Source organism: Collinsella sp. HCP3S3_E11 (assembly GCF_052067375.1).
Classification (GTDB): Bacteria; Actinomycetota; Coriobacteriia; order Coriobacteriales; family Coriobacteriaceae; genus Collinsella.
This window is the reverse complement of record NZ_JBQHQI010000010.1, coordinates 1-56,668: the sequence shown is the minus strand read 5'-3', so window position 1 is coordinate 56,668 and position 56,668 is coordinate 1. Positions and strand designations below refer to the sequence as shown.

The following is a 56,668-nucleotide window of genomic DNA, read 5'->3' as shown; positions in this document are numbered from 1 at the left end:
ATGTCGCGCAGGATATGCTCGCGACCCGCTAGAAAGGGAGGGACGCTTCCAAATGTTGGGGTAAAGGGGTTCTTGCTGTACTCCATGGTAGCTCCTTTGCAAGTTTTGCTAATTTTTGCAAGTTTTGCTAACTTTTGCAAGTTTTGCTAACTTTTGCAAGTTTTGCTAACGACAGACCAAAGGGCATCGAAGCAGTGGCGCTGACATGTTTTACGCAGAAAAATAAGCAGAAATCAATTTATCTGCGTTAAAAAATAGTTGAGAAGAAAAACGACGAGTCCCGGGCGCAATGCCGTTGCGTTCCGGGCCTCGTCGCTTTGCGAAGTGTCTAACGATCTCGTTGCCGTCGTCCTAGTCAAACAGACTCGGCATGTCGTTTTCTTTCATGAGGGCACCGGCGGAGGGTAGACTCTGCGCGGTGAACTTCTCGGCCGAGACGCCGGCGCCAAGGATTTCCTCGGTCGTGCCGACGGTGGTGACCGAGCGACCCTTCTTGGCGGTAAAGGCCTGGACGCCCTGCGTGTTGGTGGTCGTCTTGGTCTTGAGCAGCGACGTGTTGAAGTTCATCAAGCGGTAGTCGCTCGAGACCAGCGCGATGTCGCGGTCCTCCTTGAGCACCTGTGCATACAGCAGTTTGCTGCCGCCGTAGATGGCGTTCTTGAGGCGCTTGCGGTTGGTCTTGGTAACGTATCCAGAAAGCGCGACGCGCACCACGCGGCCGTTCTCAAAGACAAACAGCACGTCGGCCTTGTAGTCCTCGGGGTCGATGACCCAGATGACGCTCTCGTCGGGTTCCATCTCAAGATCGGTGGGCAAGTACGAGCCCAGCTGGGCCGACTTGGTGTCCTCAAACGCCGCAACCTTGCACTTGTATACCTGGCTCTTGTTGGTAAAGACCAGCAGCTCGTGGGTGTTGGAGGACGGGAACTCGATAAAGGGTTTGTCGCCGTCTTTGTATTTGAGCGTCGCAGCCTTCTTGAGTACGCGGTCCGTCATCTTCTTAAGGTAGCCATCGCGCGAGAGCATGATGGTCACCGGGTACTCCTCGACCTCGGGCTCCAGGCTTACCTCGATAACCTCATGGGGCTCAATCCTGCCCGTGCGGCGCGGCATCACGTACTTCTTGTTGACCGCAGCCAGCTCGTCGCTGATGACCTTCTTGATGTTCTCTTCGCTGGAGAGGATTTCCTCTAGCTCGGCAATCTCACCCTCGAGCTTAGCGATGTCTTTGGTGCGGTTGAGGATGTACTCCTCGTTGATGTTGCGGAGCTTAAGCTCGGCAACAAACTCGGCCTGGGTCTCGTCGATGTCGAAACCCTTCATAAGGTTGGGCACGACCTCGGCCTCGAGCTTGGTGCCACGGATGATGGCGATGGCCTTGTCGATGTCGAGCAGAATCGCCTCGAGGCCGTGCAGCAGGTGCAGGCGCTCGGACTTTTTGCCCAAGTCAAAGTTAATGCGGCGACGCGTGGACTCAATACGCCACTTGACCCACTCGTGCAGGATCTGGCGTACGCCCATAACGCGGGGGTAACCATCGACCAACACGTTAAAGTTGCATGAGAACGAATCCTGCAGCGTAGTCGAGCGATAGAGCTTGGCCATGAGCTTGTCGGGGTCGACACCGCGCTTAAGATCGATGGCGATACGCAGGCCCGAGAGGTCAGTCTCGTCGCGGATGTCAGCGATCTCCTTGACCTTGCCCTCTTTGGAGAGCTTGACGATGCGATCGATGATGACATCGGTCTTGGTGGTGTAGGGGATCTCGTAGACCTCGATGATGCGCTCTTCGGGAATCCAGCGCCAGCGGGAGCGGATCTGGAAGCTGCCAAGGCCGGTCTCGATAATCTTTTCCATCTCCTCGCGGCGGTAGATAATCTCACCGCCGGTCGAGAAGTCGGGCATGGGCATATATTCGAGCAGATCGCAGTTAGGATCCTGCAGGTAGTGCATGGTGGCGGTGCAGACCTCGTTGAGGTTGAAGCCGCAGATGTCAGACGCCATGGCGACGCCGATGCCCTTGTTGGCCGAGACAAGGATGTTGGGGAACGTGGTGGGCAACAGGCGCGGCTCCTTCATGGCGCCGTCGTAGCTGTCGACAAAGTCGACCGGGTCTTTGTCGATGTCTTTGAAGATCTCGGCACTGATGGGGGAGAGCTTGGCCTCGGTGTAACGCGAGGCGGCGTAGCTCAGGTCGCCCGAATAGTACTTGCCAAAGTTGCCCTTCGACTCCACGAAGGGGGCGAGCAGCGCCTCGTTGCCGGTGGCCAAGCGCACCATCGTCTCGTAGATCGCGGCGTCGCCGTGCGGGTTGAGCTTCATGGTTTGACCCACGATGTTGGCGCTCTTCTGGCGCTCACCTTTGAGCAAGCCCATCTTGTACATGGTGTAGAGCAGCTTGCGGTGCGAGGGCTTAAAACCGTCGATCTCGGGGAACGCACGCGAAACGTTGACGCTCATGGCGTAGGGCATGTAGTTGACCTCGAGCGTCTGCGTGATCGGCTGATTGGTGACCTCGGAGTGCAGGCCGATGACGTTCTCGGCGTTGACCTGCTTTTTCTTTGGCTGGTTCTTCGTCTTCTTCTTTGCCACGATTTCCTCTTGAACTTCTTATGGGCCGTCGTTATCGATTTGCTGCTACTGCAGGTCCAGCTGGTCCAGGTATTCCTTGCCGTGCTCCGAGATATGACGCTTGCGGCCCGCCTCGTCGCTGCCCAGCAGAAGGTTGAACATGGTCTCCATCTTGGTGACGTCTTCGGACTCCACCTTGATCAGACGACGCGTCTCGGGGTTCATGGTGGTGAGCCACATCATGTCCGGGTCGTTCTCACCAAGACCCTTGGAGCGGTTGATGGAACACTTCTGGTCGCCGATCTCCTTAAGAATGCCGTTCTTCTCGAGCTCGGTGTAGGCAAAATAGGTCTTTTCTTTGCAGTTGATTTCGTAGAGCGGCGACTCGGCGATATACACGTAGCCTTCGTCGATAAGCGTGGGCACCAGGCGATAGAGCATGGTGAGCACGAGCGTACGGATGTGATAACCGTCGACGTCGGCGTCCGTACAGATGATGACCTTGTTCCAGTTAAGGTTGTCCAGGTCGAAGGCGCCCAGGTTCTTGATGCGCTTGTCCTTGATCTCCACGCCGCAGCCCAGCACGCGCATGAGGTCCATGATGATGTCGGACTTAAAGATGCGCGGATAGTCCTCCTTTAGGCAGTTGAGGATCTTGCCGCGGACGGGCATAACGCCCTGGAACTCGGCATCGCGCGAGGTGCGAATGGCGCCTGCTGCCGAGTCGCCCTCTACGATGTAGATCTCGCGACGGCTCTTGTCCTTGGATCGGCAGTCGATGAATTTCTGCACGCGGTTGGCCATGTCGGTCTTCTGCTGCAGGTTGGTCTTGATGCTCTGGCGCGTCTTCTCGGCATTCTCGCGCGAGCGCTTGTTGATGAGCACCTGCTCCATGATCTTGTTGGCGGCGTCTTTGTTCTCGATCAAGTAGGTCGAGAGGCGCTCCTTAAAGAATGCCGTCATGGCCTGCTGGATAAAGCGGTTGTTGATGGCCTTCTTAGTCTGGTTTTCGTAGGACGTCTGGGTGGAGAAGCAGTTGGTCACCAGCACCAGACAGTCCTGGACGTCCTGCCATTTGATGCCGCTCTCGTTTTTGTTGTACTTGCCCTGTTGCTTGATGTAGGCATCGATGGCGCTGGTCAGGGCGCTACGGGCCGCCTTTTCGGGTGAGCCGCCGTTCTCGAGCCAGGAGGAGTTGTGGTAGTACTCCTGCATTGTGAAAGTGCGCGAGAAGCACATGCAAGCAGTGATTTTTACGTTGTAATCGGGCAGATCCTCGCGATCGCGACCGCGACGGTCGGCCTCGATAAAGAAGGGCTCGGTAAGGTAGTCGGCACCGACCTTCTCGAGCACGTAGTCCTCGATGCCCTTGGGATAGCAGAAGTCCTCTTGGGAAAACTCGCCGTCGTCGCCCTCGATGCGCAGCCGGAAGGTCACGTTGGCGTTGACCACGGCCTGGCGGCGCATGGTCTCGCGATACCAATCGTGGGGGATGCTGATGGAGGTAAAGACCTCAAGATCGGGGCGCCACTTGATGGTGGTACCGGTGCGGTCCTCGTCGCTGGGCTCAACCTCGAGTGCTTTCTTTTTGGCGCCGACGACCTTGCCCTTCTTAAAGTGCAGGGAGTACTTGTTGCCGTCGCGCCAAACCGTGACGTCCATGTATTCGGAGGCGTACTGGGTTGCGCACGAGCCCAGGCCGTTGGTGCCGAGCGAGAAGTCGTAGTCGCCGCCCTGGTTGTTGTTGTACTTACCGCCGGCGTAAAGCTCGCAAAAGACGAGTTCCCAGTTAAAGCGCTTCTCGGAGGGGTTCCAGTCAAGCGGGCAGCCGCGGCCGTTGTCCTCTACCTGAATGGAGCCATCGCGAAAGGCGGTAAGGGTGATGAGCTTGCCGTAGCCCTGGCGCGCCTCGTCAACGGCGTTGGACAGGATCTCGAAGGCGGCATGCGCGCAACCGTCGAGCCCGTCCGAGCCAAAGATGACGGCGGGGCGCAGGCGTACGCGCTCCTCGTCCTTGAGCTGGCGGATACTGTCGTTACCATAGTTTGCGGTGTTTTTTGCCATACTCGCTCTCTCGGTGCTCCTTTGCTGCGTTTAAGTCATATAGATAGTCAAGGTAGCATAGCCCAGCCCACAGACGATTCCAACCAACACGAAATCCATCGAACAATCGTTCGGAGTTCGATGAGGTTTCGTTTACTCGCGCAAAACCGAGTCGGTATTGTGCGAGTAAGTTTGAATTGCGAACCGAAGTTGTAATGTCCGCATAGCGATGACGAATGAGCCGAGTCGGCGTCTCTCATAAAAGTAACTAGGAGCTAGCGGGGCCTATCCGAATTGACCTCATTGGCGGTATCGGCTTCGAGCGCCGTGCGGCGGGCGCTGTAGGCGACGAGGCCGGCGCCTGCCACGGCGAGTGCTGCAGCGGCTGCCGTAAGGGGAGCGCATGTATCGCCCGTGCCCGCAAGTGCGCCCGCTTTTCCGGGGCGCTTGCTATTGTTGTGGTCCTTGCCGCTGCTGGAGCTGCTTCCACCGGAGCCGCCGCCCTTGTCAGTACCGCCGCCACTCGAGCCGCCACCGTCGTCCGCCGTCATCGGTGCATCGTGAAGCCCCGTCGTATCCGCGCTGTCGCATAAGCCGACCTGAACTTCGGAGCGTTCGCATGCCGCGTCGGGCACATGAAGCTCGTGCAGTACGGCACCCAGCGCCGAGTTTGCACCCGGTCGAATTTCCTCGAGCGTTACGGGATCGAGCGCCACCAGATTATGCGCCTTCGCATACAGCGTTACGCGTTTGCCCACATCGTCGCTCCAACTCTCGGGGATGGCAAAGCTCATGCGGAACTGTGCCGTGCAACCCGGTGCCAGCACGGCGTTGCCGTTGTCGGCTACCAGCGGGTGCGTTGCAAAACGTGCGCCCAGCGTCTCGAGCGCGTACTTCACGTGTGCCATGTCTTGGGCCGAAGCATCCTCGGCAAGCTCTGGATCGTAGATCGAAACCATGCGTGCGTTCAGTCCGAATCCGATGGATGCGCTGGAGAACGGCTGGCTGGAGCCCTCTCGGTACAGATCGATCGTGCCGGCGGTCAGCAAGGTGTTGCCGTCGTTTCGCACCGTGACCATGAAGGATTCGCCTGCTGCTCCGGGTACCACCGCGCCCGAGGTAGCGACCGCGCCCGTCGGAGTGGCACACGCCACCAAGGGCACTTCGATGCCGTGCAGCTCTGCCTCACTCTTCTCCGCGCTCACAATGTGCGTGGCGAGTGCGGAGAGCATGCCTCCCGACGTCAAAAATGTCGTTATCTGATCGACGGGATGGTCCAGCTCGCACATCACGAACGGCTCCGTGAACAGATCGCCTGCCAAGGTGCTGGCGAAGATGCGGAAGTGCTTGCCCATCACTGCTACCGGGTTGCCTTCTTCGTCGTAGGTTTGTCCCACCTTGCCATCGGTGTTCTCTACATAGAGCACGCACCTGCCGTTGTTGCTTACGCTAAACGATGCCGGGCCACAGCCTGCGGCACCCACGGGCTGCGTTGCAAATGCCGATGCGCCTCGCGTCCAAGTAATATGCTGCAGTTGCTCGTTGACGGTTGCCAAAAAGCCCGAATGTTGTGGCCATGGCACCGCATGAGGTACCGTGGCGTCTGGTGACATAACGTCCCAGCACGCAATGGACTGGCCGATCACGGCGTACGATGCGCAGCCGCAACCGTCTGCGGTCTCGTACGCAACGGACACCACCATTTTGCCGTTGATATTCTCGGGCTTGCCCAGCTCGATACTCGACGGTGCTTGCGGAAAGCGGAGGACCTGACGGAACGTGAGACTGTCGCCCAAATCATCCGACCACAAGGTAAAGCATTCCAGCGCAACCTCGGCCTCGCTGCCGAGCGCCTTTTCTGCGGTGGTTCCGCGGCGGTGGAGGTAGGCACCCGACAGGCGCCCGTCGACGAGCGTCTTGCCCACCGTGATACGCGGGCACTGCAGACAATGGTAGCCATCCTCCTGAAGGCGGCCGCGCGAGATGCTGCGCCACGACGTATACGACACCACGCGAACTTCGCTATTACTTATGCGCAGGCGCACGACGGACAGTATGCCGGCTGTGCTTGCCGTATCGAAAAGGGTGTTGTCACCTGCGGGGCGCTCGCCCGAGATCAGCAGCACGTAGGCGTCCTGGTTTCCTCTTCCGTCCGTATATTCCACCACGTCGAAGTCGTAATCGAATATGCCGTCGCGCTCCACGTCGCCCTCGCCAAACCCAAGGGGAAAGTCCACGGGAGTGGGAGCGGACCACGTGCCGTTTGCCTTTGTGTGCACCACCAGGCGCGAGCGGCCATTGTCGCCGTAGCGCACCGAGGCGATACGGAACAGACATTCTACGCCGGCAATCATTGCCAGCTTCATGTGAGCTTCGCTGAGCACGCCAGCAAACAGCACGTTGTCGCTCGAGGGTTTTATGCCGCCACGCTCGTCCTCCGATACACCAGCAGAATTGGCGTTGGGGTCCGCAACGGCGTTCGTCGCCTGCCCGATATAGGTGTACTCATACATCGGCGCGGCGTTTTCTATCAGTGTATGGACGAAATGCTCGATCTGTCCCGTGTCGTCGCTTTCTGCATCCGCCTCGAGCTTAATGCGCGTGACCGCTTGATTCCAATCGCGCACGACAGGCGCGACGTTTACGGCAGTGGCCTTAACCTCGGCGCGTGCGAGCAGCTCGGCGTTGGTGACGATGGTGGCCGATGCGATAAATTGCGGCACGCCGCCTGCCTCGGCGTTGCCGGCCGTGCCGAAGCGGGCATCCAACGTGTAAGGCGTATCTCCACCCAATGCGAGCTCAGAGCGCTGGAGCACATACTGGTTGCCATTGTTCACCGACATATTCCACGAATCGAGGAGTGTGGGCCACGACCCCGACCAAGCCTTGGTGGTCCACTTGAACATTACGAACTGGAGTATCACATCGACATCGACGTCTGCACCTACGCGCAGTCGCGGAAGCTGGTGTCCATCTGCCTTCTCGTACCCAATGAACAGCGTGAGGGATGCGGCGCCGCGCACGGCAGACGAAGCGACGCCTGCAACGCCGGCGCCAAAGGTGACGGCAAGCCCGATCTGGATGGTGAACGAGCCCGAGGTGTTTGAATAGTCGAGCGAAATGTTTTTAAAAAACGCCGCGCCGCTGCCGTGCGTGTGGGCACCCACGGCGAGCGCCAGCTTCGCCAGCACCCAGGGGTTGACGTTTAGGAAAAACGGCACCGGTCCTAGGGTAAACTGCTCGGTCCAATTGAGGTCGGTTCTTACCTGGAAGAGGGCCTTAATATTGCCAAATGCGGGGTCGTTGTTGTCACCCCAGGTTTTGCCCACCCAGTCGTAGGCGAGCGATCCGTACAGCTGTGTGGCGATATTCATCGTAAAACGCGGCGTGCAGTGGTGACGAAGCAGCTTAGTGTTCCTTGGATCGGTGCCCGAACCGGCACTCATACTTTTGTACTGATTCCACTTCCCCTCCATCTCGTCGAGGTAGCGGTTTGCCTGCTTGGCGCCCGACTCGCGCGGTGACTTCTTCCAGTATTCCGGATCCGGATTGCCCGAATCGTTCATGTAGCCGACCGGTTTGTATCCTCCGCCAAACAGCACGTATCCGGCAAAAGAGAAATCGAACAAAATGGGGAACGAGGGCATCCAGCACGTGAACTTATTGCCGCCGATGCCGGGAAACGCCGCCGGGAAATCAAACGGAGTAATCTCTTGGTCCATGGTGGTGGGGACGATAGTGGTCGAGCCCGATTCTGCCTTTGCGGCCGGCGCGGTGACAACGGCCATGGGGGAGGAGAGTGTATAGGTCTTGCCCTGATAGTCGAGGACAAAGCGCAGCTTGCATCCTTCCTCCAGAAGGCCCGAAGCTGCATCGAGGAACGTGTCTTCGAGTGTGAACGTTGCCAGATTATCCGAACCCGATGCACTGGCCTTGACTTGGCCAATTTGCGTGACGGTTTCGGATGAGCTGCTCGTGGCGGGCATTACCTTGTTGATGCACAGCGTTGCCTGTCCACCCTGTGGCAGATGTGCCTGCACGGTAAAGGCGTGCGTGTCGGGTTGGTCGTTTCCGGCGTCGTCCTTCGGCAGTGCCATGAACGTGGCGTCGGCGTACTGGATGTCCCACTCGTCGAACGTAAGCTGGCGAAAGTACGGCTCACCGTCGGAAAGCGGACGTGTGGGCGCGGTAATGGCGGTGCCGCCCTGGATGCGCGTGAGGGGGATCTCGACATCACGGTAGCCCGCCATGCTGATGGAGATGCCACCGTTAAAGTCGTACGCGTCGAGAAGCGTTGCCTCGTCCACGTAGCCTTCCGAAAGCGGCGCGACCTCAAAGATGGCCGTGCCCTCGTCGTCGGTAGTGGCGGAGAGCTGCTTGCCCGCGGCATAACGCGACGCGAGCGTGACCTGGGCTCCCTTGATGGGCATATTCTTGTTGGCGACGTCGACCACGACCACACCAAACATGGTGCGCGAGAGAACGAGCACCTTGAAGGGGTCTTCTTCGTCGGCATAGGCCTCGGTGGGGGCGAATGGCAGTATGAAGGCGTTTGCGCTGCTCGGCACGCGAGGCAGCATGATGCCTGCCAGCGAGGATGCTCCGGCGATAAGTAGCGAACGACGATCAAGCATTTTGGGCTCCCATCCCGCAAATATCGGAGGAAATAATCCTATTTTGCGAGAAGGTGCCCCGTGGCGGTAGTGCCGTTCAAGGGTCAAAATGTCCAAATTGATCGAGCGAAGCGCCGGGTTCCGGAACGCGTTCGATGCGCTTGGCAGCCCGGTCGCTAACGCAACATATGCGCGACCAGCTCGGCGCGAGTTCCGATACCAAGCTTGGCATACACTCCTGATAGGCGGTTTTTAACAGTGCCCGGCGATACTTCCATGTGGCGTGCGATTTCGGCGTTGGTCCATCCGCGGCAGGCGAGCATGGCCATGGTGAACTCCGTGGTCGTTAAATCGTCGGCCACGTCCTCGCCCGAATCGGGGTTGTGGATGCGCCGCCAGCCGTAGCTAAATCGATACGTAATCTCGATGATGCGTGCGAAATCGTCAGGGTATTGCGCTTTTAGGCACGCCTCGATGAGCCCCTGTAAAAGGCCGTGGTGCTCGCCAATGAGCTCGATAAGGCCGTCGGGGCGCGCAATGTCCCAAGCGGCTCCGAAATGTGCCTTTGCGGCGTCGATGTCCTTGAGGCTCATGCATGCCATGGAAGCCGCCAGGTGCAGGAACAGTTCCGAGATGGGATAGCTTCCCTGTTTCATGATCAGGGCATTTTCCACCATGCCCAGGCTGCGGCCGTATTCGCCGCGCAGATACAAGGCGTGCGCCATCACGTAGCTGGCGAACAGGCGCAGGCCTTCGGGCAAATGCGCCGCAAGCGGATAAAACTCTTCGGCGGAATACGGGGAAGGCAAGTGCAGCAGGACGCTCGCGGCCGAGGTGAACAGGATGTGCATGGCGTGGACGGCAGGCGATTCCTCGTCGGCCGGCGTATCGAGGATGCCAGTAAGGCACCGGCGGGCATCGGCGATACGGTTGAGCGACAGACTGGCGTATCCGCAGATAAAGCATGCGGAATAGCGCAGTGCGGGGTCGGTGGCGTCAAGATAGGGGCGCGCCGTCTTGGCAGCGAGGGTGGCCTGTCCGCGAAAGTACAGCGCTTCTGCCGTGGCAATGGCGCGCGAATCGGGGTCGGAAATGCCTGCAACCGCAGCGTCAATCTGCCCCGGCACAAAGGCGGTGCACATCAACGGCATGGGAACGCATGGGTAGCCATCGCAGTCCATCTTCCATCTCCCAACAGCTGGCAACAATAGCAGCAATTGTACTCCTGTTACTCGGGACTGGAATTTGCGGGTATGGCATACGATTACGCAGAACGTATAAAGGAAGAGTCTATTGGCGATGCTGCCAAGGTGGCTACCGAAGCCTAGCTGAGCTCGACAGTAGGAAAAATTGCCACCCCTGCAAAAAGCTTTGTCGCAGCGATGGGAAACACATCTTGTTCTGCATATAATGAGGTCATATGACGGTGCGTTTGCATACGTGTGACGCATTCCCATCGAACCGAAAAGGAGCTTTGCATGGATTCCAACAAGCGTCCCGACGACATGGTGCGTATCACCACTTCCGAACTTGCCCAGGTGTTCATCGATGAGCAGGTCGCTGCAATCCGCGAGCAGATCGGCGACAAGAAGGTCCTGCTGGCCCTTTCCGGTGGTGTCGACAGTTCGGTTGTCGCGGCCCTGCTCATCAAGGCCATCGGCAAGCAGCTTATCTGCGTGCACGTGAACCACGGCCTGATGCGTAAGGGCGAGAGCGAGCAAGTCGTCGACGTCTTCAAGAACCAGATGGACGCCAACCTGGTCTATGTGGACGCGACCGATCGCTTCTTGGATAAGCTCGTGGACGTCGAGGAGCCCGAGGCCAAGCGCAAAATCATCGGCGCCGAGTTCATTCGCGTGTTCGAGGAGGAGGCCCGCAAGGTTGGCGACGAGGTCAGTTTCCTCGCCCAGGGAACCATCTACCCCGACATCCTGGAGTCCCAGGATGGCGTGAAGGCCCACCACAACGTGGGTGGCCTGCCCGAGGACCTGCAGTTTGAGCTTTGCGAGCCCGTCAAGCTGCTGTACAAGGACGAGGTCCGCGTCGTGGGCCGCGAGCTCGGTCTGCCCGAGAACATGGTCGAGCGTCAGCCGTTCCCCGGTCCCGGCCTGGGCGTCCGCTGCCTTGGTGCCATCACCCGCGACCGTCTTGAGGCGCTGCGCGAAGCCGACGCCATCGTGCGCGAGGAGATCGACAAGGCAGGTCTGACCATCTGGCAGTACTTCGCCGTGGTGCCCGACTTCCGTGCCACCGGCGTGCGCGAGGGCAAGCGCGCCTACGACTGGCCCTGCATCATCCGCTGCATCAACACCGTCGACGTGATGACCGCCGAGGTGCCTGAGCTCGACTGGGCACTGCTCAAGCGTATTACCGCTCGCGTCACAGCCGAGGTTCCCGGCATCTGCCGTGTGTGCTACGACCTCACGCCCAAGCCCGTCGGCACCGTTGAGTGGGAGTAAGCTTTTTGGGCTGCTTTGATCATAGTTCCATGAATGGGGAGGCCTCGCGCGATTGCGCGGGCCTTCTTTTTCGAAAAGAGCTGCCGTCGTGGTGTTGCCACTGTCCATCGTGCTTGTCATCGCCTCTGGTGTTGCTCCTGAGCAGGGCTGGTTTGCGACGAGAACTAGCAGGGCTTGTTGGCGGCACGAGCGAAGCAGGTTGTTTCGCATTGAGCGCGCCGGGCAGAAGAAGGCCATAATGGAGTGTGCGCACAATTTGTTTTAGAGGAGGATGCCGCATGGCAAAAGACGAACAAACAGGCTGGATTGTTGAGATGCTCATGGCCAGTGTGTCGGTGACGCCCACGGCTCTTTTGGAAGAGGTTATGGCAGATGAGCGCTGCGTGGCTTTTGGCCCCATCCACCATTTTATTGTGGGCGCGGTGCTGCTTGCGTGCTGGCGCAACGCCGAAGCATCTGGGGAGCGAGATGCGATGCTCAAAGACGATCTTGCCGATTTGATGTCTCGTTCGGATTGTGTGCCGGGGGCGACGTGTGCCCGCTGGGGCGTGTGCGGGGCAGCCGCGTCTGCGGGCATGGCATATGCAATCGTGCGCGGCAATGCGCCGCTGCGCAGTGAAGGCTGGCAGGAGGGGCAGCTTATGGTTTCGGAGCTGCTTGCCGCCATCGCGCGCTCGGGAAGCCCACGGTGCTGCAAGCGAGATGCGCGCGTGGCGATTCGTGAGGCCGTTTCGTTTTTTAACGCGCTCGGCGGACCACAGCTTAAAGCATGGGAGAAGACGCCAACCTGCGATAGCTATGCGGTCAATACAGTGTGCATGGGCGAAAAGTGTCCGTATCATCCGTCCTATATCATCCAATAGGGAATCGGGTGCCCCAATAAGGGTTGGGCAGATGTGACAAAGTGACAGTTCCTTTGTCACATTATCGACAGTATACGCGGGATGGTGTGCCACGCGGCGTGCCGTCCCGTTCGTTTTTTGGTGCGGTTTGTTACATTCCTCACTGGCGCCGGTAAAAAATGGGGATAGAGTAGGACAAACGCGTCGAATACGAACGGCGGGGGAGAGCGGGCAAGGTGCCTGCGCAGGAGAGGTTGCCGTCCATGCTGGAGCTCAAAGGAATTTGCAAAAGGTACGTTACGCAGTCGTTTACGCAGGTGGCGCTCGACAGCGTGAGCCTGTCTTTTCGGGATAACGAGTTTGTGGCCATTCTGGGGCCCTCGGGTTCGGGTAAGACCACGATGCTCAACGTTATCGGCGGACTCGACCACTTTGACTCGGGTGACCTGCTGATCGACGGTATTTCGACCAAGGACTTTCACGATCGCGATTGGGATGCCTATCGCAACAACCGCATCGGCTTTGTGTTCCAAAGCTATAACCTCATTCCGCATCAGACCATTTTGGAAAACGTGGAGCTAGCGCTTGCGCTCACGGGCGTGGGGCACGCCGAGCGCCGCCAACGTGCGCGCAAGGCGCTCGAGGCCGTTGGTCTGGGCGAGCACGTGAACAAGCGCCCGAGTCAGCTTTCGGGTGGACAGATGCAGCGCGTGGCCATCGCCCGCGCCCTGATTAATGATCCCGAGATTGTGCTGGCAGACGAGCCGACTGGTGCCTTGGATTCCACAACGTCCGTGCAGGTCATGGACTTGCTCAAGGACGTCGCGCGCGACCGTCTGGTTATCATGGTCACGCATAATCCCGATCTGGCGTACGAGTACGCCACGCGCATCGTCAACCTGGCGGACGGCAAGATTACCGACGATTCTGATCCTTTCGATGTCGCTGACGCCACGCGCCGCGAGGCCAAGCCTACGCGCAAAACCTCGATGAGCTTTGTGACGGCGCTGGGGCTTTCTGCCCGAAACCTTATGACCAAGAAGGGCCGTACGGCCATGACGGCCTTTGCGGGCTCGATTGGCATTATTGGCATCGCGGCGATTTTGGCGCTGTCCAATGGCGTAAACGGCTACATCAAAAAGGTCGAGGAGGATACGCTTTCGAGCTACCCGCTTACCATTTCCAAGCAGGATTACGACCTGTCGTCCATGATGGGCGAACAGGGGGCCACGGATGACGATACGTCCAAGAACGAGGGTTCGTTCGACGACGGCACCGACGGCAAGGCTCAGGGAACCAAAAAGATTCCCGTGGTCACGGCCGTAAAGGATATGTTTGCAAGTGTTAAGTCCAACGATATGACGAGCTTTAAGGCATGGCTCGATGCCGGCGGCGACGGTATCGACAAAGAGGTCAATGCCATCCAGTACGGTTACGGCGTGACGCCGGTTGTCTATCGTGCCGGCAAGGGCGATGAGAAGCCTGTCCGGCTGGTGCCCAACGCTATGACCGAGGCCATGAGCGGTGGTGCGAGCTCGGCGGCAACGGTGAGCATGGACTCCATGGGGACCTCGGTCTTCAACGAGATGATCGACGATCAGAGTCTGCTCGACAGCCAGTACGATGTCGTCGCCGGCCATTGGCCTACGTCTGCTCACGAAGCCGTAATGGTGCTTTCGAGCCGTGGAACGGTTGGCGACTATACGCTTTACAGCATCGGTGCGCTGGATATCGATGAGCTCAACGACCTGGTGAACAGTGCCATGGCCGCCGACGGTAAGATTGAGACGCCTGAGAGCGGCGCCGACTTTACTTACGACGATGCGCTGTCCACGACGTTTAAGGTGTTGTCGCCGGCCGATGCTTATCGCAAAAACGAAGAGACCGGCATGTGGACTGACATGTCCGGCGACGCCGACTTTATGACGGCCAAGGTTGCCGACGGTATTGACGTGCACATTGTGGGCGTGGTGCGACCTAACGAGACGGCCAATGCGAGCGCGTTGTCTCCGGGCATTGCCTATACGCATGCGTTGACTCGCCAGCTTATGGAGCGCGCCGCCAATTCGCAGATCGTGCAAGAGCAACTTGCCCATCCCGAGACGGATGTCTTTACGGGCAAAACTTTCGACGAACTGCAAGGCGAGGCCAAGCAAGGCGTGGATCTGGGCAGTATGTTCAGCGTGGACGAGGCGGCGCTCAAGAGCGCGTTCTCGTTCGATGCGTCTGCACTCTCGGGTGCTGCCGGTGGCATGGATCTTTCGGGCATCGATTTGTCGGGCCTGGATATTGACCTTTCGGGTGTTGGCAAAGACATCGACTTAAGCGACATCATGGCCAAAGCGCCGACCCCCGATTTTTCGGGCATCTTTGACGGTCTGGAGCTCACGCCCGAGCAAATGCAACAGGTGGGAACGCTTGCCAACCAACTATTTGAGGGCTTTTTGCAGTCTGATCAGTTTAGGGCGCTGTCACCCGAAGATCTCAAAGACGCGTCAAAGCTTGCTGCCGCATTCTCGGCGTATCTCGAGAACGATGTTGTGGCGCAGCAGTGCCTGGCACAGCTCAAGGCGCTCGGCGGCGATGCCCTGGTCGAGCGCCTGCAACAGGCGATGACCGACTATGTCCAAAATCAGTTGGCTCCGTATCTGCAGCAGGCTATGGATCAGGTGATGAAGGCGATCAGCGAGCAGGTGGCAACGACCATGTCGACCCAGCTCAAGGCCGGCGCGGCAGGGCTCATGGACCAGATGGTGACGCAGATGTCTTCGAGTTTTGCCAACCTGGCGAGCGCCATGCGCGTGGATGCGAGCGCCTTTGCTCGTGCCATCCACTTCAACATGGACGCCGAGGACCTGAGCTCGCTCATGATGAGCTATGCCAAGGCGTCGAAGCTCACCTACGACAACAATCTGACCACGTTGGGCTACGCGGATGAAGCGGATCCCATCTCGGTCAAGATTTTCCCGCGTGACTTTGAGGCCAAGGAGCGCGTACTCGACCATATCGATGCGTACAACAAGCAGGTCAAAGCCGCCGGCCACGACGAGCAGGCAATCTCGTACACCGACTACATGGGCATCATCATGGGCTCGGTGACTGATATCGTGAATACCATCAGCTTGGTGCTCATCGCGTTCGTGAGCATCAGCCTGGTGGTGAGTTCCATCATGATCGGCATCATCACCTACATCAGCGTGCTGGAGCGCAAAAAGGAGATTGGCATCCTGCGCGCGATCGGCGCGTCGAAGCGCAACGTGGCCAACGTATTCAATGCCGAGACCTTTATCGAGGGCCTCATTGCCGGTGTCTTTGCCATTGTCGTTGTGGTGCTCGTGAGTTTTCCGGTTAATGCCTGGGCGCTTGCTGCCAAACAGGTACCCAATCTGATGAGCCTGCCCGTGCAGGATGCGCTGGCGCTCATTGCAATTTCGGTGCTGCTGACGGTCGTTGCCGGCCTGCTGCCGGCCCGCAGCGCATCCAAAAAAGACCCCGTGGAAGCCCTGCGCTCCGAATAATGTGACAAAGGGACTGTCCCTTTGTCACATTGAGTGACATGTAAATCGAGGTCTAATACTTTTCCCGAGAAGTGAACGAGTCAAAATGGACCCCCGAAGCATCGACACTTATTGAAGGCGGTTTCCTGCGGTTTTGCCAGCCAAATCCTGCGGGTTTGGCGTCTAAGAATGTCGATGCTTCGGGGGTCCAAATACAGCCGTTCACTTCTCGGGAAAAGTATTAGACCTTGAGATATAGACGGCGTTTGCGAGCGTCAATTAGAGCGTAAGTTGCTAGTCCTCCTTTGCGGAGAGCATGAGGCTAATTTCCGGATGGGTGTACTTGTCGAACTCTTCTTTGGGCTCGGTGTCAAAGGTGTAGTACGACTTGATAGATTCGTCCTCCGTCTTGATGCTGATTTCTTCATATAGGGATCAGGCTAAAAATGCCTGTTTAAATTCATCCGACAGGCTGCATGGCGTGAGGAGGCCCGGTGTGGCAACGGAAATGCCTAACCCGTTGAGCGGGGGCGCATAGTGTCGCGATATCCTGCTCGCTGCAGGCGAGGTTGTATGCAAGGCTTGCCTCGGGGTCGATCTGACTGGTGTAATCGACGTCCGTGAGCATGCCATCTGCATCGAAAGAAAGGTAGACATAGGCTGCTTGAGCGCCGAGGTCATTATCACGCAGATAGCCGATAATGCGGTAGCCGTAGTCGTGATACGACTCGTATGGGTCGTCTGCCGCGACGCGTTTGCACACGGGCTCCAAGGCATCTTGCGCGGCGAGCATGCCGGCGACCTCCGCGGAGCGGTCTTTGTTGGTTTGGGCTACTGCAAGTCTGCTCTGTAGCTCCTTCCACTGTTTGCCCTGCATTCCAAAGCGCGGCGCAAGAGCGCAATAGCAAAAGATGATGAGTTCGATTGCGGTGAGTGCAATGGCGGTATATATGCCCGCGGGTTGGAATTCCTTTTGGTGGAACGCGATATCGTTGATCATTTGGAGCGGCAACATCAACAGGCATGCTACGAACGACATGACGAGTGCGGTCGCTGCGATCTTGGGGTACGTGCAGTACCGCTGGATGCGTTTCTTTTCTTGCTCGGTGAGCAGCTGCATGGGGCCTCGACTCTCATCGTTTTTCGAGGGCGATGCGCATACGCTCTTGAGTATGTGAGTGGAGGGTGTCTGTTGTTCAGACATGGCGGTCAGCAGCGTGCTGTTGGTGATCGATTGATCGCGAACGTCCTCTTTTGGACAAGGAAAAAGTGGCGAGTGAGGGAGCTGCTGTGGGGCGGCCCTGCTTGCTGTTTGCGGGCGCCATTCACCTTCGTTGCACAGGGATGGTCGGAGGGCTGGCTGACATCAAGTAGCCGCCTCCGCCTTGTGGGCCGCCTCGGGGACAAGGCATAATGCATGTGACAAAGGGGCGGTTCCTTTGCCGCATTGATTTGAGAGTAGATGTTGATGATTCTATCGTTGGCCCCCATGGAGGGGATTACCGGGCATGTGTTCCGTCGCGTGCATGCGGAGTGCTTCGGTGCGCTCGACTGCTATTACACGCCGTTTTTGCCGCCGCCGCGGGTGGGCAACCGCTTTGGCGGCAAGGCGTTTAAGGAAATCGATCCGGCTAACAACCAAGGGCTTAACGTGGTGCCTCAGCTGATGTCTAAGAACGCGGACGAGTTTGTGTGGGCGGCACAGGTGCTCGCCGACATGGGCTACCGCGAGGTTAATCTCAACCTTGGCTGCCCCTCGGGTACGGTTGTTGCCAAGGGTAAAGGATCGGGCTTCTTGCGCAACCTCGATGGGCTCGAGGTGTTCTTGCTTGATGTGTGCGAGCGATCGCCGTTGCCGGTGTCGGTAAAAACCAGGCTGGGGCTGGAGAGCGACGACGAATACGAGCGCGTGCTCGATCTGTATTGTCGCATGCCGCTGGCAGAGTTGATCGTGCATCCGCGCGTACAGAAGGATCGCTATACGGGCTCGCCGCGCAAAGAGTTTTATGGCGAGACGCTGGAACGGGCACCGTTTCCGGTGGCATACAACGGCGATATTTTTGATCTTGAGGACATGGAGGCGCTGGTGGAGGCCTATCCCGGTACACGCCATGTGATGCTGGGGCGTGGCTTGCTTGCGAACCCCGCGTTGGCTCGCATGGTCAAGGGCGGCCCTGCTGCCACGGCAGCCGAACTGCAGCGCTTCCACGACACGCTGTTTGCAGCATATGCAGAAGAGATTGGCGGCAACGCGGTCTTTCGCATGAAGGAGTGGTGGTTCTACGCTAAATGCGCCTTCGCCGATCCTGCTACCGTTCACAAGCTCGTACGCAAGACTAAAAAGGTCGACGAATACCGCGCCGCCGTCGATCGCGTCTTTCGCGAGCAGCCACTTGCGCCCATAGCCCGCTTCCACGGTTAGCTAGTCATTGGGGACGTTCTTTAACGGCTAGTCATTTAAGAACGTCCCCAATGACTATGTTGCAAAAGCTGTACGTCAGCATCCAAAGATATCGAAAAATGTCGACTTTGGATGCTGGCGTACATGTTTGGATTCGGTGGGGGACTAGGCAATCATTGCGTCAAGGGTAATGAGTTCTCTGAGTCGCTCTGTGCGTGTTTGCCCATGGCGCTTTGCCTTCTCGTCAAACGCTTCAAGAACCGATTCACCCACACGTGCCGATAAAACAACGCTTGGCTCATCAGAGATCGACGGCCTTCCCAGCTTGATGGTGCGACCCTTCGGCCACTCATCTTTTTCGTATGCCTCCGCGGCTTTCTCCAACTCTCCGGGGGCAAATCCGATCATCTTTTCGAGTTGCTTAGCGTCCATAGCGCCTCCTATCGATCGATCCCGATTTCCCTGAGCACCTTGCGCGTAGGAGGGACAAGGGCGTGGTAAATGATATAGCCATCTCGATTGGAGCAATATCGAGCGATGAGCTCCATGAGACGGCTTCTTCCATCAAGTCCAACGAGAACGTAATCGATACCTCCGTTTTCAAGATCACGCCTGAACCATGCAAAAGCGGAGTTCCAGGCGCAGGTGATATCCGTCTCCGTCAGCCCGTGTTTGAGGGCGTGGGGGTGGATTGCGATGAGCTCCATAAGGGCCTCTCTTTTTGTATACAGTTTTGTAAACAAAAATGCAAGCAGTTAATAGGCTTAAGCGACTTGTTTTGATTGGACTTTTCGATGTAAAGCCGACATCGGAGGCTCCACTACTCCTTCGCTTTTTAGTTCGGTATGTGAACGTCCGTTGAACTCCCAGAGGGGAGCGTTTTCATAGATTATCGAGAGGAGCTTGGAGACTTCGGCTGTTTTCTTGCGTTCGTAAAACTCGGGCCGTACGACAATCAATAAGAAAGCTGCGTCTTCGGTAATTTGCTGTGCTGTCGGCATACCGTTGAGTCCAACGGAACGCAAAAGCTTTGTCATGATGAAATCGAACTCATCTTCTCTTGCATGGAGATCGGATGCCTTAATCTCAGGGTCTCTCAGGACGTACTGCTTGAGTCGTTCGACAGATCGACTGCACTTTATATGCCCGCAGATGACTTCGTCATAACTGAGCCTTTTGATTGGGAGACGTTCGTGACCGGCGAAGATGGCTGCCACTCTGATGCCAACGCGCCGTTCGCGCAGCGCGCGCATCTCACCGGTGTATTCGCTGCGTCGTTCATATTTTCGATAGGAGTATCCGTAGTCATCGTAGTAATAAGGGGCTTCATCGACAGCGTCATCGAGCTCAGGCGCTATGAGATAGAGTTTTCCATCTCTGGATATGACGCAGGGATTGTCGATTTGCCCCGATTCGTTCCTGATTTGCCAAATAGTTTCATTTATCTCAAATCTCGAGACTGGATTGGGGGCACAGGAGTTGTAGAGCTCAATAAGTTCATCGAGTGAAATGATTCCACAGGCATCTGTGTAGGCGCGGGCGAAGCGCCGTACTTCTTGATTTGATTCAAGCACACGGCGCTCCCAAGCATCCAAAACGTCCTGCGGACTTCGATAGCGGGCATGACGATCGATGCGCGATGCGCTCCAACGGTTATCAGCGGCAACGTTCATCAGATCCAAGCGCAGATCTTTGTCGGCGATGCGAGCGAGCGACTGATAGTGTTCTAGATCAAGCTCCGGTCGAAAACTCATGTCTTCCGGAACAGTTCGTGCGAGCTTTATGCAACGCTTGAGATAGGTCGGGCCCAGGCTTGGGCTAAAGTGCTGCTTGAGGTGGCAAGCGATGGGCGAGAGTAGGCCATTTAGATTGGAAATGGGGTATCCGGCAATCTCTTGCTCGAGACGGCGCCCGATGAGCAGAGCCCCTTCCGAAGAGGCCTCATGGTCGGTGCCTTTCTGGCCGAGGTGTTTGGCCTCGACAATCCTGCTGATATCCGAGCAGGTGTTTGAAATAATGTCGGGTGAAAGGGTTGGTATCTTTTTTGCCATAGCGATGCGCTCCTGTGTGACTCACGGAAAAGAAACAGTCTGATTGTGAGTGCCGTTCTTTGATGGCGACGGCGAACAGGAGCGCAGCCTGTCTGAGATGGGCGAGTGCGGTAACCACCGATCTTACTTACCGAGCTCGCTCCAGCGTGTCATTGGGGACCTCCGCAGGAGCTCTCGACCAGTCTCATGCCTTGGGATGAGTATAACACAGAGAGCAAACATATGTTCTATATATTTGAGAAACCGAAGCCCTACCCACTCATTTAAGAACGTCCCCAACGAGTACTCGCACGCTAGAGCAGGTTCTCCTGTACCCATGCGATGATGTCGCTCGATTCGTAGAGTGGTTTGCCGTCGATGAACAGACAGGGAACCTGGCGTTTTCCGCCGACGGCGATGAGCGTCTGCTCGGCATCGGGGTCGGTCGAGATGTTGCGCTCAGGGATGGTCACACCGTTATCGGCAAGGAAACGCCTGACCTTCATGCAATACGGGCAGCCGGTCATAACGTACAGCGTGAGCTCATGATTAGTAGCCATAGGTCTCCAATCGGTTGAGGTTTTGATTGAAATACCCAAAGCCGCCGCGGTCTATGCATGAGCTGACGACGACTCGATGGCCTGTACCAGAAACGCCGTGGCTCCGGTGCCGCAGGGCTTGTCGTAGTAGTCGATAAAGCGCTGGTCAGCAAGATAGCCGTGGGCGAGGCCCAGGTATGCTTCGTCTTGGGGCTTATGCCCCCAGTTAAGGCCAATCCATCGACGGTGCATCGCGACAAGTTTGCGGGCCTCGCTTCCATCCGCATCGCCGTCGCCCATGGCAATCGAAAGCTGGCCCAGAATAGCGCGTTCAAGTTCCTTCATGTCGTTCCATGTCTCGGGGTCCATGTCCAGCAGTGCTTCGTTTGCTGCGTCGATCGCCTCGTCGCCATAGCGCGCCCGCGCCTCGGCGCCGTAGCGCTCCTCGTTTTCTTGCACGGAGCGCCAGCGCTCCAGTTGCGGCAGGACGGCGCCCATGAGCGAGACGGCTTCGTCGAGCGACATGCCGGTGTTTTGCGCCAGCCGCGGGGCACAATCCTCGATCATCGCCTCCATGGTGGTGTCGTAGGTGTACTTGCCGTGGTCGTAGCACCACTTGCAGTAATGGTCGGTCGTGGCGCCCACAGCATCGGTGCCGCAGTCGTCGGGTGTGAGTATCATGCCGCAGCTCTGGCAATAGTGCTCGGGCATTTCGAGCAGGTGGGACAGCGGTTCTCCGGTTACGGCGGCAATGAGCTTCATCATGTCGATGCCCGGGGTGACTTCGCCGCGTTCCCAACGGCTGACGGCTTGGCGTGTGACGAAGAGCTTGGCGGCGAGCTGCTCTTGGGTAAGGTGATGGGCGCGGCGAATGGCAATGAGCTTTTCTGCAAAGGCCATAGCGACTCCTTTCTGCTGGTTGATGGCTTAAGCATACGCGGCGGCCAGCTTCCTTCCAAGCAACCGTTGGTTGCACGAAGGGAGACCGCGGCGAAGAATTGCGCGCCGCACCCCACACCTCCATGCCGTACAATGACCGGCATGGAACCTATCGCACACATACATACCGACCTGCCGCAGTAGTTCGGCATTCCGCGCAACAGCTTTTTGGCGCCCCACCTGCAGGGACGCATCGTCTTTGAGCCGGAATTTGCCTCCAACGCAGCAGTTGAGGGTCTGGACTCCTTCTCTCACCTATGGCTGCTGTGGCGCTTCGAAAACGGAACGCCCGGCGGCGCGGCTAAGGATATAGCTGCCGATGCCAAGACGCAGGACAGGTCCGGCACCAACGTCAAGTGGTCGAAGACTGTGCGCCCGCCGCGTCTGGGCGGAGCCGAACGCGTGGGCGTGTTTGCCACGCGGAGTCCGTTTCGCCCCAATCCCATCGGTCTTACCTGCGTCAAGCTCAGCCGCGTTGAGCGCACCGACGACGGCCCCATCATCCATGTACTGGGGGCCGACCTGCGTGACGGCACGCCCATCTACGACATTAAGCCCTACATCCCGTTTGCGGACTGCCACCCGGATGCGACCGGCGGCTGGATTGAGGGTGCTCCGTGGCAAGAGCTCGATGTTGAGTTCCCGCAAGCGCTTCAAGACATGGTCCCGCCCGCAAAGCTCCCCGGCCTGGTCGAGGTTCTTCGCCAAGATCCGCGCCGCGCGGGCAGCAAGCACGAGCCAAACCGCGTTTACCACTTGGCTTACGCCGGACTCGACATATCGTTTACGGTTGACGGGGCCAGGTTGACGGTAACCGCCATCAACGACGCGCGAGACTAACCAGCCATTCGTCCTCACCCGTCAAATTAAGTGCCAAACCCCATGCCAAAATCGCCTACGCTGGTGGACAATAACGCCTACCGAATCATTCCGCTCTGCACGGGGGCTCAGCATGAAATACGACTTCACTTCAATCATCGACCGCCATGGCATGGACTCCATCGCCGTTGACTCTTGGGGTGAGATCCCCGGTATGGCTCCGAACGCACCCGACGAGGGCTTCGACCGCATTCCCATGTGGGTGGCGGACATGAACTTCGCCACGGTGCCTACAGTCCAGGAGCACATCATTCAGCGCGCCCAGCACCCCATGTTTGGTTACTTCAATCCGCGTTCCGAGTACTTCGACCGCATCATCGAATGGCAGAGCCGCCGTAATGGCGTCGAGGGCCTGGCGCCTGAGCATATCGGTTACGAAAACGGCGTGCTGGGCGGTGTCGTGTCGACGCTGCGCGCGTATGTCCAGCCGGGCGATGCGGTGTTGGTCCACAGCCCCACCTACATCGGCTTCACCAAGTCCATTGAGGCCGCGGGCTATCGCATTGTCCACAGCCCGCTTCAGCTCGACGACCAGAGCGTGTGGCGCATGGACTTTGAGGACATGGAGCGCAAACTCGCCCAAAACCACATCCATGCCGCAGTGTTCTGCTCGCCGCACAATCCCTGCGGCCGCGTATGGGAGCGCGACGAGATCGAGCGCGCCATGGACATTTATCGCGAGCACGATTGCGTGGTGATCTCGGACGAGATTTGGTCCGATATCATTCTGCCGGGACACAAGCACATCCCGACGCAGTCGGTGAGCGAGGATGCCCGCATGCGCACGGTTGCCCTCTATGCGCCGAGCAAGACGTTTAACCTGGCGGGTCTGGTCGGCAGCTACCACATTATCTACAACGAGACGCTGCGCGACCGCATGTGCGCTGTGTCTAACAAGACCCATTACAACGAGATGAATGTCCTTTCGATGCATGCGCTTATCGGTGCCTACCAACCGCAGGGGTACGAGTGGGTGGACGAACTCAACCAGGTGCTTGCCGACAATATCGAGTACTTCTGCGATTACGTGGACGAGCATTTTGAGGGCGTGTCCTATTCGCGTCCGCAGGGCACGTACATGGTGTTTCTGGACTGCACCGAGTGGTGCCGCGAGCATGGCCGCGATATTCAGTGGTTGCTCGACGAGGGGGCACGCGTGGGCGTGGGGTATCAGGATGGACGTCCGTTCCATGGCCCCTGCCACATTCGCGTGAATCTGGCGCTGCCGCTTTCGCGCGTAAGGGAAGCGTGCGACCGCCTAGATCGTTACGTTTTTGGGGTATAGGGGTCGCACGATTCGGGTACTGCGGCTTGCGCCCGTGTCGTCAACGTGCGTGGGCGCATAGGGCGCAGAGGGTTGCGAGCGCGTTTTCCACGTTTGCTACTTTTCTTGAATTTGCTTGCCGCAAAGGTGTTCGACCGTAATTTCATACAGCTGGACGCCCCTGATACTTTGCTTGATCTCCTCTTCGACCTCTTCGGCAGAAGGATAGTACTTGAGGGCAAACTGTCGGACTTTGTCTTCGACAAACGCCGGGTCATCGTTCACGAGGTGGCAACGGCCGAAAACCACGGTGCTCTGAACATAGGGTGCCCAGTCGTCGTCTTTGTACCAATCGTTGCCATAGACGGTAAAGCAGACTTTGTCGCTGCGTTTGAGTGCATCGACCTTATGCCCCGCCTTGGCTCCATGAAAGTAAATTTTGTCGTGCTCGGGGTCAAAGTAGTAGTTAACGGGAATGGCGTAAGGATAGCCGTCGTCTCCGTTGACGGCAAAAATGCCGCGTTTGCAATTAACAAGCAGCTCTCGTGCCTCTTGATCGGTGATAGCACGCTTCTTTCTACGAAGAGGTCTAAACATCGTGGGTTTCCTTTCTTTCCGCGTGCTGCGTGCACGGCGGTGGGTGGTATGTCTATATCAAGATACTAGTTCAGGCTGCGAGGCCGACGGGAACATCCTATTTGTCGCAGATTGAAACGCACTTTTTGTTGTGGAAGGATTGTCCCTCACAACTCGTCGTCTAGGGGCATTCTCGATGGCTGGTTCCGTTTGCGGGAGAGGCGTGGGACAATACCGACCAAAAGCGATTGCTTGTCCTGAAAAAAGGGGGTCTCGATGAAAAAGCTGAGGACGCTGGCCGATGTGTTGCGTCAAGCCGGTTTCGTGCGCATCACGGGCCTTTTTCTCGTCTTTTATCTTCTGTGTTCAATGGCTGTTTGGCTCTCTGAGCCAACAACTCTTACGTTTGGCGATGGCCTTTGGTTTAGCTTTGAGACCGTATCGACGATCGGCTTTGGCGACATTCCGGCCGAGACGCCGGTCGCCCGTGTCATCACGGTCGTCCTGAGCGTTATCAGCATTTTTTACATTGCCATGCTCACGGGCGTGGCGGTGAGCTACTGCAATATGCTCATCAAGATGCATCAAAAGGACACTATGGCGCGCTTTATGGATGATCTTGAGCATTTGGAAGAGCTTGATCGTGACGAGCTCGCCGATCTGTCGCGCCGCGTGCGCGAATATCGCCGGCGCCAGCGCTAAAACGGGCGCCGCGCGTCACGATGAGGGGGACTGAATTTGAATATCACCGTGTATCTGGGTGCCAGTATCGGCAATGACCCGGCGTTTCTGCCTGCGGTGCAGGAGCTGGGCAACTGGATTGGCGCCAACGGGCACGCGCTCGTGTACGGCGGATCCAAATCGGGCCTGATGGGCGCGCTCGCCGATAGCGTGCTTAATGCCGGCGGGCACGTGACGGGTGTGGAGCCGAGCTTTTTTATCGAGGCCGAGTTTCAACATGACGGTATCGACGACCTCATCGTGACGAGCGATATGGCGGAGCGTAAGGCAAAGATGATCGAGCTCGGCGATGCGTTCATTGCCTTTCCCGGTGGGACGGGCACGCTCGAGGAGATTGCCGAGGTTATGTCCGCGGTTTCGTTGGGGCACCTGAGTGCTCCGTGCATCCTGTATAACCTGGACGGTTACTACAACGACCTCAAGGCGCTGCTCGGACACATGATTGATAAGGGTTTATCAAGCCCACGGCGCCAGCAAGGCATTTACTTTGCCGAGGATCTGTACGAAATCGCATCAATTATCAACGGATAAGCCTTGAGCCTGTCCCGCTGCGGCCCCCGGTGGCTCCGTTTGCAGCGCAGACGGTTGGCTTGTCTGGGCCACACTCGCTCTACAATAAAACGTATCTATGTCGACTTTGACCGCGGGAGGACCCGATGGATAAGCTCACTAAACCCACAAACCGCGCGCTGTTTTTAGTTAGCGTTGCCGTGACCGGTGCGTTCGCAGGTGCCGCGGTCTGGCTGTTCTTTTTTGTGATGGAGCACGGCATCGACTATCTATGGACCGAGATTCCGCACGCACTGGGCGTCGCTTCGCCCGAGCTCGCCAGCGGCCCGTTTGGCTTTCTGCCGTACCCGTTTTTTGTCTGCCTGCTGGGCGGCCTGTTAATCGGTCTGTACGAAAAGATGACAGACACCAAGACCGATAACCTCAATCAGGTGATGGCTAAGGTCAAGCAAGATGGGCGCTACCCGTACGACAATCTGGGCAAGCTTTCGCTTGCGGCATTGCTGCCGCTGCTGTTTGGCGGAAGTATTGGACCGGAGGCCGGCCTGACCGGCGTTATCGCGGGCCTGTGCAGCTGGGTCGGCGACCGCATGCGTCGCTTTGGCGCCGAGTTTAGGGAGCTCACGCTGCTGGGTACCCAGGCTGCCCTGACGGCGCTCTTTACCGCGCCTGTCTTTGGCTTTGTGGCGCCGCTCGCCGGTAGCGCCGACGGCCAGGGCGAAGATGCCGACGATGAGTCCGCGTCCGACGAGATCACCATCAAGCTGCCCAAGGCGCAAAAGACCGTGGTCTACGGCATTGCGATTGCCGGCGGTCTGGGCACTTACCTGTTGCTTGGCCAGCTCGTGGGCGGCGGCATGGGCATGCCCAGGTTCGAGTCCGCCGAGGTGGGCAACCTGGAGCTTGCCTGGCTCATTCCGCTGGCGTTGCTCGGCACCGTTTGCGGTTGGCTGTACTTTGTCTCCGAGCACGCGAGCGAGGCGCTGTCCCATGCAATAGGGGAGCGTCCTGTCGTCAAGGCCATGATGGCCGGTCTGGCGCTCGCCATCTGTGGCACGCTCCTGCCCTACACCATGTTTGCCGGCGAGACCCAGGCCGATGTGCTCATGGAAACCTATCTGACCATTCCCGCCGGCGTGCTTATCGCGACCGGTCTTGTCAAGGCTATGCTGACCCCCGCCCTCATCAATATGGGCTGGCGTGGCGGTCATTTCTTCCCGGTTATCTTCTCGGGCGTAAGCCTGGGCTATGGCCTTGCCATCCTCACCGGCGCCGATCCGGTCTTTTGCGTCGCCGTCTGCACGGCATCGACGATGGGCGCCGTCATGCGCCAGCCTGTCATGGTTGTGGGCCTGCTGCTCATGTGCTTCCCGCTCAAGGGCATCGTCTGCATGATCATCGCCGCAGCCATCGCCGCCGGCATTCCGCTGCCCAAGCCGCTGCGCAAGTAGCATATTGCGCTTTGCGTTTGTTCAGAACTCGTTTTGAAGAAGCCGCGCGAGGCCATTTGTTTACGGCCTCGCGCGGCTAATGTTTAGAGCTTCCTCAGCACAATGGCGATGGTGTTGAGGTATTCGAGCGCACCGGCTTCAACGGCAGCGCGGTCGCCTGCTGCGTACTCGTTGTCGCAGGCGAGCCAGTCTTTCCATGCTTCGTCCGTGCAGAGCATAGGCTGCATCGAGACAATCTCGACGCCAGGGGTCGGCTCGATCATGGCGCGCCACCAGGCTATGTCGTGCATATAGTCGAGCTGCTCGGGTGTCCAGGATTTGAGCAGGCAAACGGGCAGGTTGTCGTGGCAGTCGCGAACCATGCCGGGGATGCTTAAGTAGAGCATCCCGCCTTGCTTTACGTAGGGGAGTAGGCGCTCACCCAGATAGTGTGGGTCACGGCCGTAGTAGTTGTACGAGTCGATACTTACGACCGCATCAAAATAGTCGTGCTCAAACGGCAGCCCCTGCGAGGCGTCTGCCTTAACAGGGTGAATCGTGTCGCGCGAGATACCGAGCGAATCGAAGAACGCACGGTTTTCGACGGGGTCGCTCCACAGATCGACAGCGTAGGTGTCAAACCCGTATTCGCGGGCGAGTAGGGCGCTGGTGATACCGGTGCCCGATCCAAGGTCGCAGACGCGGACGCCGCAGGGGATATGCACATCGCGAAGCAGCTCTTCGCAGAGCTTGAGGGGATTGGGGCCCATAATCTTAGAGCGTACGAGTGTCGCGCCGAAGCTAGTTGCTTTTGGGAAGGATTGAGATTCCTGGGTTTGCATTGTTCTTTCCTATCAGGTGCAAAAATGGCAGATGACGGAGGCGGAACGGCGCAACAAACCACGGCCGTTGGACGGCCGTTTTCGTGGTTCTATGCGATTGACCGTTCCCTAAAGAACAATGACCAAAAAGACATCCCCTTGGATGATCGAGACTGAGCCGAGGCCCGTGACGTTTATATTGTAAAACGTCACGGGCGTGCCGGGATATGCCGTTTGTCACGGATTTGCGAGCGTCTAGATCTCGCTTGGCATCGGCGCTATTTCCAAATCGCGAGCGCGGCAGTGCCCAGGACGATGAAGGCGAGACCGATGGCGCTGCGCCGTGAGAGTTTTTCGTTGAATGCCAGGCGCGCAAATAGTACCGATACGACAATCGATAGTTTGTCGATCTGCACCACGACGCTCACCTGGCCTGTGGCGATGGCGTAGTAGCACAGCAGCCACGATGCGCCAGTCGCAATGCCCGATGCCGCGAGAAATACGAGTTCGTAGCGGTCTACGTGCACGGCTTGGCCCATCTTGCCTTTAGCTGCCACGATTGCCCATGCCATAACCAGTACCACACAGGTACGGATTGCCGTGGCCAGGTTGGACTCGACGCCTTCGATGCCAACCTTGGCAAGGATGGACGTGAGCGCCGCGAACACGGCGGCGCCGAGGGCGTAACCGAGCCAGGTCCGGTCTTGCTGCCGCTCGGGTCCGGCAGACTGCTTCTTCTCGATCATTAAAAACGTGCCGAGGGTGATGACAGCGGTTCCCACGAGCTTAACCGCAAGGTTGCTCGTCTCGCCAAAAAGCACGATGGCGATCAGTGCAGCGAGTACGGTGCTCATCTTGTCGACCGGTACGACCTTATTGACGTCTCCGATGCCCAACGCCTTAAAGTAACAGATCCACGAAGCACCGGTAGCGAGTCCCGAGAGGACGAGAAAGAGCCAAGATCTGGGCTCGATGCTGCCGATGGTTCCAATGGATCCAGAAATGCCCGCCATTGCCCAGGCGAAAACGAGCACCACGCAGGTGCGAATGGCCGTCGCGACATCGGAGTCGGTCTGCTTGATGCCGCATTTGGCCAGGACTGATGTGACGCCGGCAAAGAAAGCCGACACAAATGCTGCTGCGACCCACGACACGGGTGAAATGCCTCCCCAAAGAACGACCGCGCCAGATTTACGGCGCTCGTCCGATGATACCGTCCCGCCATGAAGCTTTGATATCGCTGCGGTGAGACAGGGGCCATAGTTCGAGAGGGCATTTGGTTAAGGCTCGAATCGAAGGTGAATGGTTTTCCGCGAAGTGAACGAGTAAATCTGGACCCCTGGAACATGCACACTTTTTCGAACAAAATTGCAGGATTCTTAGACAAAAACCGCAGGAATTGAGTCCTTAAAAATGTCGATGCTACAGGGCACTGTTTTTACTCGTTCACTTCTCGGAAAAGTATTCACCTTCGATATGCTGACGGTGTCTTTTTGGTTGCCAAGAACTAGACGGCCTGCTGTGAAGGGCGGTGGTGACGCTATGCCGCCTCGTTTCATTGAAAAAATAAGCGGGGTACCACCTAAGCTTTTTTAGCCGTCGATTACAGATCGCGTACTCGATAAACCTTGGTGCTGACAGCGCAGCTGATTACACATAGTGCGAGCGCCAGTACTGCAGTTCCTGCACACAGACAGCCAAGAACGGCGGGATCGGGATCCGCCCCGGCAATCGACATGAGCCAGTTGCTGATGGGGTTGGAGGAGCTTAGCGTGGCCATGGCAAGGCATCCGAGCAGGGCAAACAGGCCAACGGATAGGCGCAGCGCCTCCATGTGCCCAAATCGAAAGAACAGCGGCTGCGCCAAGAATACCATCATGAGGGAGATAAGCATCGATGCTGCCGAGGCGATTGCGATTTCAAAGACCGTCTGTCCGGTCGAAGGAATGCCCGCGCTGTTGAAGAGCGGGATGGCGACGATACTCAAAAGCGTGGCGGCGCACGTCATGACGGCCGAGAAGACAACGATGCTCAGGTAGCGTGCGCAGATGATGTCTTTGCGCGTGAGGGGCAGCGTTGCCCGATAACGCTCCCATCCGTTTTGATTGTCGAAGCCTGCCAGTGAGCTCATGACCATGATAGGCGACATGGCGCTGAGCGCGCAGGCGCCGGCACTCATGCCGGAGTCGCCACCTGACGTGTTGGCGAGGGTCAGCACAACGAATATGAACAGGCCGACGCCCGCTATGCTTGGGACAAGCGTGCGAACGATGGCGAGCTCGGACATAAAGGCGCGTTTCATTTCGAAGCCCCTTTCAGCGTGAGGCGTAGATAATCGTCAATGGTTGCCCGATCGCAGGGAATCTCGGGGAAGGCCTCGAGCGTTTCGCGACGGTTGGGCACGAGCACGTCCACGCTATAAGCGTGGTGGGCGGCACGGGCGCCTTCGACGCAAGCCATAAGCTCGGCGGCCTGCGCTTGGGTACAGTGGGCGATGCCGGCGCGGTCGGTAATGTCCTCGCGCGGCAGGTCAAACACAATCGAGCCGTTATCGATGCAAATGATGCGGTCGGCAGCGCGATCGAGGTCGGACGTAATGTGACTCGAGAGCAGCACGCTGCGCTGGCCGTCGGAAACAAAGACGAGCAGCTCGTCGAGCAGCTCCTCGCGTGCCATGGGATCAAGACCCGCGGTGGCTTCGTCCAAAACGAGCAGCTTGGCCTTGTGGCTGAGCGCGCAGGCAAGCTGCAGCTTCATGCCCATGCCGCGGGAGAGGTCCTTGACCTTCGCCTTGGGATCCAAGCCAAATCGGTCGATGAGGCTGGCGAAGGTGTCGTGGCTCCAGGTGGGGTACGCCGGGCTTACGAGTGCCTCAACTTCGGTCACCTTGAGTGTGGAAGGGAAGGGGCATGTGTCCAGCACGAGGCCGACACGAGTGCGCAGACAACGCTGCACTTCACCGGGTACGTCGGCGCCACAGCACTGCCCAAACAGGTGCACCTCGCCGGCATCGAGCTTTATAAGCCCGAGCGCGGCGCGAATGGTCGTTGTTTTGCCAGCACCGTTTGCGCCCACAAAGCCAACAATCTGGCCGGGCTCCACGGCAAGCGTGACATCGCGTAGTGAAAAGCGGTCGCTTACAGCGCGTGAGATGCCTTTGAGTTCAAGCAAGTTTTGCATGGTATAGCCTTTCTTGCAGATGGCTACTGCATGGTTTCGGGGGCTACCAGGTCGAGCATTTCGTGCAGTTTGTCGCGCGTGACGCCCAAGGCTTCGGCTTGGCTCGCCGCTTTCGCAAGCAGGTCTTCGATATGGCAGAACTGGTTTTCGCGCAAGAGCTCCTGGTTGCCCTCGGCGACAAAACAGCCCTTGCCCTGCACGGTGCAGATAAACCCGAGTTGCTCTAGGTCGGCGTAGGCGCGCTTGGTGGTGATGACGCTCACACCCAGGTCGCTCGCGAGTGCACGGATGCTGGGGAGTTTGGCTCCCGCAGCGAGCGTGCCCGATAAGATCTGAGCTTTGACTTGCGAGGTTATCTGCTCGTAGATGGGCTTGTCGCTCGAATTGGATAGGATGATGTCCACAGCGGCTCCTTAGCTGTTGGGCTACACGTGTATATAACCGGTAAGCACAGTATATATACACTATGCACAGTTATGCAAGAGGTAAATAGGGATTGTCCGCTCGTTCATTCATCTCAATCTGTAACATCTGGAACCGATTTGGACGGCTGCCTGTTACAGATTGAGATTTTGCTGGTGGGCCCCACCTGGTTGTCTCGATCTGTAACAACTGGAGAAGTTTTTGGCTGCTAGATGTTACAGATCGAGATCTTTCTGGGACGCCCACCTGTTTGTCTAAATCTGTAACAGGTAGAGGTTCAAAAACCGTCTAGATGTTACAGATCGAGACAAACTGCTGCGGAGTGCCGTCATCGACTGCTACACAGGCCCCAACTGATGAATTTGTCCTGATAGGCGCCCTAGAGCGGAATTTCGCGGCTACAATAGTGCGGTTACAACGACGTAATGCACTCAATGCAAGAAAGGATCCGCATGGCAAGCCTGTCGGATGAAATCTCGTCGCGCCGCACATTCGCGATCATCAGCCACCCGGATGCCGGTAAGACCACGCTTACCGAGAAGCTGCTGCTCTATACCGGCAGCATCCAGACCGCCGGCTCGGTCAAGGGCAAGAGCTCGGCCAAGCATGCCGTCTCGGACTGGATGGACATCGAGAAGGAGCGCGGCATTTCCGTCACCTCCTCGGTGCTGCAGTTCACTTACAACGGCGCCTGCGTCAACATCCTCGATACCCCCGGTCACCAGGACTTTTCGGAGGATACCTACCGTACCCTTATGGCCGCTGACGCCGCAGTCATGGTCATCGACGGCGCCAAGGGCGTCGAGGCCCAGACCAAGAAGCTCTTTAAGGTCTGTACGCTGCGCCACATTCCCATCTTCACCTTTGTGAACAAGCTCGACCACGAGGCTCGCGATCCGTTTGAGCTCATGGAAGAGATCGAGAATGTCCTGGGCATCAATACGTATCCCATGAACTGGCCGATCGGCAGCGGCCGCAATTTCCGCGGCGTGTTCGATCGTCAGACCCGTCGCGTCATTGCCTTTGAGGGCGACGGTCACGCCAACGCCACCAAGAAGGTCGCCGAGGTCGAGGCCGAGCTGGGCGATTCTTCTATGGATGAGCTCATCGGCGAGGAGAACCATAAGAACCTGATGGACGACATCGAGCTGCTCGATGGCGCCGGCGACGAGCTCGACTTGGATGCCGTGGCCTGCGGCAAGCTGAGCCCGGCGTTCTTTGGCTCGGCGCTTACCAACTTTGGCGTGGAACCCTTCCTTAAGGAGTTCCTGCGTCTGGCCCCGACGCCGCGTGCCTATACCGATACGCTTACCAGTGAACCGGTCGATCCCTGCCGCGACGACTTTAGCGGCTTTGTGTTTAAGATCCAGGCCAACATGGACAAGAACCACCGCGACCGCATCGCCTTTGTGCGCATTTGCTCGGGTAAGTTCGAGCGTGGCATGGATGCCTTCCACGTGCAGGGCAACCGCAAGCTCAAGCTTGCCACGGGCACGTCGATGATGGCCGACGACCGCGCTATCGTGGACGAGGCGTACGCGGGCGATATCGTGGGCCTGTTCGACCCGGGTATCTTTAGCGTCGGCGACACCGTGTGCTCCGGCAAGCGCCATGTGCAGTATCCGCAGATCCCGACGTTTGCCCCCGAGATGTTCGCTCGCATTACGCAGGTCGACACGCTCAAGCGCAAGCAGTTCGTCAAGGGCATGGAGGAGCTTGCCCAGGAGGGCGCCATCCAGATCTTCCGCGAGCTTGGTGCCGGCATGGAGAGCGTCATCGTGGGCGTGGTCGGCGTGCTACAGTTTGAGGTACTCGAGCGCCGCCTCAAGGCCGAATACCGTGTTGAGGTTCGTCGCCAGCCGTTGCCCTATACGGACATTCGCTGGATCCAGAACGACCCCGACACCATCGATATCCCGGGCCTTTCGCTCACGCGCGACACGCTGCGCGTCGAGGACATGCGCGGTGGCAAGCTGTTGCTGTTTACGAGCCCGTGGAACGTGGATTGGGCAACCGACCACAACCCCGACCTTATCCTGTCGGAGTTTGGCAACGTAGTCTTTTAACGCATCGGCGCGGTGGCCCTGCGGGGCTGCCGCGCTGCCTGCTTGCCTGATGCCGCATGAGCGGCTATCATGCCCACCGTCGCCTCAAGACCGGGGCGTCCGAGCAGTTCGGGTCCGATATCCTGCTCGTTAAACCTAAAACCAAAGGAGTACATAATGATCAAGAAGGTCATGGAGGACTACAAGGTCCTGTTGCGGAGCATTCCCGCGGCAACGGTTTCGCTGTTTTTCGTGAGCGTTATCATGATGAACCTGCTGGCCAACAAAGAGCTCATCAGCCTGCCGTATCTGGCACTCGATTGCGGCTTTGTGGTGAGCTGGGTCTCGTTTTTGTGCCAGGACATGATCTGCAAGCGCTTTGGCGCCAAGGCATCCATCAAAATCTCTATCCTCGCACTGGCGGTTAACCTTGCCGTGAGCCTGTGCTTTTGGGCGTGCTCGCTCACACCCGGTATGTGGGGCGCCTACTACGACACGGGCATGATCGAGGTAAACACCGCCCTTAACGCCACTATCGGCGGCACCTGGTACGTGGTGCTGGGCTCTTCGCTGGCAATGCTCGCTTCTGCCGTGGTTAACTCCACGCTCAACCAGTCGCTCGGCCGTATGCTCAAAAAGAATAACTTTGCGAGCTTCGCCTTCCGCTCCTATGTGTCCACGGGTGTTGGCCAGTTTATCGACAACCTGGTCTTTGCCATTGTGGTGAGCCACACGTTTTTTGGTTGGACCTGGGTGCAGGTCCTTATGTGCTCGCTGACCGGCGCTGTCGCCGAGCTGCTGTGCGAGGTCTTCCTGAGCCCCGTGGGCTACAAGGTCGTGCGCGGCTGGGAGCGTGAGAATGTGGGCGCCGAGTACCTTGAGCGCCACGCAACTGCCTAAGGAGCAAGTATGCGGGTTTTGATTACGGGCGCTTCGGGCGGTATCGGAGCCGCGTGCGTGCGGCGCTTTTTGGACGAGGGCCACGAGGTTGTGGGCTTTGATCTGCTGCCGGCGGCGATCGAACACGAGCGCTACCGCCATCTGATTGTTGATGTCCGCGAGCCGGGCTCGTTTCCAGGCGACCTTGAACCCCAAGTGATCGTGAACGTTGCGGGTACGCAGGATTCGGCTGACGACATCGCCGCCAACCTGTGTGGCACCATCAACGTGACCGAGCGCTACGCTTTTGTGGGGGAGGGGCTTGTCGCCAAGCCGGCGCCCGCTATCAAATCCGTGGTCAATGTGGGGTCGGCGAGTGGGCATACGGGATCGGAGTTTCCCGCCTATGCTGCCAGCAAGGGCGGCGTTATCGCCTACACCAAGAACCTTGCAAACCGCCTGGCACCGCAGGCCATCGCCAACAGTGTGGACCCGGGTGGCGTTATCACGCCGCTCAACCGTTGCGTGATGGAAGACGAGCACCTGTGGAACCAGATTATGGAGCTCACGCCGCTTAAACGCTGGGCAACCGCCCAAGAGATTGCCGAGTGGATCTACTTTGTGGGCGTGACCAACCGGTTTATGACCGGGCAGAGCCTGCTCATTGATGGTGGCGAGGCCGGCCGCACACAATTTATTTGGCCCGAATAGGAAACGCGTCCGATGGAAAGCCGTCGGGCGCGTTTTTGATGTATCGATTTTTAGCCGAGACAAGTCCAGTTGACGGGGGTCGAGCCGTGCTGTTCGAGTAGCCGATTGGCTGCCGAGAAGGGTCGCGACCCCATAAAAGCGGGGAGTTCTGCCGTGGCACGGTTGGCCGAAAGCGGCGAGGGGTGCGTGGAGGCAAGGCAGAACTTGCCGGTTGTTTTGCCCGCGTCGATTGCGGCGAGCTTGCCCTCAACCATCTGCTGGGCAAAGCGGCCCCATGCCAAAAAGACTACCGGTTGGGGTAGCTGGCAGCAGCGTTCGATAACGTAGTCGGTGAGCGTACTCCAGCCCAGCTTGGCGTGTGAGTTCGCGGCATGCTCGCGCACGGTGAGCGTAGTGTTGAGGAGCAGGACGCCCTGTTGTGCCCATGGCGTCAGATCTCCCGTGGCGGGAATGGAACAACTCAGATCGGCTTTGAGTTCCTTATAGATGTTGCGCAGGCTTGGCGGCAACTTGGTTTGCGTCGCGGGGACCGAAAACGATAACCCCATGGCCTGGTTGGGCCCGTGATAAGGATCTTGGCCCAAGATGACAACTTTGACCTGGTCGGCCGGCGTGTAGGCGAGGGCATTGAGGATGTCGTCTTGTGCCGGGTAGATGGTCTGCTCGGCACGCAAAAGGGCGATGCGCTCGAGCAGCTGGTTCGTAGTGTCACGTACCGGCTGCGGCGCATCGCCCAACCAAGTTGCTATGTTGCGGTCGCGAGTTGCGGTGTCCATGGAGCTCCTTTATGGCAAATGCTATGTTGGCATCTATTGTAAAGGTGCACCGGTTGCCTTTATGCCGCGGCTGTATGAGGGGCGGGGTCTACGCGGCGCGCTCGGGCACTCCTGCCATATGAGCGCGTCCATGTGCGCGGAGGTGCGGAAGCTCGACGGTTGCCGCCATGACGCCGGTGAGGATGAGAGCTGCACCCAGGAAGGCGATGGGGCTCAGGACCTCGCCGACTAGGAAGAACGAAAAGACGGCGGAGCAGACTGGCTCGAGCGAGAAGGCAAAGCCGGTGGTCTCGGCGGGCACGTGGGGCTGCACGAGCGTCTGGGTGATAAAGCCGTAGGCAGAGCAGATGAGTGCGAGTGCGACGACGACCACGACCTCGCCCGGCGTGCCGGGGAGTGTGAAACCGCCAAAGGTGAATGCGGCGATGCCCGAGAATAAGCCGCCAAAGCCCAGCTGCCAAACGCCCAGAGCAAGCGGATCGACTTCTTCGACAAAGCGCTTGGCCACGATAATGTGGCCGGCATAGACAAAGGCGGAGAGCAGCATGATGAGCGCGCCCGGGTTCAGGCTGGTGAAGTCGGCGCCCGAGAGCAGCAACATACCGCAGGTGACGATGGCGGTGCCGACGAGCACTTTGCGCTCGGGGGCGCGGTGCAGCAGGGCGGCGTTGGCAAACGGCACGATCACGACCGTCAGGCTCTGCAAAAAGCCGGCAGTGGAGGCAGAGGTGAGGCTGGAGCCCAGGCACATGCAGGTGAGCTCGGTTGCCATGATGGCGCCGATGATGGCGGCACGGACCATAAGGTCGCGGTTAATGCGCAACGCGCGCTTGTGGAAGAGCAGCAGGCAGGCCACAAAAGCGATGATGCAGCGTAGCGCGACGATACTCGTGGCGTTCATGCTGTCCATGCCGATCTTCATGAGGGGATACGAAAAGCCCCATGCGACGGGAACGGAAAATGAGAGCGCGATTGCTTTTTTGCGATCCATGGGACTCCTTTTGTTGCAGAACGGTTTCGTAAAAAGGATTCTGCTCCCAGATTTTGATGTAGTAAAGCGAATGTATCTTCAGTATGATTAAGAAATGCTAATGTCATTAGGAAAAGCACTGGCAAAACGTTTTACGGCTGCATTGTTGTGGAGGCACGATGGCGTCGCGGTATCAGATTGTTTGTATGGTGGTCGATTGCGGCAGCCTTAAGGGCGCGGCGGACGAGCTGAGCTATACGCAAAGTGCGGTGAGCCAGGCCGTCAAGGCACTCGAGCGCGAGCTGGGTACCACGCTTATCGAGCGCGGTAAGCAGGGCGTTTCGCTTACGCGCGACGGTAAACAATATCTGCCGTATCTGCGCCAGATTGTGACTGCCGAGGCTGAGCTCGAGGGCAAGCGCCAGGAGCTGCTGGGGCTTTCGTCGTCCGATATTCGCATCGCGACGTTTACCAACGTGAGTCGAACCGTGTTACCGCGCGTGATCCGCGACTTTGGGGCGTTGCACCCGGGCGTACGCTTTACCCTCAAGCAGGGCGACTACACGCGCAACGCCCAATGGGTGCACGACGGCGTAGTGGATTTTTGCTTTACGGCACGTGGGTTTACCGCAGGGCTCGAGAAGCGCGTGGCCTATCACGACGAGTTGGTGGCACTGTTGCCTGTCGCGCATCCGCTGGCGGCAAAGGAAAAAGTGACGCTCGCCGACCTGGCTTCCGAGCCGTTTGTGCTGCTGGATGAGGGCGAACAGAGCCTGGTGCTCGATGCATTCGCGGCGCATGGGCTGTCGCCGCACGTGACGAGCGAGGTGACCGACGACTACACCATCATGGCGATGGTGGAGGAGGGTCTAGGCGTGAGTATGCTCTACCGTCGTACTGTGGAGGGCATGCGGGCCGATATTCGCGTACGTCCCATCGTGCACGCCCCCTCACGCGACGTAGTGGCGGCCTGGCGCAGCTGGGACACCATGCCTATCGCCACGAGGCGCTTTATCGACTATATGAGCTCGCATATTGTCAATTAATGACTGGCGTGGCGTTGAGTGCGGTGTTTAGCAGGCTGTCGCTTTGGCTTGGGTAGCGCGATGGGTGCGTGCCGGGTGGCAGAGTAGTACCGCCACGACCATAAAGAACGCCGTGGTGCCCAGGCTGATGGGGTAGACCATCATGATGTTCGCAAAGGTGCGGAAGTGCGGGAACACGCAGAATACCCAATAGAAGCGGATGCCGCAGACGCAGATCATGGTGATAAGGGCGGGCATGAGCGAGATGCCAAAGCCGCGCAGGTAGCCGGACATGTTCTCGTAGAGCATGATAAAGGCGTATGCAGGGAAGATAGAGCACACGCGGATATAGCCGATTGAGACGATGTTGGGATCGCTGTTGAACAACGACAGGATCTCGCGCCCCAGGCCGACAATAACAATAATCGTGGTGAGCGCGACGACACCGCCTTCGACCAGGCAGACCTTAAGGGTCTTGGTGCAGCGGTCGATCTGACGGGCACCGTGGTTTTGTCCCACAAAGGTGGTGCAAGCCTGGCTAAAGCTGTTGAGCAGGTTGTAGCACACGCACTCCAGGCTCATGGCGGCGCTCGAGGCCGCCATGACCTCGGTACCCAGGCTGTTGATGGCGGACTGGATGATGATGTTGGCGACGGCAAAGACGGCGCTTTGGATGCCGGCGGGCAGGCCGATCTTGACGATGCGCTTGAGGGCGACGGGGTCGATAGCAAGGTCGCGCGGGGTGACGCGGACGACGGAGTCGGTCTTGAGCAGGCGGATAAAGAGTGTAGCGGCGCTGACGGTGTAGGCGATGGCGGTGGCGATGGCGACACCCGCGACGCCCCAGTGGAGTACGGGGACAAAGATGAGGTCCAGGCCAATGTTGAGGACGGTGGACACGGCAAGCGCTTGCAGCGGCATGCGGGTGATGCCGACGGAGCGGAAGATCGCGGCCTCAAAGTTGTAGAGCAAGATTGAGGGCATGCTGAGCAAAAAGACGCGTAGATAGAGCGAAGCGAGCGGCATGGTCTCGGCGGGAACGTTGAGCGCGGCGAGCATGGGCTCGGCAAAGATCTCGCCCAGAGCGATGACGGCAAAGCCCACGAGCGCCATTAAAATCGAGGTATGGACGGCGCGTTTGACCATATTCTGATCGTTGCGGCCGATAGCGTTGGCGATGACCACGTTGGAGCCAAGCGACATGCCAATAAACAGGTTGAGCATAAGGCTGGTAAGCGGAACATTGGAGCCGACTGCCGCCATGGCGAGGGTCCCCTGGTCGCCCGAGAAGTTACCGATAATGACCGTGGCGATGAGGTTTGACAGCTGCTCCAAGATGCTCGTGGCGGCCACGGGCAAGGCGAACAGGGGGATATTGCGCCACAGCGAGCCGGTGGTCATGTCGATGTGCTTAGATGCGGTATCAGCCATACGCTCTCAATTTCTAACGTGCTATTTCGTGCTTATTTGCGCAGACGATGATACTCCTAATCACCTAGTCATTGGGGGCGTTCTTAAACGACTAGTCATTCAAGAACGTCCCCAATGACTAGGTGGGGAAGGCGTGCGACAATGGTGTACGTTGTGTTGTTCGCGCTAAGGAGTTGCCATGTTGTTGTGTCCCGTTTGCCATGAGCCGTTGGTGGACGACGAGCGCGGTGCTGCATGCGCGGGCGGACACCGGTTTGACCGTGCGCGCGAGGGTTATCTATATCTGCTACGTTCGTCCAAGAGCGGCGACTCCATGGGCGATCCCAAGTCGCAGGCACGCAGCCGTCGTGACTTTTTGAACCGTGGCTACTATGCGCCGCTGCGCGATGCAATGGTCGAGCTGGTGCGCAAACGGGTTTCTGGGCGTGCTGCGTCTACAGGCGGCCCCATGACGCTGCTCGATATTTGCTGCGGCGAGGGTTACTACACCAGCGCCATGGGCGCGGTGCCGGGCGTGGACGCTTATGGCTTTGACCTAGGCAAAGAAATGGTACGCCTGGCCGCCAAGCGCGGCGATGCGACCTATTTTGTGGCCAACATGAAAGACATCCCAGTGGCCGATGGCGCCTTCGATATGGTGACCGAGCTCTTTGCTCCCTTTAACGAGCGCGAGTTTGCCCGCGTGTTGGCGCCGGAGGGTTCGCTCTACACCGTGGTGCCGGGTGCCCGTCATCTCTTTGGGCTCAAGGAGGTGCTCTACGACACGCCGTACCTCAACGACGAAAAGCTTCCGAAGACGATGGAGCTTAAACTGGTCGGCACACAGCGGGTGTCCGCGAATATTACGCTCCAGACCCAGGCCGACATCGAGGCGGTGTTCCAGATGACGCCGTACTACTACCGCACACGCCCTACCGACAAAGAGCGCCTGGCAAACCTGGACACCCTTAAAACCGACATCGACTTCATCATTGCCGAGTACCGCCACAGCTAACCAACCTGCCAAAAAGGGACAGGTTTATTTTGGCAGGTTTTATCTGGGCAAATGTTAAGGGCCGACCGCGTTACTGTGCGATCGGCCCATGTTAGTTGCTTGGCTGCAGGGGTTATGAGAAGCGAGTGCCTACAGGCGGTCCTTGTTCTCGGCCTTAACGGCGTGCGCCTGCTGAACAAAGAACAGGTCGTAGACCACGATGACAAAGGCACCGATATTGACGGCGCTGCCGCCGAGTGCGGGAAGCGTGAGCACGGCCTGCGCAATCGTGGCGATTGCGGCAACGATGCCGAGCTTAAACGCGCTATCCACCTGCGAGGGCTTGTTGGCGCCCTTAATGCCCGCAACACCTGCGGAAAGATCGACAATGCCCTTGACGACAAGCACGACCGCGGCGAGCATGGCGTTCGACCCGTACGTGGAATCGAGGCTGCCCCTGGCGATACCGATGCCGGCGATGACGAGGCTGGCGATGCCCAAAACAAAGTAGACGAGGGCAAGGATTTTGAGAGTCTTGCGAGCGGAGCTCATGGCTGGTCCTTTCGATACGAGTACGCCGATCTGGCGTAGCCCATGTGCTGCACATATGGTGAAGCACATTGTAGTTCAACGCAGCGATGCGTGCGCCTGAAAGCGCTTTGAGCCCGCGCAGCCCAATTCGACCTTTCAAAAAGGAAAGCTGGACGTAAGCCAAATCGATGGCAGCTCATGTGCGGCGCTGCGATGATGAGACCGTAACAAGGAGCTGTTCTTAAGGAGGAGCCATGATGTACGGAGCAGGGCGAGTGCATGAGCCGCGGTCGTTGGGAAGGCGCATGGGCGATTCTGTGATCGCTGCCGTGTGCACGGGATTGATGGCGGTGCTTTGCATTGGGATGCTGTGGGCCATGTCGCATGTGGGACAATAGCGGACGGTTGGGTGCTGGCATAAACGGCGCTCACATATTCATTTTGCTTGTTAAGGAGTACCCATGGGCGTCGTCGATCCCTTTTCTGTTGCTCGGGCCGCGGGGCTTGAGCTGACCGGGAAGTCCGCGGGCCTCACGCTCACCGACGGCACGATGGAGTTGCGTGCCGATTTTGTCCGCATGCTGCCACGGCTCAAACAGGGCCGTCTGCAGCAAGAGCTGTTGGTAAAGGCTGCGCGCGCAAAAGGCGTCGAGTGCCCATGGGCGATTGATGCCACGGCAGGCTTTGGCGAGGATTCGCTGCTGCTGGCGGCTGCGGGCTTTACCGTCGATCTGTATGAGCAGGATTGCGTGATCGCGGCGCTCCTCAAGGATGCCTTGGATCGCGCGGCAGATGATCCGGTGCTTGCGACTGCCGTGGCCCGCATGCGCTTACATGCGGGCGAGGACAGCATTGCCGGCCTTCACCATATAACTGAGTTGATCGGGCAGGGCGAGCTCACCGCTCCCGACGTGGTGTATCTGGACCCCATGTTTCCCGAGCGCACAAAGAGCGCGGCGGTTAAAAAGAAGTTCCAACTCTTGCATCATCTGGAACAGCCGTGTGCCGATGAGGAGACGCTGGTCGAAGCTGCGCTTGCGGTGCGCCCGCGCAAGGTCGTTATCAAGCGGCCGGTGAAGGGGCCGCTGCTTGCCGGCGTTAAGCCGAGCTATCAACTTGCGGGCAAGGCCGTTCGTTACGATGTTTTGGTGCCGCCGCGCCCGTAGCTTGCGTGCGATGGTTGGCGCTCGGTCAGTGTCGTGCCGATGCGGGGTCTATTTCCAAGGGTGCGACGTCAGGTGCCAGCCGCCGCAGTATTCGCATTTGTAGCAGGCCAAACCGCGCCGCCCGCGGCTTTCGCAGTCGGCCATAACGGCCTCGGCCTCGGCGCGTGTACCGTAACGGTTTTTGCGCTCGCACGACTTGTAGCGCCAGGCTTCATCGCGCTCGGCGTCCAGGGCGTCGCGGCGCTCGTCCTCGCGCGCAAACAGGTCGCTCATAGCGCCACCGGTGGCAGCGCCCAAAAACTCGCTTTTGGCCTTTGACCAGGCGGCTCGCTTTTTGCTTCCCATCTGCTTCTCGCCCCTCTTCAAACGCTGGTATCATTGCTCAATCAAAGTGATACCAATAAACGTGAGGCCGCCGCGTGATGATCAGAAAAACCCTCGATACCGACATTCCCGCCGTCATGGCTATCTATGACGCGGCCCGTGCCTTTATGCGCGCGCATGGCAACGCCACGCAGTGGCCCGAGGGCACGCCTTCTGCCGAGCAGCTGGCTGCCGATATCGCTGCCGGTGGTAGCTATGTGTTCGAAGTCGACGGCCGCGTGGTGGCGACGTTTGCCTTTTTACCGGGCCCGGACGAGTGCTATGACGTAATTGAGGACGGGCAATGGCGTAGCGACACTCCGTACGCCGTGCTGCACCGTGTGGCGTCCGACGGCACCGTGCACGGTATCGCGGCTGCGATGTTCGCCTTTGCCAAAGAGCGTGCCGACCATCTGCGTATCGATACGCATCGGGACAACCTGCCCATGCAGGGCGCGAGTATTAAAGCGGGGTTTGAGCGTGCCGGCGTCGTGTATGTGTCGGACGGCACGCCGCGTGTTGCGTTTGACTGGCTGCGCGAGGCATAAGAGCGGGGGCGCGTATCTACGCTCCATGTAAGCGAAAATGGCCCCGGGTGGGGCCATTTTTGATCGCTGAGCTGTTTTGCAAGGTGGTAGATGTCGCTCGCTGTCGGCTCTAAGGCACCTACGCTCGGGGCAGCTCGCTTCCGCAGTGGCAACACTTGGTCGCGCCTTCGTGCACCTCTTCCAGGCAATACGGACAGACGGGCGCCGGTGCGGCTTCCTCGGCGGTGGCACCGGCGAGCCTGTCGCCGATTTCCTGCGCCTTGTTGAATGCCTTGACGATGGCAAAGACGATTGCCGCCACAATCAAAAAATTGATGCACGAGCCGATAAAGGCGCCAAAGTCGATATTAGTGCCCGGCACCACCAGCCCCGAGATCTCGGTAGCGCTACCGCCGGCAATCACGGAGATAAGCGGGTTGATGATGTTATCGGTAAGTGAGGTCACGATGGCGGTGAATGCGCCGCCGATAATCACGCCGACGGCCATGTCCATCACGTTGCCGCGATTGATGAATTCCTTGAACTCGTTGAGCAATGTCTTCATGGTGACTCCTCGCTGTTGTGGGGTTCGCGTTGTTGCCGCCCTGGATGAGCCCGGGCAGGCAAAAGGGGAGGTGCCGGCTTTCGCAAGGCGCGAACCTACGAAAATCGCCGCACGGCAACGCGGGGCGATGAGCTCGGTCGGGGGATAGGGCCCGCTTCGCCCGCCGGCCTGTAAATTGTATCATCCAGTGTGGAACGAGAGCGCCCGTTGCCGCGTGCGACGGGCTTGCAATAAGAGGAGAGCCATGTCGAAGCAAGCGGTCGTTGGAATCTTGGCGCATGTCGATGCTGGCAAGACCACGCTGGCCGAGGCCATGCTGTTCGATGCGGGTCGCATTCGTAAGCGCGGCCGCGTGGACGATGGCGATTCGCATCTGGACACTAACGCGATCGAGCGCGAGCGCGGCATTACGATTTTCTCGTCGCAGGCCGTGCTCGACCACGGTGATACCCGCGTCATGCTCGTGGATGCACCGGGGCATGTCGATTTTTCTGCCGAGGCGGAGCGCACGCTGCGCGCACTCGACTACGCGATTTTAGTTGTGGGCGCCAACGACGGCGTGCAGGGGCACACCGAAACCCTGTGGCGCCTGCTTGCACGCTATGACATCCCGACGTTCATCTATATCAACAAAATCGATTTGGAGAATCCCGGCCGCGATGTTTTGCTGGCACAACTTGGGCGGCGTCTTTCCGAAGGCTGCCTGGATGCCAACGAACTGCTGGAGGGCGGCGCCGTTCAGGAGGACGCTGCAGCGTTGGACGAGGCGGCGCTCGAGGAGTTTCTTGAGGCAGGTGAGCTTTCCGTCACAACGCTGTCGCGCATGGTTGCCGAGCGCAAGCTCTTTCCCTGCTTTGCCGGCTCGGCGCTCAAGGACCAGGGCGTGAGCGAGCTGCTGGATGGCATATGCGTGCTGATGCGCGAACAGATATGGCTTCCGGAGTTTGCCGCGCGCGTCTATCGTGTCAGCCGCGGGGATCGCGGCGAGCGCTTGGCATGGGTTAAAGTGACCGGCGGCACGCTGTGTGCAAAACAGATGATCAGCGGACGTTCCGGTGCCGAGGTGTGGGAGCAGAAGGTCGATCAGGTGCGCATCTATAACGGCGAAAAGTATGAGCTTGCCCAAAAAGTTGCTGCTGGCGGTATTTGTGCCGTGACGGGTCTTGCGCACGTTCGCCCAGGGGACGCCTTGGGTGCGGAGCCCGTGTGTGATGCGCCCGTCATCGCTCCGGTCCTCACCTATACGGTGCTTCCGGGCGAACACGATGTCCATGCGGTGTTTAAAGCGCTGACTGAGTTGGCGGACGAAGACCCCATGCTCGGCGTAAGCTGGAATACTCATCTGGAGCAGATTCACCTGCAGCTGATGGGTGCCGTGCAACTCGAGGTCGTGCAGCGGGTGTTGGTCGATCGCTTTGGCCTTTCGATTTCGTTTGAGCCCGGCGGCATTCTCTATAAGGAGACCATTTCGCAGCTGGTCGAGGGCGTGGGCCACTTTGAGCCGCTGCGCCACTATGCCGAGGTGCATCTGAGCCTGGAGCCGTTGCCAGCGGGTTCGGGCGTGCAGTTTGGCACCGTGACTTCGACCGACGAGCTCGATCTTAACTGGCAGCGTCTGGCGCTCACCAACGCCATGGAGCGCGATCACCTGGGCGTGCTGACCGGCTCGCCCATCACCGATGTGCGCATTACGCTCACAGGTGGCCGTGCGCATGCCAAACACACCGAGGGCGGCGACTTTCGCCAGGCCACGTACCGCGCGATTCGCCAGGGGCTCATGCAGGCGCGTGAGGCCGGCGCGGCGGTGCTGTTGGAGCCGTGGTATCGCTTTGAGCTCGAGGTGCCGGGGGAGTGTGTGGGCAGGGCGTTGTCAGACGCCACGCGCATGGGTGCCGAGTACGAGCCGCCGACGATGGCGGGCGAACGGGCGAAGCTTGTGGGTCGCGTGCCGGCATCCGAGGCGCAGGATTATGCGCTGGAGGTGGCCGCCTACACGAGCGGTCGCGGGCATCTGTACCTGGAGTTCGCCGGTTATGCGGCATGCCATGATGCCGAGCGCGTCATCGAGACGGCCGCCTATGAGCCCGAGGCCGATCTACCCAACACGCCCGACTCGGTCTTTTGCTCTCACGGCGCCGGCTACACGGTCAAATGGTACGACGTGCCCGCCGCGGCGCACGTAAAGGTCGATCCCGCCACCTTCCGCCCCTGGCGAGCGGCGGACGTCGAGTTTTTCGGCCATAGGTGATGGAGGGTCAGTCTCTTTGTCGCATCCTGTTGGTATAACTCGGTATAAGTTGGTATAACTGTTACCAGGGTTTGCCAATCCGAGGAGGCCGACATGAATCCAAATCCCTTTAAGCCCACGGCTGGTAAGCGGCCTCCGATACTCATCGGCCGCGAGTCGGTCATCGAAGATTTCGAGGAAGGGCTCGATAACGGCGCCGGAGCTCCGGGCAGGCTCATGCTCATTACGGGAAACCGCGGCTATGGCAAAACGGTTCTCTTGCGGGAGCTGCAGCGTTTAGCTAGCGAGCGCGGATGGGCGGTTGTCTCTGATTCCGCCTCGCTTGGCCTATGCGACCGCCTGGCCGATGCGCTTCGCTCGAATATGTCGGTTGCGACGTCAATGGAGTTCGGGCCGTCACTTGGCCGGATGTCGGTCGAGGCGGCGCGGGCAAAAGGCGAGACGTTGCGCGGGTTAGTCAACGAACGCCTCGAGAAACTCGGGCCGGGAAAGGGCTTACTGTTTGCGATTGACGAGGCCCAATCGGCATCTATCGAGGAGCTGGCGGCGCTGGCCGTTCTCTATCAGCAGGTGCTCGGAGACCAGGATGCTACGGGCTTGCCCGATAGAGACCAGCACGGTCTTGCGCTGGTTTTTGCCGGCTTGCCCAGCATGGTTGATGACTTGCTCGAAGAGCCGATCGTAACGTTTTTGCGCCGCGCCCAGCAGCGTACGCTGGGTGCGATTTCTTTGCCCAAAGTGCGCGATTCATATATCCAGACGGTCAAAGGCACTGGTCTTTTCGTTGATGCGGAGACGGCGGACCTTGCGGCGCACAAGAGCATGGGGCATCCCTATATGGTTCAGCTGGTGGGATATTACATGTGGAGGTCTGCTGTCCGGCGTGACTCGCGGGTCATTGAAGTGTGCGATGTCGAGGCTGGCTACGCGGATGCCATCTCCGAGTTCTATGAAGCAGTGGACGCTCCCTTGTATTACGGGTTGCGCAGTCCGCAGCGCCTCTTTACCGAGGTCATGGCGGCTGATGGGGGCAAGCCGACGCGCATGGCGGCCATCATTGAGCGCTGCGACCCACCCAAAGCTGAGCGAGCAAATATCGCGCAAGCCTGATTCGCGAGCGCGTCATCGAGGCTGCCGGATACGGTCTCGTCCGGTTTACCGTGCCCATGCTGGGCGAGTGCATCCGCGACCGCGTTTTATGGCATGAGTAGGGTGATAAAGGTGACGGAACAGAAGATGAGCCCGCAGGCTATAGAGGTACGTGGCGCGCGTGTGCACAACCTCAAGGACATCGATATCGATATTCCGCTGAGAAAGCTCGTGGGTATTGCTGGCGTATCGGGTTCGGGCAAGAGTTCGCTGGCACTGGGCGTTCTTTACGCCGAGGGCTCGCGTCGCTACCTGGAGGCGCTTAGCACCTATACTCGCCGCCGTCTGACGCAGGCCGAACATGCCCAAGTGGACGAGGTGCTGCACGTACCGGCGGCGCTCGCATTGCATCAGCGCCCCAGCGTGCCGGGTGTGCGCTCGACCTTTGGTACCATGACCGAGCTCAACAATAGCCTGCGTCTGCTCTTTAGCCGTTGCGCCCATCACGTGTGTCCGCACTGCGGGGCGCGCGTGGAGCCGAGCCTTAACGTGGCCGCGGGCCTGTCGCTCACGTGCCCCGAGTGCGGCCGTGAGTTCTACGCGCCGGGTGCCGAGGACCTTGCCTTTAACACCGGCGGCGCGTGTCCCACCTGCGGCGGCACCGGTGTCATGCGCGAGGTGGACGAGGCGAGCCTGGTGCCCGACGAGTCCAAGACCATCAACGAAGGCGCGGTGCTTCCTTGGGGCACGCTCATGTGGGATCTGATGAAGCAGGTGGCAGGCGAGATGGGTGTGCGTACCGACGTGCCGTTTAACCAGCTCACGCCTCAAGAGCGCGACATTGTGTTTCACGGTCCGGCGGTTAAGAAGCACATTCTCTACGTTCCCAAAAACGGCGAGGGCGCTACGCCGCTCGACTTCACCTATTACAATGCCGTCTATACCGTCGAGAACGCGCTCGCCAAGGTTAAGGACGATAAGGGCTTAAAACGTGTGGCGCGCTTTTTGCGCGAGGGGCCATGTCGTGACTGTGGCGGCACGCGCCTCTCCGAGGCTGCGCGCCAGCCCCAGGTGCGCGGTATCAATCTGGCGCAGGCCGCGGCCATGACGCTTGGTGATGCGGTTGAGTGGGTGCACGGGGTGCCCGCATCCTTGCCGCCCGAGATGCGGCCCATGGCGATGGATATCTGCGATTCGTTTTTGAGCGCGGCCCGTCGCCTGGTCGATCTGGGTCTCGACTACCTTTCGCTCGATCGCGCCGGTGCCACGCTCTCCACGGGCGAGCGTCAGCGCGTGCAGCTCGCCCGCGTGGTGCGCAACCGATCGACGGGCGTGCTCTATGTGTTGGACGAGCCTTCGATTGGCTTGCATCCTGCCAATGTTGATGGCTTGGTGGGCGTGATGCGCGATCTGGTGGATGACGGCAACACCGTGGTTGTTGTCGACCACGATACGCGCGTACTGGCGGAAGCCGACTATCTGGTCGAGATGGGCCCCGTTGCCGGAGCTGGCGGCGGCAATGTGATTGCCGCTGGCACGGTGGACGAGGTCGAACAATCACAGGGCAGCCGCATCGCCCCGTTTTTGCGCGCAGACCCCAAGCGTATGCGCCCGCAGGTGACTGACGACGAACTGTTCGATCAGGGCCACATCCGCATGGCAACCGATGCCATCCATACCGTCAAGCCGCTCGAAGTCGATATCCCGCGCGGCCGTCTCGTTGCTGTGACGGGCGTTTCGGGTTCGGGTAAGACGACGTTGGTGCTCGAGACACTCATCCCGGCGCTTAAGGCCCAGGCAGCTGGCGAGCGCGTGCCAAGCCATGTGCGCTGGGTCGACGCTGAGGGTATCGCACGCGCAAACCTGATTGACGCTACACCTATCGGCGCCAACGTGCGCTCGACGGTAGCGACCTATGCCGACATCCATGATGAGCTGCGCCGCGCCTTCGCCCGTACGCCCGAAGCCAAGGCAGCCGGCTACAAAGCGGGTGCCTTTAGCTACAACACTGGCGCCTTGCGCTGCCCTACGTGTGACGGCACGGGCTCGATATCGCTCGACGTGCAATTTTTGCCCGACGTCGAGATCATCTGCCCAGCATGTCGAGGCTCGCGTTATGCAGACACGGCTTCGCATATCCATCGCGAGGGCAAGGACGGGAGCAAGCTTACGTTGCCGCAGCTCATGGACATGAGCGTGGACGAGGCTCTCGACGCCACGGTGGGGCTCAAGAAGGTTCAGGCGCGCTTGCTGACCTTGCACGACCTGGGCTTGGGCTATCTTACACTCGGTGAGCCCACGCCGGCGCTTTCGGGCGGCGAGGCGCAGCGTTTAAAGCTTGCGAGCGAGATGGGCCGCGTGCAGGACGATGCCGTATTCGTATTCGACGAGCCCACGATCGGCCTGCATCCGCTCGATGTTCAGGTGCTGCTGAACGTGTTTGACGGCCTCGTCGCCAAGGGCGCCACGGTTATCGTGATCGAGCACGATCTCGACCTTATCCGCAATGCCGATTATGTGATCGACATGGGGCCGGGCGGTGGCGATGCGGGCGGGCAAGTCGTCTGCGCCGGCACTCCGGCGGATATCGCTGCTTGCTCCAAGAGCATTACCGGCCGCTACCTATAGGCAAAGCGACAAAGGGGCAGCCCTTTGTCGCTTTGATGCCAAAACCAATTTCTCAAGGGTTAGAGAGTTTGAAAGTCTACCATTTCTGCCCCGTCCCCTAATGGCAGGTTTTTACATGCCGGCAAAGCCTGTCTGGCGCAAGGCCTCGTAGAGGACGATGGCGGCGCTGTTGGAGAGGTTGAGCGCGCTGATGCGGTAGTCGTCCGGATTGACGAAGTTGCCGCAGATATCCTGCCGAAGGATGGCCTCATGGCCGTCCTCGGTATGTCCGAGCGATTCCTCGTGGGCTTCCCAGGCCTCGGCGTTGTCGAGTGAGTCGCAATCGCGCAGCATTGGGATGCGCTCGCAGCGCTCGGGCGCCGCGGCGAGCAGCTCCTCGGGAATGCCCGAGCTCTCGCTGCCAAAGACCAAATAGTCGCCGTCACGGTAAGTGCTTTGCGCATAGGTTCGGCGTGCCTTTTTGGTCAGCAGATGCAAGCGGTCGTCGGCGGGGGAGAGGTCATTGCGCGCAAGGAAATCCTCCCAGCTGGCATAGGTCGTCACGTCCAAGTTTTGCCAGTAGCCCAGGCCGGCGCGACGCACCGTTTTGTCGTCGAGCGAAAAGCCCAGTGGCTCCACCAGATGCAGGCGGGCGCCGGTGACCACGCAGGTACGGCCGATATTACCCGTATTGGCCGGAATCTCGGGCGCATACAGCACGATATTGAACATGAATCTCCTTGGCATAGAACGAAAAACCACCACGAAGGGTACCTTCGTGGTGGTTTGGCGGTTACGTGGGCGGAAAACGCCCACTTGGATAACCTAAGCGCGGTGCCAGTCGGTCAGGCAGGCATCAAGGGCGGCGATGAGCGCATCCTTGTCCATGTGACGGCCGATGATGCACAGGCTCGTCATGCGGTCGCCCGTCTCGTCGTCCCAAATCTGCATGATCTCGGGGTTCTCGTCGATGATCTTCTGCTTCTCGCCCTCGGGCGCCGAGTCAACGAACAAGCCGTTCTCCATCAGGCGCATCTGGCGGCCGGCCTGCTCGAACATGTAGCACATGTCCGGATCGCCGGTCTGCCACAGCGGACCCTTGACGCGAATGACCTCGTCGGGCCACTCCTGCTCAACAAAATCGGTGAACTTTTGCAGGTCAAACGGCTTACGGCGCGAGTACACAAAGGTCTCGATGTCGTACTCGAGCACCTCGGGGTCGTCGTGCTCCTCGGGATGCTCCATGGCCTCGATCCAGGCGGCGGAGTTGTAGGCGCGCATAAAGTCGAAGCGATCGGTATCGAGCAGCTCCTCCATGGGGACCTCGCCGTTTTGAGCCTCGACAATCACGGCGTCCTTCTGCAGACTGCGCACGATGGCCTTGAGCTCGGCGATCTGCTCAGGGCTCACGGTATCGGTCTTGTTGAGGATCAGCGTGGAGCAAAACTCGATCTGCTGGATGAGCAGGCTCTCGATGTCGTCCTCGTCGATATCCTCGGCCAGCAGGTCGCGACCGCCGTTGAACTCGTCGTACATGCGGGCGCAGTCGACCACGGCAACGATGTTGTCGAGCGCGAGCTTGGGTTCGCTGCCCACTTTGGCCTCGTCGCAGAAGCTCGAGATGGTGTAGGCGATGGGGATAGGCTCGCAAATACCGGAGGCCTCGATGATGATGTAGTCGAAATTGCCCGAATCGGCAATGCCCTGCAGCTGGTTGGCCAGGTCGTCCGAAAGCGTGCAGCAGATGCAGCCGTTGGTGAGCGGGATGAGGTCGTCGGTCTCGGAAAGGCCACCGTCGGCGATAAGGCTGGCGTCGACGTTGATCTCGCCGATATCGTTGACGATCACGGCGGCGCGGATACCGCCGTCGTTGGCGAGGATATGGTTGAGCAGCGTGGTCTTGCCGGCACCGAGGTATCCGGTAAGCATGATGATCTTCACGGGTTTGTTGGGCATGTGCCCTCCTTTGTTAGACATGGCTTACAGTAAAATCATATGCCAAACGCCTGCTCTTATACCCACGCGCCGGCAAATAACACAGGCTACTCCCAGGCTCCCCATACATCGGGGCAATAACCGACGGTGGCCTTTTTGCCGTTGCGCACGATGGGCTCGGCCAGTACCTGCTGATTCTCGAGCAGCTTATCAAAGCGCTGGCTGGGAGTGAGGTGCTGGATAAGTGCGAGTGTCTCCTCGTCCTTGGCTTTGGGGTTGAGCAGCTTGTCGATGCCGCCGACCGCCTGCATCACGCTCGTGAGCTCGCCTTTGCTCATCTCCTTTTCCTTAAGGTCAATAAACTGCACCTTAATGCGGCGCTCCTTAAAATAGCGCTGGGCCTTCTTGGTGTCGAAAGACTTTTTGGTGCCGAAGATTTGCACGTTCATAGCATGTTCCGCCGTTCTAACGAACGGCGGTCACCTCGACGCTGCAAAGCCATCTGATGGGAAATCTGCCTTTCAATCGTCGGGCGCGGGCAACAGCCCAGCGCCCTCCTCTTTCAAGGCACCTTGCCTCATCAGCTGGCTTTTCGCTGACATTGATAGAACATCGAGGTGACCACCGCTGGACTTATCGAATGAAGTTGGTGCGCTCGCGATCGGCTTCGGGCGCGCTGATGCCGGCGGCCTGTCCTGCTTCGATACATTGCAGGAGCCAGGCCATGTTCTTGCCGATGTTGCGCATGGTGGCAAGGCCCTCGGCATCCCCATCGGCGTCGCCGGGCACGCGACCAAAGACGTTGTTCCAGTACGTGGAGGCGACCACGGGCATCTGGTTAATGGTGAAGTACTTGTTGAGCACATCGAAGGTGGTCGACGTGCCACCGCGACGGGCGACAGCGACCGCGGCGCCGGGTTTGTGCGCAAAGGCGTGCCCGCCCGCATAGAAGGCGCGGTCGAGGGCCGAAAGGATGCGTCCGCTGGGGTGCGCATAGTAGACGGGTGAGCCAAAGACAAAGCCGTCTGCCTGCTCAGCGGCAGCGATGAGCTCGTTCACCACGTCGTCGTCAAAGGTGCAGCGACCCCCAAGCTTGCCACACTGGCCGCAACCGATACAATCACGAATGGGCTTGGCGCCCAGCTGAAACACCTCGGTATCAATGCCTTCGGCATTGAGCTGCTCGGCGACTTCGGCGAGTGCGCGGGCGGTATTGCCGTTTGCCTTGGGACTGCCATTGACCAAAAGAACCTTCATCACAAACTCCCTCTGCTATCGGAGAATTCTGCTGAGAATTATCTCACGTTGCGTGCGATGACGTTGGCATGGTGCGGGCGATGTTTATCCCGCAACGTTCTTAAGGGCGTTCATGCCTAAGGCCATCTAGGGGCATTGCGGTACGGCATGGGGAATGCATTGGGAAACGTTCGATAAATGCTTATAAACACGTTTTTGACGGCATACGTTGACAGATATACTTGTTGAGTTCAAAAGCATGGGAACGGAGATGGTTGCATGGCACAGCCGGAGACATCACACACAGTGGGGCTTGCGCTCGAGGGAGGCGGCTACCGCGGTATGTATACGGCGGGCGTGCTCGACGTTTGGATGGAGCACGGTTTGACCTGCGATCATATGGTGGGTGTCTCGGCGGGCGCGGCGTTTGGCTACAACTTTAAATCGCGCCAGATCGGCCGCGCCATTCGCTACAACAAAGCCTATTGTGCCGACAAGCGCTATGCGAGCGTGACCAGCTGGCTGCGAACCGGCGATATGTTCAATGCCGATTTTGCCTATCACGAGGTGCCTATCGAGCGCGATCCCATCGACTTGGAGGCGTATCGCGCCTGCCCCATGCGATTTACGTGCGTGTGTACCGATATCGAGACGGGCAAGGCCGTCTATCACGATCTGCCGTATGGCGACGAGCGCGATATCGAGTGGATTCGGGCATCGTCGGCGATTCCCGTGGCGACCAAGCCCGTCTGGATTGATGGACATCGATATCTGGATGGCGGTGTGGCCGATTCTATTCCCAGCGCATGGCTGTTTGCGCAGGGGTATGACCGTAACATCGTGGTGCTGACGCAGCCGGCGGGCTTTGTGAAACAACCCAATAGCTTGATGCCTATGCTGCGCCGCGTGTTTCGCCGCTATCCAGAGTTTGTCGCGGCGCTTGAGCACCGGCACGAGGTTTATAACGCCACGCTCGATGACCTGACGCGTCGCGAGGCCGGCGACGAGGTTTTTGTGGTGCGTCCGAGCGAATCGGTGAAGGTGCCATCGCTGTGTCGTGAGCCAGAGGAGCTCGAACGTATCTACCAGGTCGGTCGGCGTGATGCGGAGGCCACGTTGCCCGCACTAGAGGTGTATCTGGGAGGGTAGAGCCACGGTCGCTGACTCGGCGGAAAGTGCATCTCAGAATGAGCCTTCGAAATGGGGCATAGTTTCCCATGGAGACCGCTCGGGAAAGCGTGCCCCACTTTTCGGCCGTAGTTTGGGACACAGTTTCCCGTTGGGCGGAGGGACTGCGGACGATTTCTTGGACCGTTACGCGGCCCTTCCCAGCGCGGCGCGGAACTCGGCCGGCGTGCGGCCGCCGAGCGCATCGCTGCGCCTCTCCGTATTGTATCGGCCGATCCAGCCCCCGAGCTCCTCGATGAAGCGGGCAGGGGTCCAGCCCGACCAGTCCCTGCTGTTAATGCCAATATAAAAAGGGCCAGTTACACCAACGTAAAAATCCAATAGCACCAAGATAGATGTGCCAACAGCGCCAACGCATTTTGCCCAACCGCGCCAACGAAGGTACCCTCCCCTCGAGTAACCTTTCGAGAGGAGGACGATATGGAAAGGAACGTTATGGGCGAGTTGAGCATGTACAGGCAATCCGGCACCAAGCCCAACTTCAGCGAGATCGGCCGCAGGCACGGGATGAGCCGCAAGACCGTGGCCAAATACTGGCGAGCGGGCGGCGACCTCGACGACGGCAGGGCGTCGAGGGGCAGCGGCTTCGACCCGTTCCGGGAGGTGATAGAGGCAAAAGCCGAGCTTCCCGGCATCACGAAGAAGGCCGTCCACGAGTTCCTGCTGCACAGGCACCCGGACGCCCGCCTGCCGGGGTACAACGCCTTCACCGAGTACTGCAGGAAGAACGGCATCGCGTTCGGCGCGCTGCGCGCACCGGACGCGCACCCCCGCTTCGAGACCCCTCCGGGCCGCCAGATGCAGTTCGACTGGAAGGAGGGCATCACCATGGTGGACGCCAACGGCGAGGTCTTCGAGTTCAACGTGTTCTCCGCGACCCTGGGGTACTCGAGGCTCCACAAGTTCACCTACTCGGCCACCCGGACCACGGACGACCTGCTGGCCTGCCTGTTGGGCGCGTTCAAGTTCATGGGCGGCGTGCCGCAGGAGTGCCTCACCGACAACATGTCGTCGCTGGTCAACATGTCCACGGGCCGGCGCGTCAGGAACGAGAGGGCGTGGCGGTTCGCCAAGGAGGCCGGCTTCGACCTGCAGCTGTGCCGGGCGGGCGCCCCCCAGACCAAGGGGAAGGACGAGTCCGCCAACCGCTTCCTGAACAGGCTCTCGGCCTACGATCGCGACTTCGTGGGCCTGGACGGGCTGCTGGCGGCCATCGCGCGCATCGAGGCCAGGAGCAACTCGGAGCCCAACGACACGACGGGGCTGCCGCCCTCGGCGCTATTCATGCGGGAGAAGGAGTTCCTGCAGCCGATAGGCAACGCGACCCTGCTGGAATCGATGGTCGGCGACGTCTCTGATCAGGTGGTGCCGCCGACGATGCTCGTCAGGGCCGCCGGCAGGCAGTGGTCGGTGCCCCGCAGGTGCATCGGGAGGAAGGCCAGGGTGGTGACGATGCCGGGCGGGCAGATCCGCATCACCGTGGCGGGCGAGCTGGTCGCGGTCCACGACGCGGCGCAGGGCGCCAGCAAGATCAATTATACAGAAGAGCACTACGTGGAGGCCATGGCGGATAAGGCCTGGGCGGCCGACGAGGACATACGCGAGCAGGCGCGGGCGAACCTGGAGCTGCTCGGGCGGATGGGAGGAAAGTGATGGCGGATCCCGCGATCGAGGCCAGCCCCTACGTGAGGGCACAGAACAACCTGGGGACGCTGGGGCTGCACGAGATGTCGGCGCTTTTGCCCGACTACATGCGGATGGTGTCGGAGGGCGATGCGGACTTCTGCTCCGCGGTGGCGCAGATGACGCAGGTCGAGGTGGAGGCCAGGACGCAGAGGATCACGAGGCTGCGGATACGCTCGTCGGGGTTCCCGTGCGTGAAGACGCTGGCGGACTTCGACTGGTCCTTCCAGCCCTCCGTGCCCAGGCCCCTGGTTGAGGAGCTGGCGACGCTGAGGTTCGTGGACAGGGCCGAGAACGTGCTGCTGGTGGGCAGCCCCGGCGTGGGCAAGACCCACCTCGCCACCGCGATCGGCATAGAGGCCGTGAAGGCCGGCAAGGAGGTGAGGTTCATAGACTGCGCCAGGCTCGTGGACGACCTGAAGGACGCCCAGTCCAGGGGGATACTCAAGAAGAGGCTGAAGTACTACGCCCACTCGAAGCTGCTCATCATCGACGAGCTGGGTTACCTGGACATCGACGAGGGCGGCGCCGACCTGCTGTTCCAGCTGGTGAGCACCCGCTACGAGCAGCGGTCCACGATCATCACCACCAACGTTGGCATAACGGGATGGGCGAAGGTGTTCGGCGACGAGGTGGCCGCCAGCGCCATCGCCGACAGGATCTGCCACCACTGCCACGTCATCAAGATAACCGGCCGCTCCTACAGGCTCAAGGACGTGCCGACGGAAAGGAAGATGAAAGAAGAATAGCCAGAATTGGGCAATTTGCATTGGTGCGGCTGGACATCGTGAGCTGGCGCGATGGGGCAAAAATAATTGGCGCGATTGGGCAAAAATACATTGACGTTAACACCTGCCGTGCCAGAACTCCCTCTTGAGCAGGCCGAAGAAGCCCTCCATCGCCGCGTTGTCCGGGCTGCAGCCCTTGGCGGACATGCTCCTGGCGAGGCCGTGCCCCTCGCA

49 protein-coding genes (1 of these 49 cut by a window edge) are annotated in these 56,668 nt (G+C 59.1%); 22 read left to right on the top strand and 27 right to left on the bottom strand.

What is annotated here, in order from left to right; translation table 11 throughout:
* The 5 genes from ACTM86_RS06895 to ACTM86_RS06875 form a co-directional block, all read right to left on the bottom strand.
* Nucleotides 1–86, bottom strand: partial view of a hypothetical protein gene (locus ACTM86_RS06895; protein ID WP_441016470.1) — the start only. The gene continues 130 nt to the left of window position 1, outside the view; only the first 86 of its 216 coding nucleotides appear in the window; its start codon is at nucleotides 84–86; its stop codon lies beyond the left edge, outside the window.
* A gap of 265 nt (nucleotides 87–351) precedes the next feature.
* The gene (locus ACTM86_RS06890; protein ID WP_441016473.1) at nucleotides 352–2,592 is read right to left on the bottom strand and encodes a DNA gyrase subunit A; all 2,241 of its coding nucleotides are present in this window, start codon (nucleotides 2,590–2,592) and stop codon (nucleotides 352–354) included.
* Nucleotides 2,593–2,637: 45 nt separating this feature from the next.
* Nucleotides 2,638–4,635, bottom strand: a complete 1,998-nt coding sequence (locus tag ACTM86_RS06885) for a DNA gyrase/topoisomerase IV subunit B (protein ID WP_441016476.1) — start codon at nucleotides 4,633–4,635, stop codon at nucleotides 2,638–2,640.
* A 254-nt stretch (nucleotides 4,636–4,889) separates the two neighbouring features.
* The gene (locus ACTM86_RS06880; protein ID WP_441016479.1) at nucleotides 4,890–9,248 is read right to left on the bottom strand and encodes a hypothetical protein; all 4,359 of its coding nucleotides are present in this window, start codon (nucleotides 9,246–9,248) and stop codon (nucleotides 4,890–4,892) included.
* Nucleotides 9,249–9,403: 155 nt separating this feature from the next.
* Nucleotides 9,404–10,408 (bottom strand): helix-turn-helix domain-containing protein, encoded by a 1,005-nt coding sequence (locus ACTM86_RS06875; RefSeq protein ID WP_441032577.1) that lies wholly within the window; start codon nucleotides 10,406–10,408, stop codon nucleotides 9,404–9,406.
* A 297-nt stretch (nucleotides 10,409–10,705) separates the two neighbouring features.
* On the opposite strand from ACTM86_RS06875, the gene guaA reads away from it, so the two are divergent.
* From guaA to ACTM86_RS06860, 3 genes are all read left to right on the top strand, one after another.
* Complete coding sequence (gene guaA / locus ACTM86_RS06870; RefSeq protein WP_427794284.1) at nucleotides 10,706–11,686, top strand: glutamine-hydrolyzing GMP synthase; 981 nt, start codon at nucleotides 10,706–10,708, stop codon at nucleotides 11,684–11,686.
* Nucleotides 11,687–11,964: 278 nt separating this feature from the next.
* A complete protein-coding gene (locus tag ACTM86_RS06865; protein ID WP_441016483.1) occupies nucleotides 11,965–12,549 on the top strand; it encodes a DUF5714 domain-containing protein in 585 nt (194 codons plus the stop codon).
* 242 nt (nucleotides 12,550–12,791) lie between these two features.
* The gene (locus tag ACTM86_RS06860; RefSeq protein WP_441016485.1) at nucleotides 12,792–16,046 is read left to right on the top strand and encodes an ABC transporter ATP-binding protein/permease; all 3,255 of its coding nucleotides are present in this window, start codon (nucleotides 12,792–12,794) and stop codon (nucleotides 16,044–16,046) included.
* A gap of 439 nt (nucleotides 16,047–16,485) precedes the next feature.
* Here the strand turns inward: ACTM86_RS06860 and ACTM86_RS06855 are convergent, their stop codons facing one another.
* Nucleotides 16,486–17,145: a hypothetical protein gene (locus ACTM86_RS06855; RefSeq protein WP_441016488.1), complete on the bottom strand. Its 660-nt coding sequence runs from the start codon at nucleotides 17,143–17,145 to the stop codon at nucleotides 16,486–16,488.
* A gap of 348 nt (nucleotides 17,146–17,493) precedes the next feature.
* On the opposite strand from ACTM86_RS06855, the gene ACTM86_RS06850 reads away from it, so the two are divergent.
* The gene (locus ACTM86_RS06850) at nucleotides 17,494–18,447 is read left to right on the top strand and encodes a tRNA dihydrouridine synthase (protein WP_441036927.1); all 954 of its coding nucleotides are present in this window, start codon (nucleotides 17,494–17,496) and stop codon (nucleotides 18,445–18,447) included.
* Nucleotides 18,448–18,591: 144 nt separating this feature from the next.
* Here the strand turns inward: ACTM86_RS06850 and ACTM86_RS06845 are convergent, their stop codons facing one another.
* From ACTM86_RS06845 to ACTM86_RS06825, 5 genes are all read right to left on the bottom strand, one after another.
* Nucleotides 18,592–18,858: a ribbon-helix-helix protein, CopG family gene (locus tag ACTM86_RS06845; RefSeq protein ID WP_154516940.1), complete on the bottom strand. Its 267-nt coding sequence runs from the start codon at nucleotides 18,856–18,858 to the stop codon at nucleotides 18,592–18,594.
* 8 nt (nucleotides 18,859–18,866) lie between these two features.
* Nucleotides 18,867–19,133, bottom strand: coding sequence for a hypothetical protein (locus ACTM86_RS06840; RefSeq protein WP_154516943.1), 267 nt, complete (start codon nucleotides 19,131–19,133; stop codon nucleotides 18,867–18,869).
* 57 nt (nucleotides 19,134–19,190) lie between these two features.
* On the bottom strand, nucleotides 19,191–20,477 hold the full coding sequence (locus tag ACTM86_RS06835) for a hypothetical protein (RefSeq protein ID WP_441016494.1): 1,287 nt from the start codon (nucleotides 20,475–20,477) through the stop codon (nucleotides 19,191–19,193).
* 293 nt (nucleotides 20,478–20,770) lie between these two features.
* Nucleotides 20,771–21,016 carry a glutaredoxin family protein gene (locus ACTM86_RS06830; RefSeq protein WP_427728367.1) on the bottom strand — a complete coding sequence of 82 codons (246 nt, stop codon included), beginning with the start codon at nucleotides 21,014–21,016 and terminating at the stop codon, nucleotides 20,771–20,773.
* A gap of 51 nt (nucleotides 21,017–21,067) precedes the next feature.
* Nucleotides 21,068–21,895, bottom strand: coding sequence for a TipAS antibiotic-recognition domain-containing protein (locus ACTM86_RS06825; protein WP_154516952.1), 828 nt, complete (start codon nucleotides 21,893–21,895; stop codon nucleotides 21,068–21,070).
* A 189-nt stretch (nucleotides 21,896–22,084) separates the two neighbouring features.
* Between ACTM86_RS06825 and ACTM86_RS06820 the strand changes: the two genes are divergently transcribed.
* Together ACTM86_RS06820 and ACTM86_RS06815 are read left to right on the top strand one after the other, a co-directional pair.
* A complete protein-coding gene (locus ACTM86_RS06820) occupies nucleotides 22,085–22,774 on the top strand; it encodes a TrmO family methyltransferase domain-containing protein (protein ID WP_441016568.1) in 690 nt (229 codons plus the stop codon).
* Between the two features lie 112 nt (nucleotides 22,775–22,886).
* Complete coding sequence (locus ACTM86_RS06815) at nucleotides 22,887–24,098, top strand: MalY/PatB family protein (protein ID WP_441016497.1); 1,212 nt, start codon at nucleotides 22,887–22,889, stop codon at nucleotides 24,096–24,098.
* A gap of 96 nt (nucleotides 24,099–24,194) precedes the next feature.
* Here ACTM86_RS06815 and ACTM86_RS06810 read toward each other — a convergent pair whose 3' ends face one another.
* Complete coding sequence (locus ACTM86_RS06810; RefSeq protein WP_441016500.1) at nucleotides 24,195–24,674, bottom strand: pyridoxamine 5'-phosphate oxidase family protein; 480 nt, start codon at nucleotides 24,672–24,674, stop codon at nucleotides 24,195–24,197.
* Nucleotides 24,675–24,929: 255 nt separating this feature from the next.
* On the opposite strand from ACTM86_RS06810, the gene ACTM86_RS06805 reads away from it, so the two are divergent.
* From ACTM86_RS06805 to ACTM86_RS06795, 3 genes are all read left to right on the top strand, one after another.
* A complete protein-coding gene (locus ACTM86_RS06805) occupies nucleotides 24,930–25,355 on the top strand; it encodes a potassium channel family protein (protein WP_154516963.1) in 426 nt (141 codons plus the stop codon).
* A 36-nt stretch (nucleotides 25,356–25,391) separates the two neighbouring features.
* On the top strand, nucleotides 25,392–25,925 hold the full coding sequence (locus ACTM86_RS06800; RefSeq protein ID WP_427719368.1) for a TIGR00730 family Rossman fold protein: 534 nt from the start codon (nucleotides 25,392–25,394) through the stop codon (nucleotides 25,923–25,925).
* A 125-nt stretch (nucleotides 25,926–26,050) separates the two neighbouring features.
* The gene (locus ACTM86_RS06795; RefSeq protein WP_441016503.1) at nucleotides 26,051–27,355 is read left to right on the top strand and encodes a chloride channel protein; all 1,305 of its coding nucleotides are present in this window, start codon (nucleotides 26,051–26,053) and stop codon (nucleotides 27,353–27,355) included.
* An 83-nt stretch (nucleotides 27,356–27,438) separates the two neighbouring features.
* Here the strand turns inward: ACTM86_RS06795 and ACTM86_RS06790 are convergent, their stop codons facing one another.
* From ACTM86_RS06790 to ACTM86_RS06770, 5 genes are all read right to left on the bottom strand, one after another.
* A complete protein-coding gene (locus ACTM86_RS06790; protein ID WP_441016506.1) occupies nucleotides 27,439–28,104 on the bottom strand; it encodes an SAM-dependent methyltransferase in 666 nt (221 codons plus the stop codon).
* Nucleotides 28,105–28,433: 329 nt separating this feature from the next.
* Nucleotides 28,434–29,309, bottom strand: coding sequence for an EamA family transporter (locus tag ACTM86_RS06785; protein WP_441016509.1), 876 nt, complete (start codon nucleotides 29,307–29,309; stop codon nucleotides 28,434–28,436).
* A 449-nt stretch (nucleotides 29,310–29,758) separates the two neighbouring features.
* Nucleotides 29,759–30,457, bottom strand: coding sequence for an ABC-2 transporter permease (locus ACTM86_RS06780; protein WP_441016512.1), 699 nt, complete (start codon nucleotides 30,455–30,457; stop codon nucleotides 29,759–29,761).
* The gene (locus ACTM86_RS06775) at nucleotides 30,454–31,335 is read right to left on the bottom strand and encodes an ABC transporter ATP-binding protein (protein ID WP_441016515.1); all 882 of its coding nucleotides are present in this window, start codon (nucleotides 31,333–31,335) and stop codon (nucleotides 30,454–30,456) included. The genes ACTM86_RS06780 and ACTM86_RS06775 overlap by 4 nt, the downstream gene beginning before the upstream one ends.
* Before the next feature lie 23 nt (nucleotides 31,336–31,358).
* On the bottom strand, nucleotides 31,359–31,739 hold the full coding sequence (locus ACTM86_RS06770; RefSeq protein ID WP_441016518.1) for a GntR family transcriptional regulator: 381 nt from the start codon (nucleotides 31,737–31,739) through the stop codon (nucleotides 31,359–31,361).
* Nucleotides 31,740–32,210: 471 nt separating this feature from the next.
* On the opposite strand from ACTM86_RS06770, the gene ACTM86_RS06765 reads away from it, so the two are divergent.
* From ACTM86_RS06765 to ACTM86_RS06755, 3 genes are all read left to right on the top strand, one after another.
* Entirely contained in the window at nucleotides 32,211–33,824 is a 1,614-nt protein-coding gene (locus ACTM86_RS06765; RefSeq protein ID WP_427719358.1) for a peptide chain release factor 3, read from the top strand.
* Nucleotides 33,825–33,980: 156 nt separating this feature from the next.
* The gene (locus ACTM86_RS06760; RefSeq protein WP_427794268.1) at nucleotides 33,981–34,703 is read left to right on the top strand and encodes a VUT family protein; all 723 of its coding nucleotides are present in this window, start codon (nucleotides 33,981–33,983) and stop codon (nucleotides 34,701–34,703) included.
* A gap of 9 nt (nucleotides 34,704–34,712) precedes the next feature.
* Nucleotides 34,713–35,393, top strand: coding sequence for an SDR family NAD(P)-dependent oxidoreductase (locus ACTM86_RS06755; protein ID WP_441016521.1), 681 nt, complete (start codon nucleotides 34,713–34,715; stop codon nucleotides 35,391–35,393).
* A 50-nt stretch (nucleotides 35,394–35,443) separates the two neighbouring features.
* Here ACTM86_RS06755 and ACTM86_RS06750 read toward each other — a convergent pair whose 3' ends face one another.
* Complete coding sequence (locus ACTM86_RS06750) at nucleotides 35,444–36,169, bottom strand: uracil-DNA glycosylase (RefSeq protein ID WP_441016524.1); 726 nt, start codon at nucleotides 36,167–36,169, stop codon at nucleotides 35,444–35,446.
* 88 nt (nucleotides 36,170–36,257) lie between these two features.
* A complete protein-coding gene (locus ACTM86_RS06745) occupies nucleotides 36,258–37,160 on the bottom strand; it encodes a DMT family transporter (RefSeq protein WP_441016527.1) in 903 nt (300 codons plus the stop codon).
* 158 nt (nucleotides 37,161–37,318) lie between these two features.
* Between ACTM86_RS06745 and ACTM86_RS06740 the strand changes: the two genes are divergently transcribed.
* Nucleotides 37,319–38,185: a LysR family transcriptional regulator gene (locus tag ACTM86_RS06740; RefSeq protein ID WP_441016530.1), complete on the top strand. Its 867-nt coding sequence runs from the start codon at nucleotides 37,319–37,321 to the stop codon at nucleotides 38,183–38,185.
* Nucleotides 38,186–38,212: 27 nt separating this feature from the next.
* Here the strand turns inward: ACTM86_RS06740 and ACTM86_RS06735 are convergent, their stop codons facing one another.
* A complete protein-coding gene (locus tag ACTM86_RS06735; RefSeq protein ID WP_441016533.1) occupies nucleotides 38,213–39,595 on the bottom strand; it encodes an MATE family efflux transporter in 1,383 nt (460 codons plus the stop codon).
* Between the two features lie 178 nt (nucleotides 39,596–39,773).
* Here ACTM86_RS06735 and ACTM86_RS06730 point away from each other — a divergent pair, with 178 nt between their 5' ends.
* Nucleotides 39,774–40,589, top strand: a complete 816-nt coding sequence (locus tag ACTM86_RS06730; protein ID WP_154516992.1) for a putative RNA methyltransferase — start codon at nucleotides 39,774–39,776, stop codon at nucleotides 40,587–40,589.
* A 129-nt stretch (nucleotides 40,590–40,718) separates the two neighbouring features.
* On the opposite strand, the gene ACTM86_RS06725 is transcribed toward ACTM86_RS06730, so the two are convergent.
* The gene (locus ACTM86_RS06725) at nucleotides 40,719–41,120 is read right to left on the bottom strand and encodes a hypothetical protein (RefSeq protein WP_154516995.1); all 402 of its coding nucleotides are present in this window, start codon (nucleotides 41,118–41,120) and stop codon (nucleotides 40,719–40,721) included.
* Nucleotides 41,121–41,560: 440 nt separating this feature from the next.
* Here ACTM86_RS06725 and ACTM86_RS06720 point away from each other — a divergent pair, with 440 nt between their 5' ends.
* The gene (locus tag ACTM86_RS06720) at nucleotides 41,561–42,265 is read left to right on the top strand and encodes a class I SAM-dependent methyltransferase (protein ID WP_441016536.1); all 705 of its coding nucleotides are present in this window, start codon (nucleotides 41,561–41,563) and stop codon (nucleotides 42,263–42,265) included.
* 48 nt (nucleotides 42,266–42,313) lie between these two features.
* Here ACTM86_RS06720 and ACTM86_RS06715 read toward each other — a convergent pair whose 3' ends face one another.
* Nucleotides 42,314–42,610, bottom strand: a complete 297-nt coding sequence (locus ACTM86_RS06715; protein ID WP_441016539.1) for a hypothetical protein — start codon at nucleotides 42,608–42,610, stop codon at nucleotides 42,314–42,316.
* A 77-nt stretch (nucleotides 42,611–42,687) separates the two neighbouring features.
* On the opposite strand from ACTM86_RS06715, the gene ACTM86_RS06710 reads away from it, so the two are divergent.
* The gene (locus ACTM86_RS06710) at nucleotides 42,688–43,176 is read left to right on the top strand and encodes an N-acetyltransferase (RefSeq protein ID WP_154517003.1); all 489 of its coding nucleotides are present in this window, start codon (nucleotides 42,688–42,690) and stop codon (nucleotides 43,174–43,176) included.
* 118 nt (nucleotides 43,177–43,294) lie between these two features.
* Here the strand turns inward: ACTM86_RS06710 and mscL are convergent, their stop codons facing one another.
* Entirely contained in the window at nucleotides 43,295–43,720 is a 426-nt protein-coding gene (mscL, locus tag ACTM86_RS06705; RefSeq protein WP_154517006.1) for a large conductance mechanosensitive channel protein MscL, read from the bottom strand.
* A gap of 244 nt (nucleotides 43,721–43,964) precedes the next feature.
* On the opposite strand from mscL, the gene ACTM86_RS06700 reads away from it, so the two are divergent.
* The 3 genes from ACTM86_RS06700 (at nucleotide 43,965) to ACTM86_RS06690 (ending at nucleotide 49,685) form a co-directional block, all read left to right on the top strand.
* Nucleotides 43,965–45,968: a GTP-binding protein gene (locus tag ACTM86_RS06700; RefSeq protein ID WP_441016541.1), complete on the top strand. Its 2,004-nt coding sequence runs from the start codon at nucleotides 43,965–43,967 to the stop codon at nucleotides 45,966–45,968.
* Nucleotides 45,969–46,061: 93 nt separating this feature from the next.
* Complete coding sequence (locus ACTM86_RS06695) at nucleotides 46,062–47,078, top strand: AAA family ATPase (RefSeq protein ID WP_441016544.1); 1,017 nt, start codon at nucleotides 46,062–46,064, stop codon at nucleotides 47,076–47,078.
* Nucleotides 47,079–47,171: 93 nt separating this feature from the next.
* Complete coding sequence (locus tag ACTM86_RS06690; protein ID WP_441016547.1) at nucleotides 47,172–49,685, top strand: excinuclease ABC subunit UvrA; 2,514 nt, start codon at nucleotides 47,172–47,174, stop codon at nucleotides 49,683–49,685.
* Between the two features lie 111 nt (nucleotides 49,686–49,796).
* Here the strand turns inward: ACTM86_RS06690 and ACTM86_RS06685 are convergent, their stop codons facing one another.
* From ACTM86_RS06685 to ACTM86_RS06670, 4 genes are all read right to left on the bottom strand, one after another.
* The gene (locus ACTM86_RS06685; protein WP_441016550.1) at nucleotides 49,797–50,396 is read right to left on the bottom strand and encodes a tRNA (cytidine(34)-2'-O)-methyltransferase; all 600 of its coding nucleotides are present in this window, start codon (nucleotides 50,394–50,396) and stop codon (nucleotides 49,797–49,799) included.
* 93 nt (nucleotides 50,397–50,489) lie between these two features.
* Entirely contained in the window at nucleotides 50,490–51,620 is a 1,131-nt protein-coding gene (locus ACTM86_RS06680) for a GTP-binding protein (protein ID WP_441016553.1), read from the bottom strand.
* Between the two features lie 86 nt (nucleotides 51,621–51,706).
* Nucleotides 51,707–52,048 carry an arsenate reductase family protein gene (locus ACTM86_RS06675; protein ID WP_055252194.1) on the bottom strand — a complete coding sequence of 114 codons (342 nt, stop codon included), beginning with the start codon at nucleotides 52,046–52,048 and terminating at the stop codon, nucleotides 51,707–51,709.
* A 184-nt stretch (nucleotides 52,049–52,232) separates the two neighbouring features.
* A complete protein-coding gene (locus ACTM86_RS06670) occupies nucleotides 52,233–52,856 on the bottom strand; it encodes a flavodoxin family protein (RefSeq protein ID WP_427728306.1) in 624 nt (207 codons plus the stop codon).
* A 258-nt stretch (nucleotides 52,857–53,114) separates the two neighbouring features.
* Between ACTM86_RS06670 and ACTM86_RS06665 the strand changes: the two genes are divergently transcribed.
* From ACTM86_RS06665 to istB, 3 genes are all read left to right on the top strand, one after another.
* Nucleotides 53,115–53,984 (top strand): patatin-like phospholipase family protein, encoded by an 870-nt coding sequence (locus ACTM86_RS06665; protein ID WP_441016556.1) that lies wholly within the window; start codon nucleotides 53,115–53,117, stop codon nucleotides 53,982–53,984.
* Between the two features lie 459 nt (nucleotides 53,985–54,443).
* Entirely contained in the window at nucleotides 54,444–55,676 is a 1,233-nt protein-coding gene (gene istA, locus ACTM86_RS06660) for an IS21 family transposase (RefSeq protein ID WP_441016562.1), read from the top strand.
* The gene (gene istB, locus ACTM86_RS06655) at nucleotides 55,676–56,455 is read left to right on the top strand and encodes an IS21-like element helper ATPase IstB (RefSeq protein WP_441016565.1); all 780 of its coding nucleotides are present in this window, start codon (nucleotides 55,676–55,678) and stop codon (nucleotides 56,453–56,455) included. Before istA ends, istB begins: the two co-directional genes overlap by 1 nt.
* The last annotated feature ends 213 nt before the right edge of the window (nucleotides 56,456–56,668 follow it).

What these genes read in the sequence shown, in the direction of transcription:
- ACTM86_RS06695 (WP_441016544.1), top strand. Translation starts at nt 46,062, where the DNA reads ATGAATCCAAATCCCTTTAAGCCCACGGCTGGTAAGCGGCCTCCGATA.
- ACTM86_RS06760 (WP_427794268.1), top strand. Translation starts at nt 33,981, where the DNA reads ATGATCAAGAAGGTCATGGAGGACTACAAGGTCCTGTTGCGGAGCATT.
- ACTM86_RS06755 (WP_441016521.1), top strand. Translation starts at nt 34,713, where the DNA reads ATGCGGGTTTTGATTACGGGCGCTTCGGGCGGTATCGGAGCCGCGTGC.
- ACTM86_RS06775 (WP_441016515.1), bottom strand. Translation starts at nt 31,335, where the DNA reads ATGCAAAACTTGCTTGAACTCAAAGGCATCTCACGCGCTGTAAGCGAC.
- ACTM86_RS06825 (WP_154516952.1), bottom strand. Translation starts at nt 21,895, where the DNA reads ATGGCCTTTGCAGAAAAGCTCATTGCCATTCGCCGCGCCCATCACCTT.
- ACTM86_RS06735 (WP_441016533.1), bottom strand. Translation starts at nt 39,595, where the DNA reads ATGGCTGATACCGCATCTAAGCACATCGACATGACCACCGGCTCGCTG.
- ACTM86_RS06835 (WP_441016494.1), bottom strand. Translation starts at nt 20,477, where the DNA reads ATGGCAAAAAAGATACCAACCCTTTCACCCGACATTATTTCAAACACC.
- guaA (WP_427794284.1), top strand. Translation starts at nt 10,706, where the DNA reads ATGGATTCCAACAAGCGTCCCGACGACATGGTGCGTATCACCACTTCC.
- ACTM86_RS06715 (WP_441016539.1), bottom strand. Translation starts at nt 42,610, where the DNA reads ATGGGAAGCAAAAAGCGAGCCGCCTGGTCAAAGGCCAAAAGCGAGTTT.
- mscL (WP_154517006.1), bottom strand. Translation starts at nt 43,720, where the DNA reads ATGAAGACATTGCTCAACGAGTTCAAGGAATTCATCAATCGCGGCAAC.
- ACTM86_RS06765 (WP_427719358.1), top strand. Translation starts at nt 32,211, where the DNA reads ATGGCAAGCCTGTCGGATGAAATCTCGTCGCGCCGCACATTCGCGATC.
- ACTM86_RS06680 (WP_441016553.1), bottom strand. Translation starts at nt 51,620, where the DNA reads ATGCCCAACAAACCCGTGAAGATCATCATGCTTACCGGATACCTCGGT.
- istA (WP_441016562.1), top strand. Translation starts at nt 54,444, where the DNA reads ATGGAAAGGAACGTTATGGGCGAGTTGAGCATGTACAGGCAATCCGGC.
- ACTM86_RS06730 (WP_154516992.1), top strand. Translation starts at nt 39,774, where the DNA reads ATGTTGTTGTGTCCCGTTTGCCATGAGCCGTTGGTGGACGACGAGCGC.
- ACTM86_RS06790 (WP_441016506.1), bottom strand. Translation starts at nt 28,104, where the DNA reads ATGGGCCCCAATCCCCTCAAGCTCTGCGAAGAGCTGCTTCGCGATGTG.
- ACTM86_RS06700 (WP_441016541.1), top strand. Translation starts at nt 43,965, where the DNA reads ATGTCGAAGCAAGCGGTCGTTGGAATCTTGGCGCATGTCGATGCTGGC.
- ACTM86_RS06750 (WP_441016524.1), bottom strand. Translation starts at nt 36,169, where the DNA reads ATGGACACCGCAACTCGCGACCGCAACATAGCAACTTGGTTGGGCGAT.
- ACTM86_RS06855 (WP_441016488.1), bottom strand. Translation starts at nt 17,145, where the DNA reads ATGCAGCTGCTCACCGAGCAAGAAAAGAAACGCATCCAGCGGTACTGC.
- ACTM86_RS06795 (WP_441016503.1), top strand. Translation starts at nt 26,051, where the DNA reads ATGGATAAGCTCACTAAACCCACAAACCGCGCGCTGTTTTTAGTTAGC.
- ACTM86_RS06670 (WP_427728306.1), bottom strand. Translation starts at nt 52,856, where the DNA reads ATGAAGGTTCTTTTGGTCAATGGCAGTCCCAAGGCAAACGGCAATACC.
- ACTM86_RS06685 (WP_441016550.1), bottom strand. Translation starts at nt 50,396, where the DNA reads ATGTTCAATATCGTGCTGTATGCGCCCGAGATTCCGGCCAATACGGGT.
- ACTM86_RS06815 (WP_441016497.1), top strand. Translation starts at nt 22,887, where the DNA reads ATGAAATACGACTTCACTTCAATCATCGACCGCCATGGCATGGACTCC.
- ACTM86_RS06780 (WP_441016512.1), bottom strand. Translation starts at nt 30,457, where the DNA reads ATGAAACGCGCCTTTATGTCCGAGCTCGCCATCGTTCGCACGCTTGTC.
- ACTM86_RS06745 (WP_441016527.1), bottom strand. Translation starts at nt 37,160, where the DNA reads ATGGATCGCAAAAAAGCAATCGCGCTCTCATTTTCCGTTCCCGTCGCA.
- ACTM86_RS06860 (WP_441016485.1), top strand. Translation starts at nt 12,792, where the DNA reads ATGCTGGAGCTCAAAGGAATTTGCAAAAGGTACGTTACGCAGTCGTTT.
- ACTM86_RS06885 (WP_441016476.1), bottom strand. Translation starts at nt 4,635, where the DNA reads ATGGCAAAAAACACCGCAAACTATGGTAACGACAGTATCCGCCAGCTC.
- ACTM86_RS06830 (WP_427728367.1), bottom strand. Translation starts at nt 21,016, where the DNA reads ATGGCTACTAATCATGAGCTCACGCTGTACGTTATGACCGGCTGCCCG.
- ACTM86_RS06875 (WP_441032577.1), bottom strand. Translation starts at nt 10,408, where the DNA reads ATGGACTGCGATGGCTACCCATGCGTTCCCATGCCGTTGATGTGCACC.
- ACTM86_RS06740 (WP_441016530.1), top strand. Translation starts at nt 37,319, where the DNA reads ATGGCGTCGCGGTATCAGATTGTTTGTATGGTGGTCGATTGCGGCAGC.
- ACTM86_RS06810 (WP_441016500.1), bottom strand. Translation starts at nt 24,674, where the DNA reads ATGTTTAGACCTCTTCGTAGAAAGAAGCGTGCTATCACCGATCAAGAG.
- ACTM86_RS06805 (WP_154516963.1), top strand. Translation starts at nt 24,930, where the DNA reads ATGAAAAAGCTGAGGACGCTGGCCGATGTGTTGCGTCAAGCCGGTTTC.
- ACTM86_RS06845 (WP_154516940.1), bottom strand. Translation starts at nt 18,858, where the DNA reads ATGGACGCTAAGCAACTCGAAAAGATGATCGGATTTGCCCCCGGAGAG.
- ACTM86_RS06725 (WP_154516995.1), bottom strand. Translation starts at nt 41,120, where the DNA reads ATGAGCTCCGCTCGCAAGACTCTCAAAATCCTTGCCCTCGTCTACTTT.
- ACTM86_RS06665 (WP_441016556.1), top strand. Translation starts at nt 53,115, where the DNA reads ATGGCACAGCCGGAGACATCACACACAGTGGGGCTTGCGCTCGAGGGA.
- ACTM86_RS06720 (WP_441016536.1), top strand. Translation starts at nt 41,561, where the DNA reads ATGGGCGTCGTCGATCCCTTTTCTGTTGCTCGGGCCGCGGGGCTTGAG.
- ACTM86_RS06710 (WP_154517003.1), top strand. Translation starts at nt 42,688, where the DNA reads ATGATCAGAAAAACCCTCGATACCGACATTCCCGCCGTCATGGCTATC.
- ACTM86_RS06865 (WP_441016483.1), top strand. Translation starts at nt 11,965, where the DNA reads ATGGCAAAAGACGAACAAACAGGCTGGATTGTTGAGATGCTCATGGCC.
- ACTM86_RS06850 (WP_441036927.1), top strand. Translation starts at nt 17,494, where the DNA reads ATGATTCTATCGTTGGCCCCCATGGAGGGGATTACCGGGCATGTGTTC.
- istB (WP_441016565.1), top strand. Translation starts at nt 55,676, where the DNA reads ATGGCGGATCCCGCGATCGAGGCCAGCCCCTACGTGAGGGCACAGAAC.
- ACTM86_RS06690 (WP_441016547.1), top strand. Translation starts at nt 47,172, where the DNA reads ATGAGTAGGGTGATAAAGGTGACGGAACAGAAGATGAGCCCGCAGGCT.
- ACTM86_RS06675 (WP_055252194.1), bottom strand. Translation starts at nt 52,048, where the DNA reads ATGAACGTGCAAATCTTCGGCACCAAAAAGTCTTTCGACACCAAGAAG.
- ACTM86_RS06880 (WP_441016479.1), bottom strand. Translation starts at nt 9,248, where the DNA reads ATGCTTGATCGTCGTTCGCTACTTATCGCCGGAGCATCCTCGCTGGCA.
- ACTM86_RS06840 (WP_154516943.1), bottom strand. Translation starts at nt 19,133, where the DNA reads ATGGAGCTCATCGCAATCCACCCCCACGCCCTCAAACACGGGCTGACG.